General features: G+C 59.9%; 50 protein-coding genes (1 of these 50 only partly in view). 13 read left to right on the forward strand and 37 right to left on the reverse strand.

The genetic code is table 11. The features are described from left to right. The 3 genes from ACM6IK_RS09615 to ACM6IK_RS09625 form a co-directional block, all read right to left on the reverse strand. Window positions 1-452, reverse strand: partial view of a flavin reductase family protein gene (locus ACM6IK_RS09615; RefSeq protein ID WP_414874111.1) — the 5' portion only. 238 nt of this gene lie to the left of the window's left edge; only the first 452 of its 690 coding nucleotides appear in the window; it begins with the start codon at window positions 450-452; its stop codon lies off the left edge, out of view. Between the two features lie 701 nt (window positions 453-1,153). Then, a complete protein-coding gene (gene fabF / locus ACM6IK_RS09620) occupies window positions 1,154-2,416 on the reverse strand; it encodes a beta-ketoacyl-ACP synthase II (RefSeq protein WP_414874112.1) in 1,263 nt (420 codons plus the stop codon). Window positions 2,417-2,646: 230 nt separating this feature from the next. Further along, on the reverse strand, window positions 2,647-3,219 hold the full coding sequence (locus ACM6IK_RS09625) for an acyl-homoserine-lactone synthase (RefSeq protein WP_414874113.1): 573 nt from the start codon (window positions 3,217-3,219) through the stop codon (window positions 2,647-2,649). A gap of 224 nt (window positions 3,220-3,443) precedes the next feature. On the opposite strand from ACM6IK_RS09625, the gene ACM6IK_RS09630 reads away from it, so the two are divergent. Beyond that, window positions 3,444-4,241, forward strand: a complete 798-nt coding sequence (locus tag ACM6IK_RS09630) for an acyl-CoA thioesterase (RefSeq protein ID WP_414874114.1) — start codon at window positions 3,444-3,446, stop codon at window positions 4,239-4,241. 271 nt (window positions 4,242-4,512) lie between these two features. On the opposite strand, the gene ACM6IK_RS09635 is transcribed toward ACM6IK_RS09630, so the two are convergent. The 7 genes from ACM6IK_RS09635 to ACM6IK_RS09665 all read right to left on the reverse strand — a co-directional run bounded on the left by ACM6IK_RS09635 (window position 4,513) and on the right by ACM6IK_RS09665 (window position 15,844). After that, window positions 4,513-6,156: a fatty acid--CoA ligase gene (locus ACM6IK_RS09635; RefSeq protein ID WP_414874115.1), complete on the reverse strand. Its 1,644-nt coding sequence runs from the start codon at window positions 6,154-6,156 to the stop codon at window positions 4,513-4,515. A 24-nt stretch (window positions 6,157-6,180) separates the two neighbouring features. Next, window positions 6,181-7,959, reverse strand: a complete 1,779-nt coding sequence (locus ACM6IK_RS09640; protein ID WP_414874116.1) for an acyl-CoA dehydrogenase C-terminal domain-containing protein — start codon at window positions 7,957-7,959, stop codon at window positions 6,181-6,183. 6 nt (window positions 7,960-7,965) lie between these two features. Further along, a complete protein-coding gene (locus tag ACM6IK_RS09645; RefSeq protein ID WP_414874117.1) occupies window positions 7,966-10,485 on the reverse strand; it encodes an efflux RND transporter permease subunit in 2,520 nt (839 codons plus the stop codon). A 16-nt stretch (window positions 10,486-10,501) separates the two neighbouring features. Next, complete coding sequence (locus ACM6IK_RS09650; protein WP_414874118.1) at window positions 10,502-11,593, reverse strand: WD40/YVTN/BNR-like repeat-containing protein; 1,092 nt, start codon at window positions 11,591-11,593, stop codon at window positions 10,502-10,504. Window positions 11,594-11,750: 157 nt separating this feature from the next. Beyond that, window positions 11,751-13,109 carry a DUF1329 domain-containing protein gene (locus ACM6IK_RS09655; protein WP_414874119.1) on the reverse strand — a complete coding sequence of 453 codons (1,359 nt, stop codon included), beginning with the start codon at window positions 13,107-13,109 and terminating at the stop codon, window positions 11,751-11,753. 41 nt (window positions 13,110-13,150) lie between these two features. Next, a complete protein-coding gene (locus ACM6IK_RS09660; RefSeq protein ID WP_414874120.1) occupies window positions 13,151-15,154 on the reverse strand; it encodes a DUF1302 domain-containing protein in 2,004 nt (667 codons plus the stop codon). 123 nt (window positions 15,155-15,277) lie between these two features. Then, window positions 15,278-15,844 (reverse strand): RBBP9/YdeN family alpha/beta hydrolase, encoded by a 567-nt coding sequence (locus tag ACM6IK_RS09665; protein WP_414874121.1) that lies wholly within the window; start codon window positions 15,842-15,844, stop codon window positions 15,278-15,280. A gap of 357 nt (window positions 15,845-16,201) precedes the next feature. On the opposite strand from ACM6IK_RS09665, the gene ACM6IK_RS09670 reads away from it, so the two are divergent. Next, window positions 16,202-17,218: an AraC family transcriptional regulator gene (locus tag ACM6IK_RS09670; protein WP_108218309.1), complete on the forward strand. Its 1,017-nt coding sequence runs from the start codon at window positions 16,202-16,204 to the stop codon at window positions 17,216-17,218. A gap of 190 nt (window positions 17,219-17,408) precedes the next feature. Here the strand turns inward: ACM6IK_RS09670 and ACM6IK_RS09675 are convergent, their stop codons facing one another. The 7 genes from ACM6IK_RS09675 to ACM6IK_RS09705 all read right to left on the reverse strand — a co-directional run bounded on the left by ACM6IK_RS09675 (window position 17,409) and on the right by ACM6IK_RS09705 (window position 23,814). Next, entirely contained in the window at window positions 17,409-18,419 is a 1,011-nt protein-coding gene (locus ACM6IK_RS09675; RefSeq protein ID WP_349733625.1) for a YeiH family protein, read from the reverse strand. Then, complete coding sequence (locus tag ACM6IK_RS09680; protein WP_414874122.1) at window positions 18,416-18,742, reverse strand: Rieske (2Fe-2S) protein; 327 nt, start codon at window positions 18,740-18,742, stop codon at window positions 18,416-18,418. The genes ACM6IK_RS09675 and ACM6IK_RS09680 overlap by 4 nt, the downstream gene beginning before the upstream one ends. Then, window positions 18,739-19,401, reverse strand: a complete 663-nt coding sequence (locus ACM6IK_RS09685) for a DsbA family oxidoreductase (RefSeq protein WP_414874123.1) — start codon at window positions 19,399-19,401, stop codon at window positions 18,739-18,741. The genes ACM6IK_RS09680 and ACM6IK_RS09685 overlap by 4 nt, the downstream gene beginning before the upstream one ends. Further along, the gene (locus ACM6IK_RS09690) at window positions 19,398-20,729 is read right to left on the reverse strand and encodes an MFS transporter (protein ID WP_414874124.1); all 1,332 of its coding nucleotides are present in this window, start codon (window positions 20,727-20,729) and stop codon (window positions 19,398-19,400) included. Before ACM6IK_RS09690 ends, ACM6IK_RS09685 begins: the two co-directional genes overlap by 4 nt. Before the next feature lie 92 nt (window positions 20,730-20,821). Continuing rightward, entirely contained in the window at window positions 20,822-21,874 is a 1,053-nt protein-coding gene (locus tag ACM6IK_RS09695) for a 3-keto-5-aminohexanoate cleavage protein (protein ID WP_414874125.1), read from the reverse strand. Between the two features lie 97 nt (window positions 21,875-21,971). Next, window positions 21,972-22,820 carry a TauD/TfdA dioxygenase family protein gene (locus ACM6IK_RS09700; RefSeq protein WP_414874126.1) on the reverse strand — a complete coding sequence of 283 codons (849 nt, stop codon included), beginning with the start codon at window positions 22,818-22,820 and terminating at the stop codon, window positions 21,972-21,974. Window positions 22,821-22,833: 13 nt separating this feature from the next. Beyond that, window positions 22,834-23,814 (reverse strand): quinone oxidoreductase family protein, encoded by a 981-nt coding sequence (locus tag ACM6IK_RS09705; protein WP_223548886.1) that lies wholly within the window; start codon window positions 23,812-23,814, stop codon window positions 22,834-22,836. A 202-nt stretch (window positions 23,815-24,016) separates the two neighbouring features. On the opposite strand from ACM6IK_RS09705, the gene ACM6IK_RS09710 reads away from it, so the two are divergent. Continuing rightward, entirely contained in the window at window positions 24,017-25,939 is a 1,923-nt protein-coding gene (locus ACM6IK_RS09710; protein WP_414874127.1) for an alkaline phosphatase D family protein, read from the forward strand. Between the two features lie 119 nt (window positions 25,940-26,058). On the opposite strand, the gene ACM6IK_RS09715 is transcribed toward ACM6IK_RS09710, so the two are convergent. Continuing rightward, window positions 26,059-27,207, reverse strand: coding sequence for a hypothetical protein (locus tag ACM6IK_RS09715; RefSeq protein WP_414874313.1), 1,149 nt, complete (start codon window positions 27,205-27,207; stop codon window positions 26,059-26,061). A gap of 467 nt (window positions 27,208-27,674) precedes the next feature. On the opposite strand from ACM6IK_RS09715, the gene ACM6IK_RS09720 reads away from it, so the two are divergent. Together ACM6IK_RS09720 and ACM6IK_RS09725 are read left to right on the forward strand one after the other, a co-directional pair. Then, complete coding sequence (locus ACM6IK_RS09720) at window positions 27,675-28,601, forward strand: hypothetical protein (RefSeq protein ID WP_414874128.1); 927 nt, start codon at window positions 27,675-27,677, stop codon at window positions 28,599-28,601. A 252-nt stretch (window positions 28,602-28,853) separates the two neighbouring features. After that, window positions 28,854-29,354 (forward strand): adenylate kinase, encoded by a 501-nt coding sequence (locus ACM6IK_RS09725; RefSeq protein ID WP_414874129.1) that lies wholly within the window; start codon window positions 28,854-28,856, stop codon window positions 29,352-29,354. A gap of 128 nt (window positions 29,355-29,482) precedes the next feature. Here ACM6IK_RS09725 and ACM6IK_RS09730 read toward each other — a convergent pair whose 3' ends face one another. After that, window positions 29,483-30,658 carry an aspartate aminotransferase family protein gene (locus ACM6IK_RS09730; protein WP_414874130.1) on the reverse strand — a complete coding sequence of 392 codons (1,176 nt, stop codon included), beginning with the start codon at window positions 30,656-30,658 and terminating at the stop codon, window positions 29,483-29,485. A gap of 102 nt (window positions 30,659-30,760) precedes the next feature. Between ACM6IK_RS09730 and ACM6IK_RS09735 the strand changes: the two genes are divergently transcribed. After that, on the forward strand, window positions 30,761-31,678 hold the full coding sequence (locus ACM6IK_RS09735; protein WP_414874131.1) for a LysR family transcriptional regulator: 918 nt from the start codon (window positions 30,761-30,763) through the stop codon (window positions 31,676-31,678). A 23-nt stretch (window positions 31,679-31,701) separates the two neighbouring features. Here the strand turns inward: ACM6IK_RS09735 and msrA are convergent, their stop codons facing one another. The 3 genes from msrA to msrB are packed head-to-tail and all read right to left on the reverse strand — an operon-like array spanning window position 31,702 to window position 34,758. Then, window positions 31,702-32,409 carry a peptide-methionine (S)-S-oxide reductase MsrA gene (msrA, locus tag ACM6IK_RS09740; RefSeq protein ID WP_414874132.1) on the reverse strand — a complete coding sequence of 236 codons (708 nt, stop codon included), beginning with the start codon at window positions 32,407-32,409 and terminating at the stop codon, window positions 31,702-31,704. 30 nt (window positions 32,410-32,439) lie between these two features. Continuing rightward, entirely contained in the window at window positions 32,440-34,206 is a 1,767-nt protein-coding gene (locus tag ACM6IK_RS09745) for a cytochrome c biogenesis protein DipZ (RefSeq protein ID WP_414874133.1), read from the reverse strand. Window positions 34,207-34,239: 33 nt separating this feature from the next. Then, window positions 34,240-34,758, reverse strand: coding sequence for a peptide-methionine (R)-S-oxide reductase MsrB (msrB, locus tag ACM6IK_RS09750; RefSeq protein ID WP_414874134.1), 519 nt, complete (start codon window positions 34,756-34,758; stop codon window positions 34,240-34,242). A gap of 279 nt (window positions 34,759-35,037) precedes the next feature. On the opposite strand from msrB, the gene ACM6IK_RS09755 reads away from it, so the two are divergent. The 4 genes from ACM6IK_RS09755 (at window position 35,038) to ACM6IK_RS09770 (ending at window position 39,990) form a co-directional block, all read left to right on the forward strand. Next, window positions 35,038-35,757, forward strand: coding sequence for a response regulator transcription factor (locus ACM6IK_RS09755; protein ID WP_414874135.1), 720 nt, complete (start codon window positions 35,038-35,040; stop codon window positions 35,755-35,757). Next, window positions 35,754-37,274 carry an ATP-binding protein gene (locus ACM6IK_RS09760; protein WP_414874136.1) on the forward strand — a complete coding sequence of 507 codons (1,521 nt, stop codon included), beginning with the start codon at window positions 35,754-35,756 and terminating at the stop codon, window positions 37,272-37,274. Before ACM6IK_RS09755 ends, ACM6IK_RS09760 begins: the two co-directional genes overlap by 4 nt. A gap of 362 nt (window positions 37,275-37,636) precedes the next feature. Further along, window positions 37,637-38,341 carry a hypothetical protein gene (locus ACM6IK_RS09765; RefSeq protein WP_414874137.1) on the forward strand — a complete coding sequence of 235 codons (705 nt, stop codon included), beginning with the start codon at window positions 37,637-37,639 and terminating at the stop codon, window positions 38,339-38,341. Between the two features lie 218 nt (window positions 38,342-38,559). Then, window positions 38,560-39,990 carry a PLP-dependent aminotransferase family protein gene (locus tag ACM6IK_RS09770; protein ID WP_414874138.1) on the forward strand — a complete coding sequence of 477 codons (1,431 nt, stop codon included), beginning with the start codon at window positions 38,560-38,562 and terminating at the stop codon, window positions 39,988-39,990. A 377-nt stretch (window positions 39,991-40,367) separates the two neighbouring features. Here the strand turns inward: ACM6IK_RS09770 and ACM6IK_RS09775 are convergent, their stop codons facing one another. From ACM6IK_RS09775 to ACM6IK_RS09820, 10 genes are all read right to left on the reverse strand, one after another. Next, entirely contained in the window at window positions 40,368-41,168 is an 801-nt protein-coding gene (locus ACM6IK_RS09775) for an N-acyl homoserine lactonase family protein (protein ID WP_414874139.1), read from the reverse strand. Window positions 41,169-41,182: 14 nt separating this feature from the next. Next, window positions 41,183-42,142 (reverse strand): diiron oxygenase, encoded by a 960-nt coding sequence (locus ACM6IK_RS09780; RefSeq protein ID WP_414874140.1) that lies wholly within the window; start codon window positions 42,140-42,142, stop codon window positions 41,183-41,185. 67 nt (window positions 42,143-42,209) lie between these two features. Further along, a complete protein-coding gene (locus tag ACM6IK_RS09785) occupies window positions 42,210-42,968 on the reverse strand; it encodes a TauD/TfdA family dioxygenase (protein WP_414874141.1) in 759 nt (252 codons plus the stop codon). An 18-nt stretch (window positions 42,969-42,986) separates the two neighbouring features. Next, the gene (locus tag ACM6IK_RS09790; protein WP_414874142.1) at window positions 42,987-43,862 is read right to left on the reverse strand and encodes a branched-chain amino acid aminotransferase; all 876 of its coding nucleotides are present in this window, start codon (window positions 43,860-43,862) and stop codon (window positions 42,987-42,989) included. Window positions 43,863-43,893: 31 nt separating this feature from the next. After that, window positions 43,894-45,234 carry a KamA family radical SAM protein gene (locus ACM6IK_RS09795; protein WP_414874143.1) on the reverse strand — a complete coding sequence of 447 codons (1,341 nt, stop codon included), beginning with the start codon at window positions 45,232-45,234 and terminating at the stop codon, window positions 43,894-43,896. Window positions 45,235-45,255: 21 nt separating this feature from the next. After that, on the reverse strand, window positions 45,256-45,900 hold the full coding sequence (gene yfcF, locus ACM6IK_RS09800; protein ID WP_414874144.1) for a glutathione transferase: 645 nt from the start codon (window positions 45,898-45,900) through the stop codon (window positions 45,256-45,258). Between the two features lie 210 nt (window positions 45,901-46,110). Next, window positions 46,111-46,596, reverse strand: a complete 486-nt coding sequence (locus tag ACM6IK_RS09805; RefSeq protein WP_414874145.1) for a cupin domain-containing protein — start codon at window positions 46,594-46,596, stop codon at window positions 46,111-46,113. An 83-nt stretch (window positions 46,597-46,679) separates the two neighbouring features. Further along, on the reverse strand, window positions 46,680-47,174 hold the full coding sequence (locus ACM6IK_RS09810; protein WP_414874146.1) for a RidA family protein: 495 nt from the start codon (window positions 47,172-47,174) through the stop codon (window positions 46,680-46,682). A 61-nt stretch (window positions 47,175-47,235) separates the two neighbouring features. Next, the gene (locus ACM6IK_RS09815) at window positions 47,236-48,516 is read right to left on the reverse strand and encodes an ATP-grasp domain-containing protein (protein WP_414874147.1); all 1,281 of its coding nucleotides are present in this window, start codon (window positions 48,514-48,516) and stop codon (window positions 47,236-47,238) included. A 42-nt stretch (window positions 48,517-48,558) separates the two neighbouring features. Continuing rightward, window positions 48,559-49,659, reverse strand: coding sequence for a hypothetical protein (locus ACM6IK_RS09820; RefSeq protein WP_414874148.1), 1,101 nt, complete (start codon window positions 49,657-49,659; stop codon window positions 48,559-48,561). Between the two features lie 151 nt (window positions 49,660-49,810). Between ACM6IK_RS09820 and ACM6IK_RS09825 the strand changes: the two genes are divergently transcribed. Then, window positions 49,811-51,229 carry a PLP-dependent aminotransferase family protein gene (locus tag ACM6IK_RS09825; RefSeq protein WP_414874149.1) on the forward strand — a complete coding sequence of 473 codons (1,419 nt, stop codon included), beginning with the start codon at window positions 49,811-49,813 and terminating at the stop codon, window positions 51,227-51,229. Between the two features lie 500 nt (window positions 51,230-51,729). After that, complete coding sequence (locus ACM6IK_RS09830) at window positions 51,730-52,008, forward strand: DUF3077 domain-containing protein (protein WP_414874150.1); 279 nt, start codon at window positions 51,730-51,732, stop codon at window positions 52,006-52,008. Window positions 52,009-52,376: 368 nt separating this feature from the next. On the opposite strand, the gene cyoE is transcribed toward ACM6IK_RS09830, so the two are convergent. From cyoE to cyoA, 5 genes are read right to left on the reverse strand one after another with little or no spacing between them, the layout of a single operon-like run. Beyond that, on the reverse strand, window positions 52,377-53,264 hold the full coding sequence (gene cyoE, locus ACM6IK_RS09835; RefSeq protein WP_414874151.1) for a heme o synthase: 888 nt from the start codon (window positions 53,262-53,264) through the stop codon (window positions 52,377-52,379). Window positions 53,265-53,275: 11 nt separating this feature from the next. Beyond that, the gene (gene cyoD, locus ACM6IK_RS09840; protein ID WP_108218275.1) at window positions 53,276-53,629 is read right to left on the reverse strand and encodes a cytochrome o ubiquinol oxidase subunit IV; all 354 of its coding nucleotides are present in this window, start codon (window positions 53,627-53,629) and stop codon (window positions 53,276-53,278) included. Beyond that, on the reverse strand, window positions 53,630-54,256 hold the full coding sequence (locus ACM6IK_RS09845; RefSeq protein WP_108218274.1) for a cytochrome o ubiquinol oxidase subunit III: 627 nt from the start codon (window positions 54,254-54,256) through the stop codon (window positions 53,630-53,632). 3 nt (window positions 54,257-54,259) lie between these two features. Continuing rightward, the gene (cyoB, locus tag ACM6IK_RS09850; RefSeq protein ID WP_115948064.1) at window positions 54,260-56,290 is read right to left on the reverse strand and encodes a cytochrome o ubiquinol oxidase subunit I; all 2,031 of its coding nucleotides are present in this window, start codon (window positions 56,288-56,290) and stop codon (window positions 54,260-54,262) included. 3 nt (window positions 56,291-56,293) lie between these two features. Beyond that, window positions 56,294-57,238, reverse strand: a complete 945-nt coding sequence (gene cyoA / locus ACM6IK_RS09855; protein ID WP_115948065.1) for a ubiquinol oxidase subunit II — start codon at window positions 57,236-57,238, stop codon at window positions 56,294-56,296. Window positions 57,239-57,265: 27 nt separating this feature from the next. Here cyoA and ACM6IK_RS09860 point away from each other — a divergent pair, with 27 nt between their 5' ends. Next, a complete protein-coding gene (locus ACM6IK_RS09860) occupies window positions 57,266-57,526 on the forward strand; it encodes a hypothetical protein (RefSeq protein ID WP_223460101.1) in 261 nt (86 codons plus the stop codon). Window positions 57,527-57,554 lie beyond the last annotated feature (28 nt).

A 57,554-nucleotide genomic window follows, 5' to 3' on the forward strand; every position in this document is an offset into this window, starting at 1 on the left:
GTTCCCAGTTCACTTTTACCTTTGACTACCGTAGTTGAAACATAACGGCACTCAAGGTGGCACGGGCTGTCTTTCACCATCGGCACATCGGAAAGATCGGCCTTCACTTTCTCGAGGCCTGCCAGCTCGAACTCACTCTGATCGGAAGGGACAATCATTGCGGAGATATTTACCGCGTCCTTGAGCGCCTCGGTTGCCATATTCCAGACAAACCAGCCGGTCTTTTCTGCATTAACGGCCGAATCTTTTCGTTGACCTGTCGGATAATGGTTAGCCGCAAACATGACCATAGGCGGATCAAATGTAAGAATGCCGCACTGACTGAAAGGCGCCAGGTTTTCATTGCCACTCTCATCGACGCTGGATATCCAGGCGATGGGACGGGGCACGACACAACTTCTGAACGGCGAGTGTGGTAGAGGGCAATTATCTTCTTGCGGATCGTATTTCATTTCTTAACTTCACTCCTCATATATCCAACCAATGTTTACAGTTGAATTTTTCCGAGTCAAGCACACCCCGCACTGACTATCTCAACTAACAGGGACAACCGAAGCCCTCATAAAACAGAAGAACCCTGACCAGGCGCATACAATGACAGCGCGGTAAGTTCAATCTGACAAAAAACACTCAGACACACCTGACAGCAACCACCGACTGGCACAACTACTAGTCGATAAAACACCATCAACGTAAAAGCAACAACACCACACCCGTGCTTTAACTATTAAATCAAGGACAATAAATAAAAGGAGATGGCCTGCAGTCGTCACTGTCGCGCCCACTCATAACAAGCAGGTCGCTGTTGTCATACCTGACTCTACGAACGGGCCCGGTAAGGGTGCAGGTGCATGAGTTGATCGGGGATGCAATGACGCGGATGGGTGCTGATCCAGGCTGAACGATGTGTTCGCTGAATCTGCGGACCAAACCACTGGATGCCGAGGCTGGGAGCCTCTGCTTTCTTGGGGAGGGCCGAGTAGGCATGACGGAAATCGGCTTGAACCAGCCAGACGACAGATCGCAGCTCTGCGTTGTCTCAGAAGGTCACTGCCGAGCGAACCCGGCAGTGACGGTTAGAACAGTTCGATACCACCCTGCCTGTCACTCGTGCGACAGGACTGAAGATAAACATCGAACGATGTAGCAGGTGTCAGTCGCGCCACGCCTTAAGCAGCAAACTGGCATTGACCCCACCAAAGCCGAAGCCGTTGCACAGTGCGTAATCCATATCCATTGCGCGCGGTTCACCAAGCACCAGGTCGACATCCCGCGCGTCTTCATCAGGTCGGTGGCAGTTAAGGTTGAATGGCGCCACTTGGTTAACCAGCGACTTGACCGTAAAAATGCTTGCCAGGCCTCCCGCCGCGCCCAGTAGATGGCCGGTAGATGACTTGGTAGAAGACACCGCGACATTCTTCGGGCCAAATACTGCCTTGACTGCCGCCAGCTCGCCTTTGTCACCGACCATCGTCGAAGTGGAATGCGCGTTGATGTACTTCACTGCGCCCGGTTCAACGCCTGCTTTCTTCAGGGCGGCCCGCATGCAACGCTGAGCGCCTGCGCCGTCCTCAGGAGACGCCGTAACATGATAGGCGTCGGCGCTGGTGCCATAACCGACAATCTCGGCGATAGGTTTGGCACCGCGAGCCAAAGCATGTTCCAGGGTTTCGATGACCATCAACCCGGCCCCTTCCGCAATAATGAAGCCGTCGCGATCCGCATCGAAAGGACGGGAGGCCTCTTCCGGGCGGTCATTGAAGCTGGTCGCCATTGCCTTGGCCGCGACAAACCCACCGATGCTGACCTCATTGATGCACGCCTCGCTGCCACCACAAATGGCAATATCGGCTTCATCGTTCTGGATCATTCGCACGGCATCGCCAATGGCCTGCACGCCAGCGGCGCAAGCCGTCGCAGGCGCTCCCAGCGGCCCTCTGAAACCGTATTTGATCGAAACCTGACCGGACGCCATGTTCACCAGAAAACCGGGGACGGTAAAAGGCGAAACACGGCGCACGCCACTTTCGTTGATCGAATTCACCGCGTCACGAATGTAATTCAACCCCCCAATGCCCGAAGCGATGACAGTCGCTGTGCGTGCCTTTTCTTCATCCGTTGATGGAGTCCAGCCTGATTGCCGGATCGCCTCACTGGCGGCAGCCAGGGCAAAAATGATGAAGCGATCCATGCGCCTGGCTTCTTTGGGATTCACGAAGACGCTGGCATCGAAACCGGCTTCAGGGTCGGCACCAATGTCCGGGACAGTGCCCGCAATTTCAACCGGCAGATCGCCTATTCGCTCGATCTTGCGCACGCCAGACTTGCCCTCTAACAGACGCTTCCAGCTGTGTTCAACGCCAACACCCAACGGGGACACCGCCCCCATTCCAGTAATTACAATTCGTTTTGTCATCGCGTTGATTCCTCTGTTTCGATATTTGGCAAGCAGTGAATCTTCCGTCCATTGAGCCGATGGTCGTGGAGGCTGAAACCAAATAGAACATTTGATAGAGGCACCTGCGGCAGGTCAACCTGTGAGCAGATCGACTATCAGAACTGATAGTCGATCATGGTCCAGGCACGGACTTTCACCGTAGAACTATCAATTTTCTCACCGCTTCCGAGTGCCCACCGTCGCTTTTTTCACATGGCCAGGGATGCACGAGTGGTGTCGTTGAGTTCTATACGCAGCGCAATGGCATTCTCGACACCAATGCGCATGGCCGGGCCAAAACGGCTGATATCGAGCCCTTTTCGCCGGAGCAACTTTTCCACGCCAAGTGTGGTCACCGTTACAAACTGATCGACGCCCCGTTCAATGGCAAAATGAATCAGGGCCTTAATTGCCAGAATTGAATCAAGCGACAGACATTGCGGGGACTTTTCCCGCGGCAAGATAGCAAAACGGCTCAATTCCCATATACGCTCTGAATGAGGGGCTTGCGCACCGTACAACAACGCTGGAAAAGTGTCCTTGAGCATATAGGGGCCAGTGGTCGGCAAGATTCGCCAACATCCGAATAAACGTTCAGAGCCAGGTTCATCCTCCAGGATCAGATAATAGGGGTTCAGTGCATCATAACCATCGATTTCCATGCCGGCGATGATCGAAACATCCCAACGTTTACGGTCCTTGAAAACTTCAGCACGCAGCTTGTGCATTTGTTCAAGTCGCCCGTTATCAAGTTCGATACGGGAACCAATTGCGATAGCCATTATTACCTCCTCTTCAGAGCTAATATTATTTGGCCATTTAGCACTAATGATAACTATCAAATGTGTTAAATCGCCATCAGGCATTGCAACGAGAACTCGCTAATTCACAGGCATCCATAAACTTTTCTTGATCGCCTTACACACGCAACTATCCATTGTGTCAGTCGCGAACGAGTGCCAGGAAACTTACCATTGGATCCCCAAAGACTGACAGTGAGCGATTCATGAACTTCTCCGCGCTAATTGATGCAAGTCGTCTACCCCATCGCCCCCTGATGATTCCCGCAAGCTGGAGCCAGGGCCGAGCCGCTTTCGGTGGCGTCGTCGTGGCGCTTGCGCACGAAGCGATGCGTCAGTTCGTTCCGCGGGATCGTTTGCTACGGTCACTTTCGTTGACATTCGTCGGCCCCGTAGCGGTAGACCAACCACTGTTCTTTGAAACCGAAGTCCTTCGCGAAGGCAGTGCAGTGACTCAACTGCATTGCCGGGCCGTGCAGGCGGAACAGACCGTCACCTGCGTGCAGACTTGCTTTGGTTCCGCCAGGTCTTCTGCGTTGGCGTTATCGGCTGAGCCGATGCCAAGGCTGCCGGCCCTGGAGAAGTGCGCGCCTTTGCCCTTGTTGCCTGATGTGGCTCCTCGGTACTTACAGCATTTCGACATCCGCTGGGGCTATGGCGGAATGCCATTCACCGGCGCGTCATCACGGTCAACGAGCGGGTGGATTCGATTGAAGGACGCCCCCCTCGATGCAACATTGAGTGAAACACAGCTACTGGCGATGCTCGATGCCTGGCCGCCAGCGGTATTCTCCCAGCACCGTGCCCTGGCTCGGGGCAGCTCGCTGACCTGGAGCGTGGAGTTCCCACAACCGCTGATCAATCTGCCAGCCAATACCTGGTGTGTCATGCACGCCTCAACCGATTATGCGCTTGAAGGTTACAGTGCCTGTTCGACCACCCTGCATACACCCGATGGAAAACTGTTGGCACTCAGCCGGCAGACCGTGGTGGTGTTCGGCTAGCCTTGTATGACTGTCATTTATCTAACGTCTTTCTCCTGCCCCCAAATCAAGAAAGGTCTTGCTTGGCGAGACCCTTTTTCGGCAGCAGAAAAGTGAACCCGCACCGCCGCCCTCTCCATCCTGTCCGCATACTGCACAATGTCGAGTTGCGACCAATATGGATGAGGGCGTAAACGCCGTGCAACGTCCGTCTGCCACCGAGGGCAGTCGCAGGCTGACCCTCTCGCGGCAACTCGATCCCTCAACGATGCCGCGCCCTCGGATGTAGTACTCAGCTCATTTCATTTTCCCGGATCAACTTCTTGTTGATCTTGCCGACGCTGGTCTTGGGGATTTCGGCGACGAACTTGAACTGCTTGGGGATCGCCCATTTGTTGATGCGCCCGCCGTCGACGAAGGCTTGCAAATGCACCTCCAGAATCTTGCGGTCGAGGTATTGCCCTGGCTCGCAGACGACCATGGCCATGGGCCGTTCGCCCCATTGCTCATCGGCAATGCCCACCACGGCCACGGACATAACGCCCGGGTGTTCGCTGATCAGGCTTTCCAGTTCCAGGGAGCTGATCCACTCGCCACCGGTCTTGATCACGTCCTTGATGCGGTCCTTGATTTCCACGCCGCCCAGCTTGTCGATCGAGGCCATGTCGCCGGTGTGCAGCCAGCCGTTGTGCCACAGTTCAGCGCCTTTGTCCGGGGCTTTCAGATAGCCCTGGGTCAGCCACGGCGCGCGCACTACGATCTCGCCCAGGGACTCGCCGTCATGGGCCACGTCGTTGCCGTCGGCGTCGATGATTTTCAGGTCGACCATCGGCACCGGTGTGCCGGTCTTGATGCGGATCGGCAGTTGCGCTTCGGTGGATAGCTGCAGGTCTTCGTCGCGCAGGTACGTCAGGCACAGCAACGGGCAGGTCTCGGACATACCGTAGCCGGCGTGTACCACCATGCCTTTGGCATTGGCTTCGCTGGCAACGCCCAGGGTCAGGGCGCTGCCGCCCAGGAGCATTTTCCAGCCGTCGAAACGGGTCGCCTTGCCTTCCTCGCAATTGAGGATCATCTGCAAAATGGTCGGCACGCAGTGGGAGAACGTCACCTTCTCTTCGCGGTACAGCCGGACCAGGCTGTTGGGCTCGTAGCGGCCGGGATAGACCTGCTTGATGCCCATCAGGGTCGCGACATAGGGCACGCCCCAGGCATGTACGTGGAACATCGGCGTGATCGGCATGTACACATCGTCGGAGCGCAACAGCGGTGCACCTTGATAGACGCCCAGGGTGCCGACGGCATTCAGGGTATGCAGCACCAGTTGCCGGTGACTGAAGTACACGCCTTTCGGGTCGCCGGTGGTGCCGGTGGTGTAGAACAGCGTGGCGACCGAGTTCTCGTCGAAATCGGGGAAGTCGTACTGGTCCGGGGCCAGGGCCAGCAGGTGCTCGTATTCGCCCAGCACCGGCAGCGAGGTCGTGGTCGCCTCGTCATCGGTGAGTTGCAGGTAGCCTGTGACGGTTTCCAGCCGTCCGTGGATCTGCTCGACCAGGGGCAGGAAATCGTCATGCACCAGCACCAGGTCATCCTCGGCGTGGTTCATGGTGAACAGCACCTGCTCCGGCGACAGGCGAATGTTCACCGTGTGCAGCACCGCGCCGATCATCGGCACGGCGAAGAAGCATTCCAGGTAGCGGTGGCTGTCCCAGTCGAGCAGCGCCACGGTGTCACCGGCCTTGACCCCGGCCGCCGTCAGCGCATTGGCCAGGCGGCGGATGCGCTGGTTGAGGGTCTGGTAGCTGTAACGCAGCTTGTCGGCGTAGACGATTTCCCGGCCCGGCTGGTAGCGCACGCCGGACAGCAGCAATTGCTTGATCAGCAAGGGATAGGCATAAGCGCCGTCGGCGGGCGGGATTATTTTTGTCGCCATCATGATTAAGGTTCCTTGTCCTTTCGATCAGAACTGATCGGCTTGCAGCTCGTAGAGGCAGTCGCTGCCGGCCTTGGCCGATGCGCTCAACGAGTGGATACGCGGCAGCAACCGGGCGAAGTAGAAACGCGCGGTGGCCAGTTTGCTGGTGTAGAAATCGTCCTCGGCATCGCCGCTCATGACGACCTTGGCCATGCGCGCCCACATGTAGGCGTACGCGGTGTAGCCGAACACATGCAGGTACTCGACCGAGGCCGCGCCGATTTCGTTCGGGTTGTTTTGTGCCCGGTCGAGCAACCACGCGGTCAGCTCGTCGAGGGTGTCGACGGCGGCGTTCAACGGCTGGGTGAACTCGCCGAGGTCCGCGCAGGCAGTGGCCGTGAAACTGCGGATTTCCGAGGCGAACAAGCGGTAGAGCGCCCCGCCGCTGCCGACGATCTTGCGCCCGGCCAGGTCAAGCGACTGAATGCCGTTGGTGCCTTCGTAGATCTGGGTGATGCGCACGTCGCGCACCAGTTGCTCCTGGCCCCATTCGCGGATGTAGCCGTGGCCGCCGAAGACCTGCTGGCCGTGGAGGGTGGTTTCCAGGCCCATGTCGGTGAGGAACGCCTTGGCCACCGGGGTCAGCAGTGATACCAGGTCCTGCGCGCGCTGGCGTGTCGGTGCGTCGTCGCTGTACTTGGCGATGTCCAGTTGCAGGGCCACGTAGCTGGAGAACGCACGGCCGCCTTCGTTCAAGGCTTTCATGGTCAGCAGCATGCGGCGCACGTCCGGGTGCACGATGATCGGGTCGGCCGCTTTGTCCTTGTGCTGCGCGCCGGTCGGTGCGCGGCTTTGCAGGCGGTCACGGGCGTAGGCGACGGCGTTCTGGTACGAACGCTCGCCCTGCGCCAGGCCCTGGATGCCCACACCCAGACGCTCGTAGTTCATCATGGTGAACATCGCTGCCAGGCCTTTGTTCGGTGCGTCGACAATCCAGCCGGTGGCGCCATCGAAGTTCATCACGCAGGTGGCGGAGGCCTTGATGCCCATCTTGTGTTCGATGGAGCCGCAGGACAGCGCGTTGTTTTCACCCAGGGAGCCGTCGGCATTGACCAGCACCTTGGGCACCAGGAACAGCGAGATACCTTTCGGGCCGGCCGGCGCATCGGGCAGTCGCGCCAGTACCAGATGGATGATGTTCTCGGTGAGGTCGTGCTCGCCACCGGTGATGAAAATCTTGCTGCCAGTGACCTTGTAGCTGCCGTCAGCCTGTGGCTCGGCGCGGGTGCGGATCAGACCCAGGTCAGTACCGGCGTGGGCTTCGGTCAGGCACATCGAACCGGTCCAGGTGCCGGCGTACATGTTCGGCAAATAGGTGGCTTTCAGTTCTTCGCTGGCGTGAGCCTTGATCGACAGGCACGCACCGGCGGTCAGCATCGGGTACAGGCCGAACGACAGGCTGGCCGAGTTGACCATCTCTTCGACCTGCGCCGAAATCGCCTTGGGCATGCCCATGCCGCCGTACTGCGGATCACCGCCGACACCCACCCAACCGCCCTCTGCGAAGGCTTGATAGGCCTGGGCAAAACCGTCCGGGGCGGTGACCGCGCCATTGCTCCAGGTGCAGCCCTGTTCGTCGCTGGCGCGGTTCAGCGGCGCAATCACTTCGCCGCTGATCTTGCCGGCCTCTTCGAGGATGGCGGCGGCGGTCTCTTCATCGATCACGTCGGCCAGGCCGGGCAATTGTGCCCAGAGACGGGACACCTGGAACACCTCGTTGAGTACGAAGCGCATGTCGCGCAGGGGAGCTTTGTAATCAGACATCTTGGCTTACTCGGAAGTGGTCACGGCATGGGGCATGCCGGGACGTTCAGTGGATTCAGTGGTTTCGGTTGCCGCGACAGAACCGGGCTGAGGGGCCCGTTCGCGCAGCAGGAACCAGGACAGGGCCGGGATCAGGATCAGCGCACCGAGCATGTTCCACAGGAACATGAAGGTCAGCAGGATGCCCATGTCGGCCTGGAACTTGATCGGCGACCAGACCCAGCACACCACGCCGGCCGCGAGGGTGATGCCCACCAGGCCGACCACGCGGCCTGTGAACGACACGGCGTTGCGGTAGGCCTCGGACAACGGCAGGCCCTGGCGCTGGAAGTGCAGTTGCACGCTGAGCAGGTACAAGGCGTAATCCACGCCGATACCCACGCCGAGGGCGATCACCGGCAGGGTCGCGACTTTCACGCCGATGCCCATGGCCACCATCAAGGCTTCGCAGAGGATCGAAGTCAGCACCAACGGCAACAGCGCCACCAGCGTGGCGCGCCAGCTGCGGAAGGTGATCAGGCAGAACAGCGTCACTGCCGCATACACGTAGAGCAGCATGGTGCGGTTGGCTTCGCGCACCACGATGTTGGTCGCGGCCTCGATCCCGGCAGTGCCGGCGGCGAGCAGGAACTGACGATCAGGGGTGCTGTTTTCCTTGGCGAACTGGTCGGCAATCGCCACCACGGCATCCAGGGTTTCAGCCTTGTGATCCTTGAGGAAGGTGATCACCGGCATCAGCGAACAATCGGTGTTGAACAGCTCCGGCGAGTTGACCGAGGCTTGCTGAGCGGCGTAGTTGAGCACGTCCTGGTTGCGCTGGATGCTGTTGAGCTTGGGGTTGCCTTCGTAGGTGCCAGCGGTGATCTGCCGTACGGCGTTGACCAGCGAAGCCGTGGCCTGCACCCCCGGGTACTGTTGCAGCTCCCAGGCCAGGCGGTCGGCGAGGACCAGGGTCTTGTAGTTCAGGCAGCCTTCCGGGGCGGTCTTGATCATCACCGCGAACAGGTCGCTGGACAGCGCGTAATGCTGGGTGATGTAGGCGTTGTCGCGGTTGTAGCGCGAGTCGGCGCGCAGCTCCGGCGCCCCGCTTTCCAGGTCGCCGATCTTCAGGTTCAGGCTGACCACGTAGCCGCCAATGCCCATCAAGATGGCGACCAGCACGGCACCGGTGGCCCACTTGGCAGTGGTGAAACGATCGAGCGCGTCCCAGAGTTTGCCGAAGCCTTTGTGCTTCTCGGCGCGGTTGTCGATTTTCAGCGCACGCTCGGCGGCTTTCGCGCCCACACCGACATAGGACAGCGCCACCGGCATCAGCAGCAGCGAGGTGAAGATCAGCACCGCGACACCGATGCTGGCGGTGATCGCCAGGTCCTGGATCACCGGGATGTCGATCAGCATCAACACGGCGAAGCCCACGGCATCGGCCAGCAGCGCGGTGACCCCGGCAATGAACAGGCGGCGAAAGGTGTAGCGCGCGGCGATCAGCTTGTGGGTGCCACGGGCGATGTCCTGCATGATGCCGTTCATCTTCTGCGCGGCATGGGACACGCCGATGGCGAAGATCAGGAATGGCACCAGCACCGAGTACGGATCGATGGCATAACCGAGCCAGGCAACGATGCCCAGTTGCCAGACCACCGCGATCAGCGAGCAGCCGACCACCAGCAGGGTGCTGCGCACGCAACGGGTGTAGCCGTAGATGATGATCAGCGACGTGACCACGGCCAGACCGAAGAACATCATCACCTGGATCAGGCCGTCGATCAGGTCGCCCATGAGTTTGGCGAAGCCGATCACCCGGACCTTGTAATGGCCGATGCCTTCGACCCCGGATTTACGCGCAGCGCTGTCGCCGGCGTATTCGATTTTGTCGCGCAACTGCTCTTCGAGCATCTGCGAGAAGGCGTGGTAGTTGATGCGTTGGCCACCGGCCGCGGCTTTGTCCAGCAGCGGCACGATCAGCATGGTCGACTTGAAATCGCTGGCCACCAGGCTGCCCACCAGACCGGCGCGGGAGATGTTCTGGCGCAGTTGTTCGATCTGTTCCGGCTGACCCGAATAGGTGTCGGGCATCACCGGGCCACCCTGGAAACCGTCCTCGGTGACTTCGGTCCAGCGCACCGCCGGGCTCCACAGCGACTTCATCCAAGCGCGGTCGACGCCTTCGGTGAGGAACAACTGGTCGTTGACCTGCTTGAGCACGTCGAGGTATTCGGGGTCGAAAATATCGCCCTGGGTGTTCTCGACCACCACCCGCACCGAGTTGCCCAAACCACGCAGCGACTGGCGGTTTTCCAGGAAATTCTGGATGTACGGCTGGCTCTGCGGAATCATTTTTTCGAAGCTGGGACGCAGCTCCAGACGCGTCACGGCCATGTAGCCCAGCACCACGGTGGCGAGCGCCATCATCAGCATGAACAGCGGGCGGTAGTTGAATACCAGCCGTTCGAGGAGGTTGCCGGAGCGCTGGTCGAAATCCCGCAGTTCGCGGATCACCGGCATGGCGTCTTGTTTGATATTGCCCATGTCTGGGTTCTCGCTCTTAGGGTTCGAGGGCTGGATCGGCGGACAGCGTCCGGGCACCACGGCTGCCGGCCAGCACCAAGGCGCCATCGGCGGACTGGGTGGCACCGGCGACCGGGGTTGGTGCCGGTTGCCGCACCAGATGCAACTGCGCGCCCGTCCCTTGGCTGACCAGCATCTGCCCGCCCTGGGTGAACAAGCGATAGTTGCCACGGGCATCGATCAGGCCCGCGGTGATGCTGACGTGCAGGCCGCTGTCCAGCGCAGTCCAGCTCTGGCCGCCGTCGGTGCTGCGCAACACGTTGCCGCGCAGACCGTAGATCAGCACTTCGCCGGGCTTGCCGAGTACGCCGAAGAAGCTGCCTTGATAAGGCGTCGGTACGGCATTGAAGCGTTGGGCGCTGTCGTCCCACTTGAGCAACAGGCCTTGTTCGCCGGCGATGTACAGCGCATCGCCGGTGGAGGCGATGGCGTTGAGGTGGAAACCCTGAGGGTTGTCAGTGCGGTCTTGGAATGGCGTCCAGGTCAGGCCACCGTCGTCGGTGCGCAGGATCAGGTTGAACACGCCGACCACATAGCCGGTTTTGTCGTTGGCGAACCAGACGTCGAGCAGTGGTTTGTCCGCGCCCTGTTCGACCAGGCGCTGGCCTTCGGCAACCAGCAGCGGCCATTGCTCATTGCCCGGTTCGGCGCTGGCCAGCGCCGTGTAGTGCTTGACCAGCAAGGTGCCGATCTGGCGACCGTCGAGTTGCTTTTGCCAGGTCGCACCGGCGTCGCTGCTGTGCAGCACCACGCCGTCATTGCCCACCGCCCAGCCTTGGGTGGTGGTCGGAAAATTCACCGCCGTGAGGTCGGCACTGGCCGGCACGGCGGCCTGTTGCCAATGCTTGCCGGCATCATCGGAAAACAGGATATGGCCACGCTGGCCGACGGTAACCACACGCCCGCCGGCGCGGGCCATGCCGGACAACGGGCTGTTGATCGCCAAGGCGCTGACCCTGGCGGGCAGGTCCAGCACATCGACGTACTCGGCCGCCTGAGTGACGCCCTGCGACAGGCCGAGCACGACACCAAACGCCAGCCGCAAAATATTATTTTTATACGAACACATACTGCGTCCTCATCGGAAAACCTGGCGCCGTGCAGATCCTGTGGGAGCGAGCCTGCTCGCGATGGACTCAAAAACACCGCGGGGAACCAGATTCCCCGCTTCATCGTTCACGACCATCGCGAGCAGGCTCGCTCCTACAGGGGATCGTGCGGTTGGCTTAGCGAATGCCGGCGCCGGCCAGGGATTCCGACGACCACTGGGCCTTGGAGAGCGGCTCGATGTACTTGATGCCGCCGTAAGGGCCGACTACACCGTTGATGTTGTAGGAACCGCCGACCAGGTCGTAGATCATGAACGGCGTGGAGTCCGGAACCTGCTTGTCGTAGCTCTGGCTCAGGAAGGCGAAGGAACCACGATACAGCTGACCACGGGCGTCATATTGATCCGAGGCCAAAGCGGTCCAGCTGTCTTCGTCGAGGTAGAAGCGGCGCTTGGCGTAGATGTGACGGGCACCGGCCTTGAGGTTGCCTTCAACGACCCATACGCGGTGTTTTTCCCAGCGTACAAAGTCGGGTGCCAGGTGGTTGGCGGTGGTCAGCGACTTCGGATCCTGGACGTAGGTCAGCTTGTAGGTGTTGTAGGGCACGATCATTTCCTGCTTGCCGACCAGTTTCCAGTCGTAGCGATCCAGTGCACCGTTGAACACGAACACGTCATCGTAGGTGCCCGCACCCGCGGTACCCGGGTTAGGCGTGTCGTAGGCCAGGCTCGGCGCCAGTTTCACCCGACGCTGCCCCGGCAGGTATTGCCAGGCGCGACGCGGCTGCTGCAACGGGTTGGCGGCGTCCTTGAGCATGATCGCCTCACCGGCCCGGCGCGCAGGGCCGGTGTACGCCAGCTTCATCTGGTAGTACACGTCGGCGCTGCTGATCGGCTGCGAGAGGTTTTCATAGATCGGGTAGGAGATGTTCGCTTGCCCGGTGGTCGCCAGGCTGGGAACGCCAGCCGAGTCGACGTTCCAGGAGTCGTACTTGGAGCTGATGCTGACGCCTTGGTAGCGCAACAGGAAGTTCCACATCGCTTCGTTGCCCGACTGCGGAATCGGGAACGGAATGCCCGGCAGCACGTTGTCGATGGCCAGGCCACCTTCCAGGGACTTGGCGCCGCTGGCGTTCTTCACGCCGTTGTCCAGAATCGCCTGGGGCAACGACACAGTGCGGTGCGTCGGGAACACGTCGACACGGAACGTCGGGAAACGCTTGGCCAGTTCTACCGTGGTCGCTGTGAGCAGGCCCTTGTACTGATCGACGTTCTTGCCGTCGATCACCAGTACCGGCTTTTCACTGGCAAACGGGTCCGGGCGCATGCTGTCACCGGCTTTGAAACTGGCCGGCGGCGTGGTCAGGCCACCGTTGTAGGCAGGAATGGAACCATCAGCGTTCCCGGCTTTTTCAGCGCCTGCCTGTGTCAGGCTGGTGCCCAGCTTGGCAGCTTCCTGGGTTGAAACAGCGGCCTGTGCCTGGGCAGCAAGGACCATGGCCAAGGACGCGGCCAACACGGTTTGTGCGAATTTCATCTTGTTATTCTCCTGCTTGCATTGAGCAAATCAGTGGTGAATCAAAAGGTTGTTTTCATCGTCAGGTACACGGCGCCACGGTCCTCAGTCGTGGCACCCCCTCCGGAAAAGGACGAGTAGCCACCGGCGAAACAGGCGTAGTTTTCGTTGCCGCTAAAGGCGTTCGGGGTGGAGCCGTCACCGCCGGTCGGGCCGGTACTCACACCGCTGGTGTTGCACTTGTCGGTCTGGCCAAAGGAGTCCACGTACTTCAGGTCGACAAAGTATTTGTTGTACACAACGGCACCGACGCCCACGGCATAGTTGCCGGTGTCCTTGGCACCGCCACCGGAGACCGGTGACACGCCGGCAAGACCGACGTTGACCGACATCGGCGCGTTGAGGTCGACACCGGGGAACACCTGGTACCAGGTCGGCGTGAAGTTGACCGCCAGGCCCCAGTTGTCACGGGTCGGTGCGTCGATGCCGCGATAGCTGCCCTTGCCCTTGTAGAGCGCTTCGTTCTTGCTATCGAGTTTGAGCAGGTTGCTGTAGTACAGCTCGGCAAGCACGGTTGCCTGATCGAACACCGGCGTTTTCGGCAGGGTCATCAAACCGTTGAGGGTCCAGTGCAAGGTGTCACCGGTGGCGCTCATGCTGTCGCCGCGGCTTGGGGTGTCGTAGACCACACCGGTGGCGTCGGTACGTGCAGGCAGCAGACCAAGCCCTTGCCCCAGGCCCAGCGGGCTGCGGGTACTGACGATCGCCGGGATACTGGCCAGCGGCATGTTGTGACGGATGTTCAGATCCGAACCGACGCTGATCCCGCCCACGTCCTTGGACAGGCTCAGGCCAAAGATCTTGATGTTGTCGGCATAGGCCATCTGATAGGTGGCGGTGTCCAGCGAATTGAGGGTGTTGACCACCGCAGGCACTTGCCCTGCCGGCCGGGTGCCGTTCGGGTTGGCCGAGGTAATGCCCCGGGCGTCCAGCCAGGCTTGCGGCAGGATTTCCGAAGTCTCGCGGTAGTAGACGCCGAGGGTGCCATCCAGCCAGGCCGGCGACCACTTGGCCATGACGCCCCAGTCGCCGCTGCTGCCCGGCGTCAGGTCATGGCCGCGACGCACGTTGGTCAGCGCGTTGCACGGCGCCAGGCCACAACCCAGCGGACTGCCAGGCACCACGCCGTTGGTATTGCCGAGCAGGAACGATTGCCCACCAAAGCCGACCAGGTCGGAACCACCGTAATAAGTGCCCGCTTCCGGCAGGCGCGCGGCGTCCCAATCGAGGAAGTACTGGGCACCCACGGTCAATTCCGGATTGACGGTGAACGACATCGACAACTGGTTGCGCGGGACGAACAGCTCCTTGGCTTCAGTACCCGGCGACGCGGCCAGCTTGGCCAGGTCGAGGCCGGACTGGCCGTAGCTGACCGAGTGCACCGGGTTGAGAATGGTCTCGCCCCAGAACACGTTGTGCTGGCCGGCCTTGACGCTGAGCATCGACTCCTCGCCGACTTCGGTGCTGTAGAACACGAAGGCATCGAGGATTTCGCCCGAAGGACCGCTGTAGTAGCGCTGGGCATAGTTGCTCAGGTGCGGGCTGCCATTGCCGACGTTGTCATGGGTGACCGCTGCGAGACGCGGGTCGTTGGCGATCAGGCCCGAACGCGCATCGTTGCCGTTGACGAACGGGTTGGAATTGGAACCGGTGTTGTCATAGGCCTTGTCGTACCAGCTGGCGGCGCTGACGCGAAAACCCATGGCGTTCTTGTAGACCACGTCCATTTCGGTCAACAGGTCGATACGGTTGGTGATGTTGGTGCCGGCCTTGCGGAAGTTGTAGTCGCCGTCGTTGTTGTTCGGCGTTCCCAACATGCGTTTGTCGGCGCTTTCGGTACGTACGCCGTAGTTGTACTTCACGGTGTTATCCAGACGCGCGGTCCAGTCCGGATTGCCCAGATCGATCTCGACCCCATGGGCCGCCGGCGCGATGACAGCCAGAATGGCCGAGGCCAGCAAGGTATAGCGCGCTACGGTGAAGCCGTGACTCTTATTGTTGTGCATTGCGTTGTCTCCGCCTTTTTGTATTTGTTTTAAGCGCAGCCGCCCTCGCGCAAGCCTCTTCGGGTTTGCGTTTAAGGAATGAGGGCAAATGCCGGTGGCGTACTGCCAGTCCAGCTCCTTGTACTAGCGATCCAGCTCCTGGATGAGTGCTTCGGCTTGCTGCCAGTGGCCAAATCCTGCGGCCGGATTGAGATGGCCGACATCGCCCAGATCGAGCAATTCGGCGCCCCAGCCTTCTGCCATGCGGGTGACCGCAGCAAGACTGGCAAGGTGATCGTTGGTGCTGCCGGCCACGATGCTGCGAAATGGCAGCGGGCCTTGTGGCAGAGGATTCCAGCCCTGGCTACGCAGGGTTTCGGAAGAAGGATAGTTGGCCGGCCAGACCGCATCGAGGTCCGGTGGCGCGGCCAGCAAAGCGCCCTTGATCGGACGGCTGTAGTGCGCAGCCCAGTGCGCGACCATCAGCACGCCGGCGCTGTGGGCCACCAGAATCACGGGGCCGTCGATCTGCTCCAGTTCGTGCTGGATCGCCCGCACACGGGCCATGCAATCGAGTTTGTCGGTCTCAAGCGGCGCAACACTGCGCACGTTGCTCAGCCTGGCGGCAAGCAACGTTTGCCAATGTTCGGCCACGTGCTCGCGCAGACCCGGAACGATCAGAATGGTGGCGGCAGTTTGCAGTTTGTCCACGGTCAACACCTTCGCTTTCTCGATAACTCGACTGGCTGTTTTCGCCAGGGGCTTTTTGTAGGGTCGACATTAAAGAGCGCCCACCCTAAGCGCTTTACATTGGACGTCAGGCACTTTTCTTTTGATGACAAATTGTCGGACACTCGGTCGCCGCGACCGCTGGTCGAGAAATCCCCCAGGTTGGCGCAAGGTCACTGTAATCAACGGATGAACGCTGATCGCTCCCTGCAGCGTAGAGGATGGGTGACCGGACAGCATGAAAACCATCAACGACATGACAACTGTTCAACTGTTGATACGCTGGATATAGTCGCCACGCTCACGCCAACCGCCATCGGCCCCAGGGAAGACTTTCGCATGACCAAGCTTGTTCGCGCCGCTGTCTTGACCAACTACCTGGAGGTCACCCAGTACCTGGGGTTCAACCCGCGCGACGTGCTGGCCGCTGTCGGCCTGAGCAGGGCCCAACTGCAAGCCCCTGAGCACCGTATCCAGATCGATGCCGCCGTGCGGTTGCTGGAAGACTCGGCCGCCGCCAGCGGCTGCCAGACCTTCGGCCTGAGCATGGCCGAGTCGCGCCAGCTCTCGGACTTCGGCGTGGTCAGCCTGCTGCTCAGCCACCAGCGCACCCTGCGCGATGCCTTGCAGGTCGTGGTGGATTACCGACACCTGATGAACGACTCGCTGGCCATCTTCATCGAAGAGGCCGGCAAGATGGTGATCATTCGCGAAGAGGTGGTCACCGAAACGCCCATGCCCAGCCGTCAGGCCACGGAGCTGGCCATCGGCGTGATGTTCCGGTTGTGCTCGGCCCTGCTCGGCTCGCACTGGCACCCCTACAGCGTCAACTTCATGCACCAGCCACCGGACAACCTGCACCTGCATCGCCGCTTGTTCGGCTGCAACCTGGAGTTCGGCAGCGAGTTCAACGGCATCGTCTGCCCGGACGTCAGCCTCGACATGACCAACCCCAACGCCGACCCGGCCATGGCCCGCTACGCCCAGAGCTACCTCGACTCGCTGCAGAACCACGAAGGCGCCTCGATGCTGTTCGAGGTGCGCAAGGCCATCTACCTGCTGCTGCCCATGGGCCGCGCCACCATCGAACAGGTCGCCCAGAGCCAGGGCATGAATGTGCGCACCCTGCAACGCCGTCTCAAGGACGACGGCTGCGCCTTCAACGACGTGATCAACGACGTGCGCCGCGACCTGGTGCTGCGCTACCTGGACAACCCCAACTACTCCCTCAGCCGCATTGCTGACATGCTCGGCTATTCGATGGCGAGTTCGTTTACGCGGTGGTTTATCAGCCAGTTTGGAATGCCGCCGGCGACGTGGCGGGCGCAGAAGCAGGCAGGGACGAAGCCGTCCTGACAGCCCGGCAAAAAAAACGGCGACTGCTGGTACAGTCGCCGCGAAAGCGCGAGGTTGGAACACGATCCCTGTAGGAGCGAGCCTGCTCGCGATGGTCGTGAACGATTACGCGTAAAACCAGATGCCCCGCGGTGCTCTTGGGTTTTTCGCGAGCAGGCTCGCTCCTACAGGTTTTAATCCTGGCCGATGTTCAGAGCCCCCAGCGCAGCAACAACAGCACCAGCACAACCAGGAACACCGTCTCCCCGACCATCAGCAGAATCGGCTTGATCCCGACCGCCGCCAGCTCCCTGAGCCGGGTCTTCATGCCCAGGGCACTGATGGAAATCACCAGGCACCAGCGCGACAGTTCGTTGACCGATCCCTGCACCGCAGGCGCTATCCATCCGGTGCTGTTGATGCAGGCCAGAATCAGGAAGCCGACGGCGAACCACGGCAACAGCGGCGGGCGCTTGCCGGTCGGGTCGGCGCCTTGCATACGGGTGATCATCGCGGCGGTGACAATCACCGGCAGCAACATGGCAACACGCATCAGCTTGACCACCGTGGCGGTGTCACCGGTCTCGGTCGACATGCTGTAGCCGGCGCCGACCACTTGGGCCACGTCGTGGATCGTGGCGCCGAGGAATACGCCTGCGACCTGCGGTGACAACTGCAGCCAGTTGGCGATCATCGGGTAGACGATCATTGCCAGCGTGGACAGCGCCGAAACGCCGATGACGGTGAACAGTGTGGCGCGTTCTTTCTGCGGATGGTTCGGCAGCGCCGCTGCCAGCGCAAGGGCCGCCGAGGCGCCGCAGATGGCCGTCGCGCCGCCGGTCAGCATGCCGAACAGGCGCTGGAAGCCCAGGGCCTTGGCGGCGATCACAGACACGCTGATGGTCACCACCACCAGGATCACCACCAGGGCTATCGGCTTCCAGCCCAGCGCCGCCATTTGCTCCAGGGTGATGCGCATGCCCAGCAGCGCCACGCCGATGCGCAGCACGGTGCGGGCAGTGAACTCGATGCCGGCCTTGCACGGGCCGTCATCGGCGAGAAAATTCAGGGCCATGCCCAGCAGCAAGGCGAACAGCATGACCGGCGCACCGTAATGCTCGGACAGGAACGACGCGGCGGCCGCCACGATCAGACTGACGATAAACCCCGGTGCCAGTTCGCGCGTGCGACTGTGGATACGGGTGAGAGCAATGGCGCTCATGGCGCGTTCTCCTCGGATGCGATGACGATAAACGCCTGGCCGTCGATGTTCTCGACCGGGTAGTGGATGACTTTGACCTGGGTGGAATTGAGCAGGTAGCCGCTACGCAAATCGAAGCGCAAACCATGGGCGAGGCATTGAATCACCCGGCCTTCAAGTCGCCCTGCGCATAGCGAAGAGCCCTGATGCGGGCAGCTGTCGTCGATGGCAAACAGCTGCCCGTCGACGTTGAACAACGCCAGGCTTTTGTCTTCAAATTCGAACAGCGCGCGACCACCGGCCTGCGGGTGTTTGCCGGCAGGTACGGGAATGCGCCGGATCATTCTGGCTGCCGCTCGCGATCACTTTCCTTGAGGGCTTCGGTCATGGCCCCGAGCAGCGCCTGAGCAGGTTGTGCACCGATCACCGTCAGGCGACCGTCGAACTGAAAGCTCGGCACGCCACTGGTCGCGTCGGGCGATCCTGCAAATGGCGTGGCGTCGCCCTTCAGGCAATCGAGCACTTCATTCGTATCGACGCTGCAGGAGCGGGCAATGGCCAGCAAGGTCTCACGGCAACCCAGGTTTTCGCGCCTGAGGAAATAAGCGGCGAACAATCGTTCGAGCAACATTTCACGCTGACTGGCATTACCCAGTGCGCTGGCACGCTCGAACAAGCGATGGGCGTCCGCGGTGTTGGGCATCGTCTCGATACGGCTGAGGTCGATGGCCAGGCCAACCGCCCCGGCAGCCTGCTGCACCTGGTTCTGACGCACGGCCACCGCGTCGGCATTGCCCAGGCGCTTGTGGTAGAAATCGGCGAAGGGTTCACCTTGTACCGGTATCTGCGGCAGCAACTGCACGCCATGCCACTCCGTAGTGATCTGCACATCCGGGTGACGGCTGCGAAACTGCACCTGCGCATGCTCCAGTTGGCGTTTGCCGATCAGGCACCAAGGGCAGATAAAATCGAAAAACACATCAATACGTAAACGACGACTCACAACTTCACCTCTATCCCGGCTGCACTGACGGGCTCAGGCACGCTATGACCCTCAAGCCGGGCAATATCTTTGTGGTAATGACACTTGGCATAAAAGAACACCGCCGCCGCCGCGAGGCTGACCAGTGGCACCAGTTGAAACGCGGCATGCAGACCGATGAGGTCGGACACCCGGCCAGTCAGGAACGGCCCGGGTGCCAGCCCCAGCAGGTTATTGGCCAGGGTCAGTGTGGCGAACGCCGTACCGTGGACGGAGTAATGGGTCAGGTTGGCAACCATCGCACCGGCGGGGCCAGTGGTGCCGGTGGCAATCGCCATGCCCAGACAGATCAGCGCCAGTTGCACAGGCCCTGCCGACAATGCGAACGCTGCCGACAGCAGCAGGCAGCTGCCCAGGCAAAAACCAATGGCCAGGCTGACCTTGCGCTCCGGCGAGTTGCGACACAGACGATCACTCAACATGCCGCACAGAATCATCCCCGCACCGCTGCACAACACGATGATCGCCGCCATGCCGCCGGCCTTGTCGGTGGGCATGTCGTAGTAGCGATTGAGGTAGCTGGGAATCCACACCATCACCGTGCCGCCGACGAACAACTGCAAGCCGCTGGCGACGTAGGTCGCTACCACCGAACGGCTGGACCACAGTGTGCGCAACGGGCGCTTGACCGCGGCGGCCGTCTTGTTCGCAATCTGCGCGGCACGTTGTGGCGCAATGCGCGCTTCCTTCACGATGAGCGGATAGAGCACCGCCAGAAACAGGCCAAACAGCGACATGCCGGCGAACGACCAGCGCCAGCCCAGCTTGGCGGCAATCGCACCACCCAAAGCCATGCCCAACACCGATCCGAACATCCCGCCGGCCATGAAGGCACTGGCCAGGGTGGCGCGCATGTGTTTGGGGAACACCGAAATCACTACCGCGATGCCCACGCTGCCGTAGGCGGCTTCGCCGACGCCGACCATGAACCGCGCGATGAACATCTGCTGGTAGTCCTGCGCCAACGCGCAACCCAGGGTCGCCACGCTCCACAGGAAAGCCATCAGCGCCAGGCTCTTGACCCGGCCGAAGCGGTCGGCCATCAACGACAGGGGAAACGTCAGCAGGCCGACCATCAGGGCAACGATGCCGCTGAGCAGACCGAGCTGTCCGTCGCTCAACGCCCACTCAGTCTTGAGCAGCGGGAATACCGCGTTCAGTACCTGACGCGACATGTAATCGGAAATCAACAGGCCGAACGTCAAGGCAAAGACGATCCAGGCATATTGGCGCGCAACGCCGACTCCGCTGGAGTCGTCATCGTCAGCGGCTATTGGGTGAAAGGCCATGCAGCCTCCTCAAGAGCTTTGTTTTATTTTTGTTATCAAGCGTGTAACGGTCGGGCGGACGAGAGGTCTCGGCCTCTCGTCCCGCCCCTCGGTCAGCCGCGTTGTGGCGTACCTTTCTGCCCAGCCTTGCGGTTGGGGGCCATGCCGTTGGCCAACAGGGTTTCTTCGATGGTTTCGTACTGCACGCCGATGCGGTAGATCTCGCGGGCTTCTTTGCCGGTGGCGATTTCACGGCCCAGCTCATGGGCAATGCGCACGGTTTGCTGGATCTGCGCAACCGAGCCGAAACGATCGCCCTTGTGGTCAATGATAGTGTCTTCATTGCCCACACGTGGGTGCATGCCCATGGCCATCGACATGGTGTTGAACGGCATGACGTTCTTGAGCAGCGATTCGGAGGTCAGGGTGCAGCCGTCCGGCGCGCGGTGGATGAAGTTGAAGAAATTGAACGGGTTCGGGCCGTCGAAACCGCCGCCGATGCCGATCCAGGTCAGGTTCAGCGGGCCTTTGTAAACACCACGGCGCACCAGGCGCTCGAGGGTTTCCATGGCATGCATGCCGGTCAGCTGGAAGTGCGGCTGGATGCCGTTGTCCATCAGGCGTTTGAGGTGCTCGGCAACCCAGGCCGGGCCAGCCGGTACGGTCATCTCGCTGTAGGCCGCCTGGGTCATCGGGTTGTCCAGGGAGGTGCCTTTCAGGTACTCCGGATACAACAGCTCCATGATGTTCATTTGCGTGGTGTTGATCGCCACCGTGACCTGATCCGGTTTTGGCGTCAGCTCGGCCAGCATGTGCCGAGTGTCGTCGGACAGCCACTTGGCCGCTTCGCCATCGCTTTCCGGAGCGAAGGAAATCGAACCGCCGACCTGGATGATCATGTCCGGCACGGCTTCACGCACGCCGGCGATCAGCTCGTTGAACTTCGACAGGCGCTTGGAGCCCTTGCCGTCCAGTTCACGCACATGCAGGTGCAGCACGGTGGCGCCGGCTTCGTAGCATTCGACCGCTTTCTGGACTTGCTCATCCATGGTCAACGGGATGTCTTCCGGGAAGTCTTCGGGCATCCACTCGGGGCCGTACGGGGCCACGGTAATGACTACCTTTTCCATGTTTTCCGGGTGCAGGGAATCGTCGAAGAATTGCATGATCTACTCCAGTTCTTATGATTGTCCCGCCCACCCGGGGTCGTGCCGGGCAGGCGTGTTTACGAGTGCGAATGCTGCGAGTGCAGGTGGCGTTCGATCAGAACGTCTTGTCGCCGATGATCCCGGCACGCTCCATCTTGCGATGGCACGGCGGGTAGTCCATGACGGCGTAGTGCTGGGTACTGCGGTTGTCCCAGATGGCGATGCTGTTGGGCTTCCAGCGCCAGCGCACCTGATACTCAGGGATGTACGCCTGGCTGATCAGGTAACGCAGCAACTCGCCGGCGCCGGGGTTGGCGTCCTGGCCGAAGCGCACCCGCTCAGGGGTGTGGTAGTTGCTCAAGTGGGTGGTAAAGGCGTTGACGAACAGCACCTTCTCGCCGGTTTCCGGATGGGTGCGCACCACCGGGTGTTCGGCGTCCGGATACATCGCCTTGAGCGCCAGGCGTTTTTCAATCGGCATGGCTGCACCGAAGCTCGCTTCGATGCTGTGGCGGGCTCGCAGGTCGGCGATCTTCACCTTCACGTCTTCCGGCAAGTTCGCATAGGCCTGGACCATATTGGCCCACATGGTGTCACCGCCGACCGGCGGGCATTCCACGCAACGCAGCACGCAACCCATCGGCGGTGCTTCACGCCAGGTGGCGTCGCTGTGCCAGGCGTTTTCGTAGCGGTCTGCCGGCTGGTCCGGTCTCTTGTAGATCTGCACCAGCCCCGGATGATCCGGATCACTGCCGGCCACCGGATGATCTTCCAGCTCGCCGAAGCGCCGGGCGAAGGCCACGTGCTCGGCGCGGGTGATGTCCTGATCGCGCAGGAACACCACGCGGTGCTTGAGTAACTGGGCACGAATCTCGGCAAACAGACCGTCGTCATGCACCGCGTCGGCCAGGTTGACGCCGATCAGTTCCGCGCCAATGCTGCAGGTCAATTGTTCGACTTTCATGGCTGGCCGCTCCTTAAACGACGAAAATCGAAGAGCCGGTAGTCTTGCGCGATTCAAGGTCGCGATGGGCCTGCACGGCGTCCTGCAAGGCGTAGTGCTGGTTGATCTCGATCTTGATCCGGCCGCTGCCGACGTGGTCGAACAACTCGCCCGCCAGGGCGGCTTTTTCCGCAGGGTCGCTGATGTAGTCGGCCAGGGCCGGACGGGTCAGGAACAGCGAGCCTTTCATCGCCAGCATCACAGGGTCGAAGGCTGGAATCGGGCCGGACGCAGTGCCGACGCAAACCATCAGGCCGCGGCGCTTGAGCGAATTCAGGGAGCCTTCGAAGGTGTTCTTGCCAACGCTGTCGAACACCACGTTGACGCCCACACCATCGGTCAGTTCGCGAACGCGAGCGGCGACGTCTTCATGGCTGTAATTGATCGTATGGTCGCAACCGTGAGCCCGGGCGATTTCCGCCTTTTGCTCGGTCGACACCGTGCCGATCACGTTCAAGCCCAACAGTTTGGCCCACTGCGAAACGATCAGGCCGACACCGCCAGCGGCGGCATGCAGCAGGATGCTGTCGCCCGGTTTGAAGTCGTAGATGCGGCGCATCAGGTACGAGGACGTCAAACCGCGCATGGTCATCGCGGCAGCAGTCTCGAAGCTGATGGTTTCCGGCAGCTTGATCAGCGGCGCGGCCGGGATCAGGCGCTCGGTGCTGTAGGCGCCGAGGGTGTTGAGAAAACCGGTGTAGGTGACGCGATCGCCGACCTCCACGTTGGTGACCCCTTCACCAACGGCCTGGACTACCCCAGAGGCCTCGACACCCATGCCGTTAGGCAGCGGGATCGCATAGGTACCGTTACGGAAATAGGTGTCGGCATAGTTCAGGCCAACTGCCACATGACGAAGCCGAACCTGGCCGGGACCGGGTTCGCCGACTTCGACGTCCTCATATCGCAGGACTTCGGGACCACCGGTTTCGTAGAAGCGTACGGCTTTTGCCATTTTTCTTATTCTCCAATCTGCCATATGGGCGTGTTGCATCGAATTGCGTTGATTGGACTGTAGGACGAGGCCTGTCGGGACGCTTCTCATCAGACGACAATGGCTTTTCATTTGGTGACAGGCACAAACAGGATCGCTCCAGCCAGTCCCGCCGCCACCTGCGCTATCATCGCCCGCCACGCCCCAAGAGTCTTGAAGACGGATGCTCGACACTTTGCCACTGCCCGACGATCACCAAGCCCTGCCGCCGGTCCTCGCCGGCCCGTTGTTGCGGCGCCTTGAGCCCACACGGCTGGCGCTGTGGCTGGTGGGTTCCCGGGCGCTGGCGCTGACCTTGCGCTTGCAGGGCGTCGGCGATATCCGTCTCGATGCCGGGCAATGCACGGTGATTGCAGTGGGGGCTCATGCCTATGTGCACCTGATCGATGTGCACCTCGATGGCGCCCTGCCCCGGGACGAGTCGATCGACTATGACCTGCTGATCGATGGCACAGAACAAGGCATCGCCGACTGGGCGCCACACCTGCTGTATGGCGATGCCCGTTGCCCGAACTTCGTCCTGCGCGCACGGGTCGATCAGTTACTGCACGGCTCTTGCCGCAAGCCTCATCACCCGGCGGCAGACGGATTGCTGTGCGTCGACCGGTTGCTGGCGCAAGAACACAGCGCCAAGGAGCGCCCGGCACTGCTGATGATGACGGGCGATCAGGTCTACGCCGACGATGTCGCGGGGCCGATGCTGCGGGCGATTCACGCCTTGATCGAGCGCCTGGGGCTATTCGGGGAACACCTCGAAGGCGCCGTGGTCAGCGACAGCGCCAGGCTCTACGAGCATCCGGCCAGTTACTACCACCGCGCGGATCTGCTGCCGGCACTGCAAAGCAATGAAACCCTGCGCGAACGTTTTTTCGGCGGTGCGCGCAAGCCGATTTTCACCAGCAGCAGCGCCGACAACCATCTGGTGACCTTCGCCGAAGTCATGGCCATGTACTTGTTGGTCTGGTCGCCCGTGCCCTGGACCCTGATCGCGCCCCAGGCACCGACGCTGACGCCGGAACGGCTCAAGCGCTACGCCCTTGAACAGACGCGCATCGATGCCTTCAAGGCAGGCCTTGGCAACGTCGCGCGGGCACTGGCGCATCTGCCGACGCTGATGATTTTTGATGACCACGACATCACCGATGACTGGAACCTTAGTGCGCAGTGGGAGGAAACGGCCTACGGCCATCCGTTCTCCCGGCGCATCATCGGCAACGCGCTGCTGGCGTACATGCTGTGCCAGGGCTGGGGCAACCATCCGGATGCGTTCGGTGCCTTGCTGAAAAAGGCTGGTGCGTTGAGCGCCAGCACACACCAGCGTCATCTCGACAGCACTGTTCAAGATGATTTGATCGGTGATCTGCTGAAGTTTCAGCACTGGCACTACGTGCTGCCAACCACCCCGGCCGTGGTGGTGATCGACACCCGCACCCGGCGCTGGCGCAGCGAGATGAACCTCAAGCAGCCTTCCGGCTTGCTCGACTGGGAAGCCCTGAGCGAACTGCAACAGGAACTGCTGGACCACCCGAGTGCGATCATCGTTTCGCCAGCGCCGATCTTCGGCGTCAAGCTGATTGAAACGGTGCAGCGGATCTTCAGCTGGTGCGGCTACCCACTGCTGGTGGACGCGGAAAACTGGATGGCCCATCGCGGTGCGGCACAGGTGATCCTGAACATTTTCCGCCACTCGCGCACGCCAGGTAACTACGTGGTGCTGTCGGGCGATGTGCACTACTCCTTCGTCTACGAAGTGCTGATCCGCCACCGCAAGGCCGGACCGCGCATCTGGCAGATCACCAGCAGCGGCATCAAGAACGAATTCCCCGCCACCCTGCTCGAGTGGTTCGACCGCCTCAACCGCTGGCTGTACTCGCCACGCTCACCGTTGAACTGGCTGACCAAACGGCGACGCATGCGCATCGTGCCGCATGTTCCCGAGCACGCCGAAGCCGGTGAGCGGCTTTGGAACTCGGCGGGGATCGGGCAGGTGTTTTTCAATGACCTGGGACAGCCGCAGACGATCTATCAGCACAACTCGAACGGCTCGCCGAAGACCCGAATGATTGCGCCAGCAGGCGATGATTGAGGTAGAGAAGACACCACAAAAAACGGTGGAAGCGACGGTGCGGCGAGCAGGCTCGTACACACTGGATTTCTGGCGTGTACTATTTCCAGATCCTGTGGGCCTGCTCGCGAAGTGGCCAGTTAAATATTGGGGGAATCCATTCTGTAACCCGCCCCCGGCGCACCTTCATGGAGTGCCACCTGGATTTTCGAATACAAGGCATTCGCCTCAGCAGTGGTGATTGATCGCGAACAATCACGCAGTACAACACGTAGCAGCACATTCTCCTGCCCCGGCAGCAATCCGAGGCGATCGATGGCCTGCAGAGGCAGTTCTGTGAATGCCCAGCGCCCTTTGATCTGCATTTCCTCGATCCAATCTGAACAGTCGCCAGCTGCCTGCAACATCCTTTCAGTCAACACTTCCTCGCTCAGCCCCGGCGTTACCGCTAACGAAATATCGCGAGTAATCGAAGGCAACCGAGAGACGGCGCTCCACGGATTCAGATCGTGCATCTGTGCCTGTACTCGTTCGTTCTGATCACGCAGCAAACGAATATCCGGGATGCCTTTGCGCAGCATGGTCAAGCGATCCAATCCCATTCCCAGCGCCAGTCCTCCATGACGCAAAGGATCGATCTTCAGTCGCTCCAATAATGATTTGGCAATTCGACCGCACTCCAGAACCTCTACAGGGACGCCGTCATTCAACAGGTTTACTTCGATCCCGCCCTCAGTGTAGTGATGCGGACTATCACTGTAGATCCAAGGCATATCAGGCACGGCAGAATTGAGGATATCGCCGACCAAGCAAAGTAAATGCTCATGCGTCGACAAATCAGGATCACCGAGCACCCAGATATCCATCTGATGCGGTTGTGCACAATGCCAACGATCCCGGCTGTCGCGACGAAAAGTGATACCAGGCGCGGCCAATAATATTGACTGCCCCGGTTGTCGTAGCTTGGCCGCTCGCTGAAGCGCAGAGGGAATTTGGCTAGTGGTTTGCGTCCGTAACAGAGACCACTCGTCAACCCATCGAGTGTGTGCACTTCCAAGCGTAATCTCAGATGGGTCATAACCAAGCAATCCGTAGTTTTCTTCAGCGGAAACAATTCTCGGCCCCGTCTGCACTTGCGCTTGTGGCCAGCCTTTATCCGTTAACCCTTGAAGGACCTCCTTGAGTAATAGTCGAATGGCGTGATCGGGTGCAGCAGGTTCTGTTAGATCAGCCAGTAACAAGGCTTGGTGTACGGACGTATCCGTCAGATATTTCTTTGATTCCGGCACTAAACAACCCCTTATTAACAATTGAATGTAGGCTCCCCGCAAAAAGAACCCCATAGACCAACCTAACGATTTCAGATCGTCCATCACAACCAAATTCGGTGAAAAACTAAATTTTCAGAAGAGGACTACAGGTACTTCTTACACAAATAACCAAGAGCTTCTTACAAGACACCTCACGAGCATCATTAATTCTAAAAAAACCTCAAAAAACCTATTTAATACATCAAAAAAATCTGTATTAATTATTTCGCCCCCTCAAGACCACCAGGGAGCACAAAACCAAAAAAAATGAAAAAGGATGATCAAATGAAAAAGAAAAACGTCGTTAAAGAAAAGCTCACCCGCATAACTTCCGGCCCGGAAAATTTTGGCTGGGCGCCGTTAGCTTGGGCTCGTACTGAAGAGTAAATAATAAAAATGGGCGTCAAGATCACTCTTGCCGCCCACCGACAAAAAAGGAGGTACCAATGTTATTCAGGACGATGATAACAACGCTCTTTGGTCAAGAAGAGCTTTCTATAATTGCGGACTTTGAGGAGTTCCTCCAAGAGTGCGCCAAATTAGGATTCAAGACACTCAACATCTCTGACATCGACAGTCTCCCCAAAAACAGCATCATTTTTTCATTCACTAATAACGCAGCGAAAAAGACATTTGAAATTGCTAAAAACACCAAACACAAAAAAAGCATCTTTTGTGCAACACAAGTATTCGAGCCTACTTTAAAAGCAGCACTTTATAGTTTGAACCTGTTATTGACAAGCGACTTTCAACGAGCGCTAAGCACACAAAGACGTGTACTGAATATGCTCAATTCACACAACTCATTTTTCTTGACCGGAAATGATGCTGACGCGCAAATAACGATAGCCCCTCACGCTCAGCCTTATGCTTTGATTACCGAGGATATAGAAAACGATTTCATTCAGTCCGTGGCGGAGTTTTTTGAAGTTCATTATGCTCACATGAACCCACAAGAGCCAAGTCCGTTTTCCTTTCACGGAACCTTAAAAATATCCGGAATACTTACAGTTCTTAGAAAAGCCAACCCAGCTTTACCAGAAGGTTTAAATACTTCTTTAAGATGGTTGAGCGATCGCATATCTGAAGAAGGTGCACTATTGACCATTGAAGACAACACAATCACCTCACTGAAAATAAATGACAATGAACACATAAAACTATTGGATCTTGCAGCAGGGCCTAGAGGCCTCAAGCTGACTGAGTTTGCTATTGGAGTAAACGACACAATCGCAAACAGCATTGACTACAAAATCAACTCTCAATTAAACGAAGGGATTAATGGCGTTCATATAGCAATTGGGGACGGTTCCTCTGGCTATCACATAGACTTCCTGAGCCCAGCAGTAAAGGTAAGCCCAACTCACAACTGAGCCAACCTGATCGCCCTCACTACAACCATCCACATCACAGCGATGTCTAAAAACTGACACTATAAAAGGGCTTACAGTAATGATGAGCAGTGACGCACGGCAAGTTACCGATGGACCTCAAGGCGCACAGGCCGGCGGATTCTGGTGTACCTGTAGGCTTGTCTGCGATAAGACCAGCACATCCAGCATCAATGCTGACTGAAGCACCGCTTTCGCGAGCAGGTTCACACCCACAATTGATCGGAGTCGCTCATGGACCTCACCCGAACCCTGATCATCGGTAATTCCGGTTCCGGCAAGAGCTGGCTGGCGCAGCGGATGGCCGAGCAACTGCGTGTGCCCTGGACCGATCTCGACCGGATTCACTGGCTGTCCGATGAACACAGCATCGCCCGCTCCCGAAATGAAACGCTGGGTATGGCCCGTGGGGCGGCAAGTGAAGAGCGCTGGGTGATCGAAGGGGTTTACGGCTGGATCGTCAGCGAAATCCTCCACCGCGCCACGGCGTTGATCTGGTTGTGTATTGATGACGTTGATTGCGTCGCCAACATTCGCCGGCGGGAAGCAAAGGATGACGAACGACTGGTTGCAATGCTGGAGTGGGCCGGCAGCTATCGCACCCGTGACGACTCAAGTGGATTTGCTGCGCATCAGCGGTTGTTCGAAGGCCTTGGTGCCTCGAAGGTCCGCCTGACTGATCGGGATGAAATCACCGACTTCGCTTCAGAAGCAGGAATTTTACCCATCAGTTAAGGCACAAAACCTGTGGGAGCGAGCTTGCTCGCGATAGCGGAATGTCTGTCAACGACGATGTTGACTGTGTAATCGCTATCGCGAGCAAGCTCGCTCCCACAGGTATTGCGATGCTCAACGAGCGTATTTCAAGCCTCTTTCACCACGCAGCTCACCCCTCTGACAATCATCTCCACCTCCCGCTCATCAATGGTCAGCGGCGGTAGCAGGCGAATGGTTTTGCCCCGCGTGACGTTGATCAGCAAGCCGTGATCCCGGGCGGCGATCAGGCTCAGGTCGCGGATCGGTTGCTTGAGTTCGATGCCGATCATCAGGCCCTGGCCGCGGATTTGCGAGACGTTCGGGTTGCCCGCCAATTCTGTGCGCAATCTTTCGATCAGACGTTCCCCCTGAAGCCGGGCGTTTTCCAGCAGGCCTTGTTCTTCAACGATATCCAGCACGGTGCAACTGACACGGCAAGCCAATGGATTACCGCCGAAGGTGCTGCCGTGGCTGCCCGGCGTGAAGAGTTCGGCTGCCTTGCCACGAGCCAGGCACGCGCCGATGGGCACTCCGTTGCCCAAGCCTTTGGCCAGGGTCATGACGTCCGGGACGATGCCTTCGTGCTGGAACGCGAACCACTGGCCGGTGCGGCCGATACCGGTCTGGATTTCATCGAGCATCATCAGCCATGAGCGCCGGTTGCACAGTTCGCGCACGGCCTTGAGATAGCCCGCTGGCGCCAGTTGCACGCCGCTTTCGCCCTGGATCGGCTCCATCAGGATCGCTACGATCCGCGGGCCGTGGGCTTGCTGCACCTTGTCCAGCGCGTCGAGGTCGCCGAACGGCACTTTGACGAAATCCCCCGGCAACTTGTTGAAACCCAGGCGTACCGCCGGGCCATCGCTGGCCGACAAGGTGCCGAGGGTGCGGCCATGGAACGCGTTCTCCATGACCACCACCAGCGGCTGCTCGATGCCCTTGTGCCAGCCATGCAGCCGGGCGATTTTCAGTGCGGTTTCGTTGGCTTCGGCCCCGGAGTTGTTGAAAAACGCCCGGTCCATGCCCGCCAGCCGCGTCAGTTTCTGCGCCAGCCGCTGTTGCCAGTCGATGCTGTAGAGGTTCGACGTGTGCAGCAGCAGCCCAGCCTGTTCAACGATGGCGGCGACGATTTTCGGGTGGGAGTGGCCGACATTGGTCACCGCCACACCAGCGACCGCATCCAGGTATTCGCGACCGGCCTGATCCCACAGGCGAGTGCCCAGGCCCTTGATGAAACTCAAGGCCAAGGGTTGGTACGTGCTCATCAGGCAGGCGGCGGTCATGACATCAAGCTCCAGCAAGGGTCGGTGTTTTTGCAGTATGGTTAGCCACCCGAACTGGATAAACACCGTAAAACTTAAATCATTTAAAAGCCGAGCTTGATAATGGATCTGTTCCAGGCAATGACCGTCTACGTCAAAGTGGTGGAGACCGGCAGCATGACCGCCGCCGCCTTGAAGTGCGAAATGTCCACGACCATGGTCGGCAATCACCTCAAGGCCCTGGAGCAACGGCTGGGTGTGCGCCTGCTCAACCGCACGACGCGGCGCCAGCGGCTGACCGAGTTCGGCGCCGCGTATTACCAGCGCTGTCTGGACGTGTTGGGGTTGGTGGCCGACTCCGAGCGGCTGGCCGAGCAGGCGCTGGACGAACCGAGCGGCATCTTGCGCATCACCGCGCCCTTGACCTTCGGGACCGAGCGCCTGGCGCCGGCACTGAGTGAGTTCAGCCGGCAAAACCCACGGGTGAAACTCGACGTGGTACTGACCAACCGACGCCCGGATCTGCTGGAAAACGGCCTCGATGTAGCGTTTCGCCTGGGCGCGCTGGAACCCTCCAGCCTGATCGCCCGCCCGCTGATCGACTACACCCTGACCATGTGCGCGTCACCGGAGTACCTGGCCCGGCGTGGCACTCCGCAAACGCCTGAAGACCTGCGTCACCACGACTGCCTGTCCTTTGCCTATCCGGCCGGCGATGACTGGCAATCGGTGCAAAAGGAATGGCGCCTGGCCGGTCCCGATGGCGAAGTCAGCGTGGGGGTCAGCGGGCCGATGCTGATCAACAGTTCGGCGGGGCTGCATCAAGCGGCACGCACCGGCATGGGCATCGTGATGATGCCCGACGCCTTGGTCGAACAGGACCTCAAGGACGGAAAGCTGTTGGCCTTGATGCCCGACTACTGCCCGCCCAGTCGGCCGATGCACCTGGTCTATGCCCAGGATCGCCACCGATTGCCGAAACTGCGGCGTTTCGTCGAATTCGCCGTACAGAGGTGGGGCAAGCACTCGTCGGCCGAATAGACCATGCAGTCGCTGATCGCCATTCACATCCCCGCCTTCACCAGCACCGGTTGTTCCTGATAACGATTGGGGTACAGCTGCTTCAACTGCGCGACCTTCGGCAAATCGTTGATCACGATGTACGGATAGGTCGGATGCTCGGTCAGGAAATCCTGATGTTCCTCTTCCGCCGGGTAGAAACCGTTGAAGGTTTCGAGTTTGGTCACAATCGGCTTGTCGAAGGCATGGGCGGCGTCGAGCTGAGTGATGTAGGCCTGTGCGACCCGCTGCTGCTCAGTGCTTTTGGTAAAGATCGCCGAGCGATACTGGGTGCCACTGTCTGGCCCCTGACGGTTGAGTTCGGTCGGGTTATGCGCCACCGAAAAGTAGATCTGCAGCAAGGTGCCGTAGCTGACCTGAGCTGGATCGAAAGTGACTTCGACCGATTCAGCATGGCCGGTATTGCCGTTGCTGACGCGCTCATATTGCGCGGTATTGGCTGACCCGCCCGCGTAGCCGGAGACGGCGTTTTTCACGCCTTTGACATGCTGGAACACCCCCTGGACGCCCCAGAAGCAGCCACCGGCGAACACGGCGGTTTCGCTGCGGGCCTGGGTGGTTTCGTCGAGGGCCGGCGGTGGAATGACCACCGCCTCTTCAGCGCCACCGAAGGAGAAGGCCGAGCACTGGCTGATGATGCCGGCAGCCGCCAGCCCGAGCAGGGTACGGCGCCAGGTAAAGAGTGTTTTCATGGGGCGAACTCCTCAAGCGTTGCAAAGTAATCAGCCGAAAGTGAAGGCGTAAGCCGACGCACCCGGATCAAGAAACTCGATACTGAAAGTCCGGTCGGTCACGCCGCCGTTCTGGCGCACCAGTTGATACAAGCGCTGGTCGGTCACGGTGCCGCTGCCGTCGGGGGCCACGTCCATGCCATGGGCATCGCCGGGGGCCTTGCCGTCGATCAGCACCTTGAAGCGTACCGGCTTGCCATCGGCGCCAGGGCCGAGCACCAAATGCAAATCACGGGCGTGGAAGCGATAGACGATGCGACTGGCCGGTGCGCTGGCGGTGGCCCGCTCCGGGCCGACATGCCATTGGCCGCCCAGGCTCCAGTCGTTGAGGGCCAATTGCGCCGGCGGGTTGTAGGCCGCGACCTTGTCCGGCACCAGCGCGGTTTCCGGCACGAAGTGCTCCGCGCGCTGGTAACCGACGTAGGTTTCCGGCGACTGCACTTCGTTGTTGTCCGGGGCCATTTGCACGCCGTCGGCCTGGGCACTGATCAGCCCGTCCGACACCTTGTTTGCACCGGACTCACGCAGCAATTGCTGGATGACGCGCTCCGACTCGGCGTACTTGCCTTCGCCGAAGTGGTGATAACGAATGCGTCCCTGGGCGTCGGCAAAGTAATGCGCCGGCCAGTACTCGTTGTTGAAGGCGCGCCAGATCCTGTATTCGTTATCGATGGCCACCGGGTAGGTGATGCCCAGATCCTTCATGGCTTTGGTGACGTTGCTGACGTCGCGCTCGAAGGCAAACTCCGGCGCATGCACGCCGATCACCACCAAGCCCTGATCGCGATACTTCTCGGCCCAGGCTTTGACATAGGGCAACGAGCGCAGGCAGTTGATGCAGGAGTAGGTCCAGAAATCCACCAGCACGACCTTGCCTTTCAAGGCCTGGGCATCGAGGGGTGGCGAGTTGAGCCATTGCACGGCGCCCTCCAGTGGCGGCAGGTTGCCTTCGACCGGCAAGGTGCCCGGGGTTTTCTCGGCCACTTGCACCGTGCCCTCGGAGGTCGTGTTCGGCGCAGCGCTGTTACGCGGTAACTTGCCGCTCAGTTTTTCCACTAGCGCTTGCTCGATTGTGCCGGTCGACGCTGTGGAAAACCGCGCCAGAACCCCCGTGTCCAGGCCCAGGGCAATTGCTGTCACACCGGCCAGCATCGCCGCGCCCAGACCGCGACGCAGCCATTCGCCCGCGCCGATGGAGCGTTTCATCGCGCTGAAGACTCTGCCGCCCAGCAACAAGGCCAGCGCGAGGGAAGTGGCAGCACCCGCGGCATAAGCCAGCAATAAAAAGGTGGTTTGGATACTTGCCCCTTGCAGCGCCGCACCAGTCAACAACAGGCCCAGGATCGGCCCGGCGCAGGGTGCCCACAACAGGCCGGTGGCCACGCCGATCAGCAACGAAGCACCGGGACGTGGCCGCGCATCGGCGCCTGCCGCCTCCGACAAACGACCGCCCGCCGCCACCAATGGCCGGGTCAGGCGTTCAGCCAATTGCGGTATCAACAATGTCAGACCGAACAACGCGACGAACACCAGCGCCAGCCAGCGCCCGTACTGGTTGAGCTGCACCACCCAGCCACCGCCCACCGCCGCCAACGTGGCGACCAGCGCGAAGGTCAGCGCCATCCCCACCAGCAGCGGCAATCCGCTTTTGACGAAGGGTTGCCCGGTGCGGGCGAAGACAAACGGCAACACCGGCAGAATGCACGGGCTGACAATCGTCAGCACACCACCGAGATAAGCGAGGACCAGCAGCCACATGGCGATTACCTGCAAAAAGTGAGAGGAAGGGAATCACACCGTCTTCGGCACGAACTTCATCGCCAGGCCGTTCATGCAGTAACGCAGGCCGGTGGGTTTCGGGCCGTCGTCGAAGACATGGCCCAGATGCCCGCCACAGCGCCGGCAGTGAACCTCTTCGCGGACCATGCCGAACGCCCGGTCCTGGCGGGTCGCCACGGCTTTGTCCAGGGGTGCCCAGAAGCTCGGCCAACCGGTGCGGCTGTCGAATTTGGTGGCCGAGGAAAACAGCGGCAGCTCGCAACCGGCACAGACGAAGGTGCCATCGCGGTGCTCGTTGTTCAGCGGACTGCTGTAGGCCCGTTCGGTGCCTTCTTCGCGAAGGATCTCGTACTGCTCGTCAGTCAGGATCGCGTGCCATTCGCTGTCGCTGTGGGTCACTTCGAATACCTGCGCTGCGCTGGCCTCACTGATCAAGGCCGCGCCTGTGGAAAACTTCGGCAACAGGCCGATCGCCAGGGCCGTCATCCCCAGCCCGCCGCTCGCTACAAGAAATTGCCGTCGTGAAAACATGCTCGCCTCCCAAAAATCCAGGGGTGTTTCATGGAACACAGCCTAGGCTTTGGGTGATCGCCAAATCCTCACGGGAAGTTAAACAATTCGTGATAACTCAGACCCCGAAAAACCCGCACAATGCCTATGCAAATGTAGGAGCGAGCCTGCTCGCGATGGAGGCCAACGATGACGCGGGATACCTGACGCCCCGCGGCGTCCTCAGGTTTTTCGCGAGCAAGCTCGCTCCTACAGTGGCATTACGCACAATGCGCCCATTGCGCCGAAGGATTGACCTGGATGGAACAGACCAAACGCGTCCTCGTGGTCGAGGATGACCAGCACATCGCCGACCTGATCTGCCTGCATCTGCGTGATGAGCAGTTCGAGGTGGTGCACAGCGCCGATGGCGATGAAGGCATGCGCCTGCTGCAGCAAGGCAACTGGGACGCACTGGTCCTGGACCTGATGCTGCCCGGTGTCGACGGTCTGGAAATCTGCCGCCGCGCCCGCGCCATGGCGCGTTACACGCCGATCATCATCACCAGTGCGCGCTCCAGCGAAGTGCACCGGATTCTTGGCCTGGAACTGGGTGCCGACGACTACCTGGCCAAGCCCTTTTCCATGCTGGAGCTGGTGGCCCGGGTCAAGGCGCTGCTGCGCCGGGTCGATGCCATGGCGCGCAACCTGAAGATGGATGCCGGCAGCCTGCTCACCGACGGCCTGGCCATCGACCCGATCACCCGCGAAGTGTCCCTCGACGGCCGTCGCCTGGACCTCACGCCCCGAGAATTCGACTTGCTGTACTTCTTCGCCCGCCAGCCCGGCAAGGTGTTTTCGCGCATGGACCTGCTCAATGCCGTATGGGGCTACAGCCACGAAGGCTACGAGCACACGGTCAACACTCACATCAACCGCCTGCGCGCCAAGATCGAGACCGACCCGGCGCAACCGGTGCGCATCCTCACGGTCTGGGGCCGCGGCTACAAATTCGCCACCGGTGAGGAGTCGCCGCCATGAGGCTGACCCTGACGCAACGCCTGTCCCTGGTGTTCGCCGCGCTGCTGCTGGTGTGCTGCGGCACCTCGGCGTGGTTGCAGGTGCGCTCCAACCAGATGCATGAGCAGGAAGTGGTGCAAGGGCTGTCCCGGGACCTGGCGCAGCACATCGCCAGTGACACGGTGCTGATGGACACCCAGGGCCTGATGCCCAATGCCGTGCGTGACCTGTTCAGCAAACTGATGCAGGTCAACCCCAGCGTCGAGGTGTACCTGCTCGATTCCGCAGGCAAGATTGTCGGCAGCGCCGCGCCCGAAGGCCGGATTCGTCGTGAGCGGATCGACCTGGCGCCGATCCAGCGCCTGTTGCGGGGCGATGCCCTGCCGATTCTCGGCGACGACCCGCGCAGCGTCGATGCGCGTAAGGTGTTCAGCGCTGCACCGCTGAAGGTCGATGGTAAGCCGGCCGGTTATCTCTACGTGGTGCTGCTCGGTGAAGATCACGACCGCCTGGCCGAACGCGGTGCGACCAGCGCGGCGCTCAACACAGCGCTGTTGTCCATCGGACTGGTGGCGCTGCTGTGCCTGATCGCCGGTCTCACCGCGTTTGCCCTGATCACCCGGCCGTTGCGCCGTCTGACCGAAACCGTCAGCCAGTTCGACATCGATGGCGTGCCGGTCACACCGGCCCTGCCCGTCGTGGTGGAAAAAGCCGCCAGTCACGATGAAATCGCCGTGCTCGATGCCGCGTTCCGGCAGATGCAGGCACGCCTGGGCGAACAATGGCGTTCGTTGACCCGCCAGGATCAGGAGCGCCGCGAACTGGTGGCGAACATCTCCCACGACTTGCGCACGCCGCTGGCCTCGTTGCACGGTTATCTGGAAACCCTGTCGCTCAAGGACGCCACGCTGTCCCCTGCCGACCGCCGTCGCTATCTCGGCATCGCGCTGGACCAGAGCCGCAAGGTCGGTGGTCTGGCGCAGTCGCTGCTGGAACTGGTGCGCCTGGAACATGGCTTCGTGCAGCCGGTGCTGGAGCGCTTTTCCCTGACTGACCTGGCCCAGGACATCTTCCAGAAATTCGAACTCACCGCCGAAGCGCGCAAAGTCGAACTCAAGGCCACGTTCGCGCCGAATGCCTCGGCGGCCTGTGCCGATCTCGGCTTGATCGAGCGGGTGCTGACCAACCTGTTCGACAATGCCCTGCGCCATACCCCGCCAGGGGGCGAGGTCGAACTGGGCCTGCGCCCGCAAGGCTCGTTCATAGAAGTCATGGTCAGCGATACCGGCCCCGGCATCGCCCCGCAACTGCGCGAAGGGTTGTTCCTGCGGCCGTTCAATATTGGCGGCGCACGGCGTGATGGCGGGCTGGGGCTGCGGATCGTGCATCGCATCCTGCAATTGCACGGGTGCGAGATTCAGTTGATCGATGTGCCGGGGCGCGGGGCGACGTTCCGGTTTTCGTTGCCGATCGATGAGGAAACGGCGACTGCGTTGGCGGCTCGGTCGATGAACCTCAATACACCGCGGCAGGCCTGACAGTCCGAGGTGTCTGCATCGCGAGCAGGCTCGCTCTCACAGGGTAAGTGGGTGTATGCAAGATCTGTGAACAACCAAAAACACTGTGGGAGCGAGCCTGCTCGCGATGGTCTCAAGGGCACCGCGCTCATCCAGAATGAACACGTCATCGTTAACGTCCATCGCGAGCAGGCTCGCTCCCACAGTGTTCCGGTGTATCCAGAACGAACGCGTGATCGTTCGCGCCCATCGAGGGAGCAAAAAAATGACCAGCCGCCTGTTGATCCGTGACAACGCCGCCCCGGTCCAATAGATTAGGCGACCTGAAAAAGCCCCCGAGCTTTCTCGCCCCTATTCAAGTTCAAAGAAGTAGTGAAATTTCAATGTCCGATTCCAACACCGCTGAATCCGTAGTCACCCTGTCGTCCAAAGCGGAATACGAAAACTCCATCAATCTTTCACAGCACGTGCCACAGGCCAAGACCATCAGCGAGATGGTGCTGGACGCTTTCCAGTCCACCCGCGAAAGCGACCAGATCCGCGAACTGCGGGCCGCGATCCGCCAGGCCCACGACAGCTTCGACGATGACAAAGCCTACGAACTGATGGGTCAGCTCAAGCAGCTCAAGGATGCCGAAGCCGCCGACATCGCCGCCCTCGAAGACCTGAGCAGCAAATTCCCGATCAGCCGCATCCTGTCCAGCTTCAAGGACGACCCGGCGTTCCAGGAAATCGTCTATGGCCTGGCCCTGAAAGTGCTGAACCAGACCCACCAGGCCATCAGCAACCCGAGCGGCGGCAAGAGCAAAGCCGCCAAGGCCAAGAAAGAAGTCGAAGTGTTCACCATCAGCAAGGACGGCATCAGCGTCACCTTGCCGTTACGCACCCCGCGCTCGCGTCTGAACGTCGACCGTGAAGCCCTGGAGTTCCTCGGTTTTACCTTTGTTGGCGAAGGCGAGGAAGCGGAGCTGGAAAGCGAGACGTTCCTGGACAACAGCGGCACCGAGCAAGCGATCAACCGCAAGAACATCATCACCGCCCTGCAGCAGCAGACCGCGTTCGATGGGTACAGCATCGCCGCCCAGTAAGGCCCCTTTCAGCACAAGGCCCTCTGCGCCCCACTCAAGAGCCCCGCCATCAGTGCGGGGCTTTTTATTGCCCGTGATTCGGGCAAATCCGCGATTACTCTTCCAGTATCGACGCAGTACACCACTTCCCTTTACCCATGAGCACCACGGGTCCGCCTGCGGGGAGCGTCAACTCACTTTCCAGCCCTGACCTCGGTGGTGCAACTGCTGAGGTCATCGTGAACACAACCCCCTTATATCGCCAGTTGGCCAACCATTACCTGGACGCTATCCGCAGCGGCACCCTGAAAACCGGTGAACGCCTGCCCTCGATCCGGTTGATGATGGAAAAACACGCCGTCAGCCTGTCGACCGCCGTGCAGGTGTGCCGGGAACTGGAAGACTACGGAGTGCTGGAAGCCCGGCCGCGCTCCGGCAACTACATTCGTCAGCCCGACACCGTGCCCAGGCCCGCCCCGACTGCCCTGGCGCCAGCGCTGGATACCCGCGCGTTTGTTGGCATTCATGAACAGGTCTGCGCGGTACTCAAGGCCAGTCAGCACGCGACGATCAAGGTCAACTTCGCCAGCGCCTACTGCGCACCCGAGCTGTATCCTTTGAAGACCTTGCAAGACCACATGATCAAGTCGCTACGCTACAACGCCAACCTGATCGGTACCGCGGGCTCAACCTGCGGCAACAGTGCATTGCGCAACATCCTGGCCCGACGGGCACTGGCCAGCAAGACCCACCTGCTCCCCGAGCGGATCGTGATCACCAACGGCGCCACCGAAGCGATCAATCTGGCCTTGCGCGCGGTCACCCGCCCCGGCGACACCGTGGCCGTGGAGTCGCCGACGTTCTACGGTCTGCTGCAAATTCTCGAAAGCCTGAACCTGCGCGTGCTGGAAGTCCCGGCCTCGACCCACACCGGGCTCAATCTGGCGGCCCTGCAAAGGCTGCTGCAAGGCCCCGAGCGGATCAAGGCGTTGATCGTCATTCCCAACCTGCAAAACCCGTTGGGCAGCATCATGCCCGACGCCAACAAGGCACGGCTGGTGAAACTGTGCGCCGAGCACGACATCGTGCTGATCGAGGACGACACCTACGGCGATCTGGTGGACAGCGAGCAGCCGCTGTCCACGCTCAAACATTGGGACCGCACCGACAATGTGATCTATTGCGCCTCGCTGAACAAAACCCTCGCCCCGGGCATGCGCCTGGGCTGGATCAGCGCCGGCAAATGGCACGACCGCGTGGAGATGCTTAAACACGCTCAGACCCGAGGGTGCGAAACCTTGTCGCAACTGGCGGTCGGTGCCTTCATGAAGACGCCCTCCTACGAACGTTACCTGCGCCGTTTGAGGAAAACCCTGACGCTGCAACGTCAACAGATGAGCGAGGCGATTACTCGATATTTCCCGCACGGCACCCGCGTGACCACCCCCCAGGGCGGCACGTTGTTATGGGTGGAACTGCCTCGTCGGCATTCATCCATGGCGTTTTTTCATGATGCGTTGAACGTCGGTATCCAGATTTCGCCTGGGGATATCTTTTCCAATACCCCGCACTTTGATCACTTTGTGCGGATGGGTTGCGGGGCGCCGTATTCACCGCGGATTGATGAAGCAGTGCAGACCTTGGGGCGTTTACTCCAACATCAGGGTTGACCGCGATTCTGTAGGAGTGAGCCTGCTCGCGATAGCGGTGGATCAGGCACATCAATGTTGAATATGCCGCCGTCTTCGCGAGCAGGCTCGCTCCTACAAGGGATTTTCGGTGAACACAACATCGGTGAACGACAGCAATCAACTGTGGGAGCGAGCCTGCTCGCGATAGCGGTGGATCAGGCACATCAATGTTGAATATGCCGCCGTCTTCGCGAGCAGGCTCACTCCTACAAGGGATTTTCGGTGAACACAACATCGGTGAACGACAGCAATCAACTGTGGGAGCGAGCCTGCTCGCGATGGCGGTGTATCTGTCACATCAATGTTGGATGTGCCGCCGTCTTCGCGAGCAGGCTCGCTCCCACAGGGGGTTGTGGTCAGTTCGGGGGTTGGTGCAGGCAAATGATATGCGGGTCGTCATTCCAGTGCGGGAAACGCTCGGCGATCAGCGGGTCGTGGCCGGGGATGACGTGGTCTTCGCTGTCGGCCAGGCGATCGATTTCGGTGAAGGCTTCGAGGGTTTGCGCCAGGTCATCGAGAATCGGAAACGGGCTGCGCTCGCGAATGTTGACCCACAAATGCGCGGCATCCGAGGCCAGCACAATCCAGCCGCGTCCGGTATTCACCCGCACCACCTGACTGCCCGGTGTATGTCCGCCTACCGGGTGCAGCGTCACACCGGGCAGTACCTCGACAACACCATTGTGCAAACGCATCCGCCCTTCAAACAGCGGTGGCAGCGCCGACATCACATCCTCGACCTCGTAGGTTTTGTTCACCGTGCGATGGACCATTTTCGGCCCGGTGCAGAAACGCAGTTCCGCGTCCTGCAAATGCACGGTCGCCTTCGGGAACAGTCCAAGATTGCCGGCATGATCCCAGTGCAAATGGGTAAGGATCAGGTGCTCGACCCGGGCCGGATCGATGTCCAGTTGCCGCAGGGATTCTTCCGGCAGGCAATACATTTGGCGATTGCGCCGATCCGCCGTGGCCGGTTGGAAACAGGTGTCGACCACGATCACCTGGTGCTCGTTGCGGATGACCCAAAAGTAGTAATCCAGTGGCATCGGCGCATTCGGATCACCGCAGCAGGCGTCATAGAGAAAGTTCTCTTTGGCAGTGCGTTGGGCGTTTGCGCCGACACGGATAGCGAACACTTCGTACTCGGGAACTGACATACACACCTCCGGATTCAGGCCGCTGCGCTAGTTTTGAGGGTCGGACGGAAGTCGAAATCGATCTGCTCGCTGATACCCAGGTCTTGAGCCAACTTATGCAGGCCACTGTAGTCACGCATGATGGTCGCGTTCCTGTTGCTCTCGCGGGTGTCGGCAATGATCAGCGCTGCATCTTCGACCCCAAGCTGCGTCAGAATTGCCTCCCACATGGAGTAGTCCTGAGCGATAAAAGCACTCAGCGCCACCGACAGGTTACGTGCGAAAAATTCCCGCTGGATGGGCTGCATGTTCGCGTACATGACCTTCGCCACTTCGGCCAGCACCTTGCTGTGGGCGTATTCGTCACGATTGTGCAGTTCGGCCACGCGGCGGTTTTGCGGCTGGATGCTCTGGTCGTCCGCCAGCAAGTCCAGATAGGCGTTGACGCTGATCTCAGCCACCACCGCAAAAGTGATCGCCGCCAGATCCCGCTGCCATTGCTCGGGCAGAGCTTCACGCTGGGCTATAAGGCGCAGGTAAGTGACGGAGGGCGGCAAGTCCAGATCCTGATCCAGCGCCCGGTCGAGTTTGGTCCTTTCGATGGCGCGCAGGTGCATCAGCGTGTGGTAGTGCTCGTCGATCAGGGTCTGTTGCATGGCCTCGCGAAAATGCCAGTCATCCTTGCCCAGGTACTGATGGGCGATGACGCTGAGCGCCGGGTTGACCACATGCTCCTCGGCGGTGACGGTGCGCAGGTTGTAGCCGATCCAGCCCCAGGTCACCACGCGGCTCTTGAGTTCGTCGCTCAAGGCCTGGAACTTCGGATGATGGAAGAACGGCACCATGCACTCCGGGTAATCCGGGCGCGCCGGGTCGAACACTTCTTCGACCTGGCCCCTGTCCGGCGAACACACCGTGGCGCGCTTGGTCCAGGCCTGGTTGAGCCGCACGACCAGTTGATGGTCGACCTGGGCGATCTCGATTGCTGTTTGCATGACGCGATACCTGTAAAACGCGTACCCGCCAAGGGGTACGCCAAAAGAAGGAAGGGCGACGGAAAAGTCAGGCCAGCCAATAGCGGGTCAGGTGGCGCGCCGGGTCAGTGTAACGACTGCGCGCATGGATCATTCGCCAGTTGTCCCAAATCAGCAGGCATCCGTCGGGAATCAGCACCGGAACGTTGTGCTCGACGAAGTACGCTTCGCCGAGCACGGCAAACCTGGCCAGTGGCGAGGTGCTGTTGGCGACCTGGGATTGCTGCAGGGCTGCCTTGGACGGGTTCACGTCGCCGTAGTGAAACTGGTTGTAGCTGAAGCGGAAAATATCCCCGTCCTCTGTAGGCGTGAGGATGTATTCCTTGACCCGCCGTTGTTCCGATTCGCCCGGTTTGGCGGTGGCGACAAACTCTACCGGCGTGTCCTTCAGCCACTCACGCAGTTGCGGTTCGCTGTGTTCGAGGAACTCGAGAAATTCGTAACCGTCCACTAAACCGGTGTGCCCGCCACCGCACGTGGCCTGTTTATGGCAATGCAACGCCAGGTAGCGCGGCGGCGGTCCGTACACCGGCGCTTCAGTGTGCGGGCCGATGCCGTTCATGCTCTGGGAATACGGCAAGTCTTCGTAACCCGGCTTGCGGGTGATGGGAAAGGCCATCTGGCCGTTGAACTGCGGAAGAATCGGACCGAACTCCAGCAAGGTGCCTACGACATCATCGGCAAATTCCTCGGGGGTCAGCACAGTCCAGCCCAGTGTCGACAGCTCTTCGTGACGATGGCCGAGTGAAATGCAAGGTTGAGACGCAACAATCCCTTGGTCTGACATGGTGAGATTCCTGGCGGGTTATCCGGCGTTGACGGTTGAGGTGTACGCAGCGATGAAGTCGCGGCAGGCGTCACCCGGTCGATAGTGCTGCGCGTCGATGCTCTGCACCGGGGTGATTTCGGCGGCGGTGCCGGTGAGAAAACACTCGTCGAAGTCGCCAAGCTCCGTAGGCAAAATCGTGCGTTCGACCACTTGGTAGTCCAGCGCTTTGGCCAACTCAATGACGGTCTGCCGGGTAATGCCGTTGAGAAAGCAGTCCGGGGTCGGCGTATGCAAAGTCCGGCCTTTGACGAAAAACACATTGGCGCTGGTGGCTTCGGCAATGTGGCCGCGCCAGTCGAGCATCAGCGCATCGTGGTAACCCGTGTTCTCGGCGTCATGCTTGCTCAGCGTGGCGATCTGGTAATGCCCGGAAGCCTTGGCTTCGAACGGGCTGCTGCTCGGTGGCGGGCGACGCCAGCTCGCGGTTTTCAAGCGGATGCCGGCCATGCGCGCCGCCGGGTCGAAATAGCTCGGCCACTGCCAGCACGCGATGGCCACGTGCACACGGTTGAAACGCGCCGAAGTGGAAATCATCTCGCTGCCGCGCCAGGCCACCGGGCGCAGATAGCCGTCGACGACCTGGTTGCGTTGCAGCAGTTCATGGCTGGCCGCTTCCAGTTCAGCCAGCGCATGGGGGATGGCAAAGTCCATCAGTTGCGCCGAGCGATACAACCGCTCGCTGTGCTCACGCAGCTTGAAGATCCTGCCGTTGTAGGCCCGCTCGCCTTCATACACTGTGCTCGCGTAATGCAGGCCATGGGTCAGCACATGCAACTGCGCCCGGGACCACTCGACGAACTCGCCGTCGAGCCAGATAACGCCCTCGCGCTGATCAAACGGGATACTGCTCATGTCCATATTTCCCCATTATTCATGAAATTTCCTATGCCGTTTCCAGCAACACCGGTATCAATTCCGGCACGGCGGTGAGCTCGGTCTGAAAGAAGAACGCACGCTCGCCGAAGGCCGGTTGCAGGTCGTCGAACCAGGTCACTTGCGGATCGAAGCGCGCGTAGAACGTGCGCAGCGCCCATTGCGGATTGCGTGCCTGGAGGAACTGCAAGACGAAGACTTTTTCCCCGGCGACGGTCTCGATGCCGTTGATCAACACCTTGCCGTAGAAGGTGCTCATGGACGGCCCGCGCACCGTGCGCGCAAGCCCCGACACCGTGCGGTACGCCGCCTGGAAGATCTCGAAGGCTCGGGCCAGCGGCATCGCGAAGTAGTGACTGGGGCCGGTGTCACGCTCGACGAACATGTAATAAGGTACCGCCCCGAGCCGCACCCCTTCGGTCCACAGCGCGGCCCAATCGGCGGGGTTTTCGTTGATGTGGCGGATCACTGGCGCCTGCATGCGCACCGTCGCGCCCGTCGAGCGAATGTGTTCGATGGCCTGGCGGGCGATGGTCTGGCGGATCTCCACCGGGTGATTGTAGTGGCCCATGATCGACAGGCTTTTCCCCGCCGCGACGATGCGTCGGAACAGCTCCAGCAGATCGGGCGCATCCTTGTCGCTGACAAAACGCTGCGGCCAGTACGCCACGGATTTGGTGCCGATGCGGATGTTCTTCAGGTGTGGCAACGCCAGCAGCGGTTCGATGTAACCGGCCAGCGAGCGGGTGTTCATGATCATCGGGTCGCCGCCGGTAATCAGCACATCGGTCACTTCGGTGTGCACCTTCAGGTAACTGACCAGCTCCCGGGATTCACGGGCGTTGAACTTGAGTTCTTCTTCGCCAATGAACTGCGCCCAGCGGAAACAGAAGGTGCAGTACGCATGACAAGTCTGCCCGGCACCGGGGAAAAACAGCACGGTCTCGCGGTACTTGTGCTGGATGCCCGGCAGGACTTTGCCATTGAGGGTGACACCGTTGTGGGTCAACTGCCCGGCCGGATGCGGGTTCATGCGCCGCCAGATTGCCTCGATCCGATGCTTGATCGCCGCGCTGTCATCCTGCTCGATCAGGTGTTTGAGCGAGGCATACTCCTCCACCAGCAGCATGTCCTTGTGGGGGAAGGTCATGCGGAAAACCGGATCGTCCGGGATATTGTTCCAGTCGATCAGCGTGCCCAGCACATATTCGTTGGTGCGAAACGGCATGACCCGGGCTACCACGGTCATGGCCTCTTGCAACGCCGGCGTCAGCTTGTGCCAGTAAGGTGAGTCGCGGATGGTGCGCGAGTTATAGGGTTTGTAGCGTTCGTGCTCCGACAGTCCTTGCATGGCCGCGCTCCTTATGGTCGTTTACGCGATGGCCGGCGCTTTGCGCTCTATGTCCATCCACGCCCGGACGCTGTCGCGATCCCACTGGCGACGCACATACGCCGCGAGACGTGTCGGCACCGGATCACCGTTGGCAACCAGGCGGTTGAGCATGATTGCAAGGTCGGTGTCGGCAATGCTCCAGTCACCGAACAGATGCTCGGCGCCCTCGTCCAGCAAACGGTCGGCCACATGGAACAGACGGTCGGTAGCAGCCCGGGCTTCGTCAGACAGCGGCGTGTCCTTCTTGCCGAAATACACCAGATCAAACGGACGCTCTTTGCGCACCACCAGCAGATCGCTGCGCAGCCAGGCCTGCAGTTGACGGGCACGGGCACGCTGCTTGATGTCTTGCGGGTAAATTCTTTTTGAAGCAGGAGCGAGTTCTTCCAGATACTCGGCAATGGCTGAAGACTCCGACAGCGCAAAACCTTCGTGAACCAACACAGGAATTTTGCACGTCAGCGAAAGATCGCGGTAACTTTCCAGATAGTTTTCACGCAACTTCAAATCCAGTGTTACCAGATCAAAGGAAAGTTGCTTTTCCTTTAAAGCCACAAAAGCCGACATGGCAAAGGCACTGACATAGTCCGTCCCCAGATACAGCTCTAACTTCGCACTTCCCATAGAACACTCCCTTTGCACTAAACACATTAATCCGTTGCATGTGGAGCGATCGTAGTAAGTTGATTAAGCGCTGAACAGATACAGAAATTATCTATTTCTATCGATACAGAAATCAGAGCGTTAAATCGCCAGAGGGCATTTTTCAGGTGTGCAAAAACCAAAAAAGGGAGTCAGCGTATGCGGACTCCCTGGTGTGCAGCAGAAAAGAATTTACAGCGGGCGGGGGATCAGCCCAACGTTGTCGGCGTGGTTGGATAGCAATGCCATCTGCGGCATGTTGCTGAGGTTGAGCATTGCCAACGGCTCGGTGGCGCTGGTGTTGACGAAGCCGTGACGGGTCCAGGCCGGTACCAGCAATACATCCCCGGGGCCGACGTTTACCTCGTCTGCATCGCCCAGTGACAAGGTGCCGCTGCCGGACTGGATGACGAACAGATGCCACCAGGCATGGGCATGACCATCGAGTGTTGAACCCGGCACCAGCCATTGCATGGACACCGCCATGCCGGGCGTCAGTTGGCAACCTTCGAGCGTATTATCGTGGGCCAGCGCAATAATATCGACGTTGCTGGCCTCAAGAGTCTGGCGCATATCGCTTAGTTCGGCACCTTTCCACACGCGAGGTTTGATCGGCGGTTGATCCAGACTCTGGCGAAAATCCTTATATGAAAAAAACGCACCCTGAACGCTATTCATCTTCTGCTTCCAACTTATTCTGTCGAATGGAGTCAACCGACCTTAGGCGAACCCTTCAACCGTGTAAAGCCGGACAACTTCATTTATAACACCGACGGTCGCAACGCCACGATCATATCAACTTCAATCGCCGCATTTTTCGGCAACTGATAAACACCGACTGTCGTGCGTGTATGTTTCCCGGCATCGCCCAGTACGTGACTGAAAACATCCGATGCGCCATTGGCGACTTCACTGAGGTCGACAAAATCTTCCGTGGATCTCACATACACCGTGACCCGAATCAACGACTTGATCTTGTCCAGCGAACCAATGGCATCAACGATCAGCGCCAATCCGCGCATCGCACTGATGCTGGCGGCCGCTTGGGCATCCGCCATGTCGAGGTCCAGTCCGACCCGCCCCGGATAGTGGATTTTGCCGTTCATGCGCGGCACCAGACCGCTGATATACAGTTCATCGTGATGACGAATCAGCGGCGCGTAATGTCCGCCAGCGGTGTTCTCGCCGTAGATGTCATAGTTGAGTTCCCGTGCCAGAGCGATGAAGCGCTCATCACAGGTCATGTGTGCATTCATTGACGTAACCCTCTTGATCAATACTGCAAAAAACATCGATCGCTGCTGCTTGATCCACGACTCAGCCCACAGCCCTCGCCGGCGCTGCCAGGCTGGTGATCCCGACCCTTGATTCAATGGCCTCGGCCAGACGCGTCAGGTCCAGGCTGAGGCGTTCGTACTGCTCGTTGAACAACACGATGTGGCCGATGAACGAGAAGTTGTCTTTCACCAGTGCGCTGACCGAATCACCAATGCGCTTGGTCAGCACCGCTTCCACCAATTCGATGTTCAGCGACCGGGCCAGGGCCTGGATGTCCGGTACGTCCCGCAGGATGCCGCCGGTGTTCGCTCGCAACAGGCGTATGCCGCAGTAACCGCGTGGTACTGGATCATGGTTGGCGATGTAGCCTTCCACGGCCCAGCGGACCCAGCGCTCCCACGGGTCGAAGTCGATGAACGCCTTACGGGCCAGGTCCCAGATGTGCATGCCACCGGGGCGCATGTTGGTTTCCACGGCCGAAGTGCGGTGATTGGCCCTGTGGAAAACTTCGTTGTGCCAGGCTCCGTTGTCCTGCGATACCAGCCCCGCCATGTGTCGGCCGGCGGCCATCAGCCGCGCTTGTGCGTCCGCCGCCAGGGGCGCTGGCACCACTTGCTGGATCTCGGCGCGGTAGGCGCCATCGGTGGTGGTTTTTTCGGTGATCCAGGTACTTCCCGCCACATAGTCCCAGCTGTATTCGCGGGCGTTCTGGATCAGTTCTTCAAGCAAGATGCCGCCCTCGCGATAGGGTTTGAGGGCCTGCCATGCCTCGTCGCATTCGGACGGGTGCCGAATGACCCGGCAGCCGCGGCTGGCACCTTCGCAGGCAGGCTTGATGAACGCCTTGCCGCCCAGTTCGATCACGCGCTGACGCAGTTCCGGCAGGCTCTCGATCCGGGTGGAAACGATCGGCCGGTAATCCTCGGGTGCCGCAGCGGCCGTCGCTTCGAGTTGGCGGAAAATCTGTTTGTCCAACCCCGCTCGCGCCTCGGCCGGGGTAATGCCGGGCAGGCCGAAATGGTTGGCCAGCGCCGCACCGAGCAGCACGCCGCGATCCGAAAACGGCAGCACGCCGATCAGTTTCCAGCAATCGGCATTCAGGCAACCGATCACCAGCTCGAGTGAGGCCGGAACGTCTTTCTCGGCCAGCGATGTACTGCAAACGTGATCAGCGACCTGATCGTCCTGGGGCTGAATCTGCTCGACCAGCAGGATCAGCCTGGCGTTGTACAGCGACTTGCACAGATCGCGCAGCTTCTGGATATCGTGAACCCGACTGCCGTTGTACCCCACCACTACTACGCACGAAGTCGTATTCATAAAACCCCCGACTTGCAAAGTGAAAACCGAAACGGCGATGACTCAGTCATGCAGCGACGCGATTGATTTACGGTTGAGCCAGTACCAGACCAGAATCCCGCCAGCACCAATGGCTGCCAGCACCAGCGCGTTGTAGGGAGGCGGCATGACCCGCATGATCAACACGGTCAATCCGGCGCCGACGCCCAAAGACACTTCCTTGACGAACATGTTGTTCTGCTTGACCGAGAAGTAATCGAGGTGACTGAACGCGCACTCGGCAATGGACAGCAGTGCCACCCAGAGCAGTGCGCCGACCAGGGTTTCGACGTGGAACGCAGCCGGTGAAGACAGCACCGCAAAACCGCCGACGATGATCCCGATGACCGTCAACACCTTGAAGCGCCCGGTGCTCTCGATCAGTTTCATCACCGGCACTTGCGCGAATACCACCACGGCGCTGTTGAGAATCAGCATCAGGCCGTACCAGGCCGGCAGCTCGCCGGTCTGGAGCAGGATCGCTTGCGGCAGGATCGAGAACACCCCAAACAGCTTGATGCCCATGATGACGCCGGCGATCACCCACGGCAGTTTGTTGCGCCAGCCGCTGCCTTCCTGGCTGGCAGGGCGTGCCACCGCGGCTTCGGTGGTGAAGGTCGCCCCCATGGCGATGGGCAGGCACAGCAGGACAAAACTGGCGGCGCCGAGAAAAAACAGGGTAGGGGTCAATAGCGGCGACAGCAGGATCAGGCCAGCCAACAGGCTGCCCATGTTCATGGCCACGCGGTTATAGGCCGCGCCTTCCTTGGTCTGCGCCGCTTCGCTCTTGATCAGGTAACCGGCAATCGCAATGCCGTAGGCAAACAGCGCCGCGGCAAACATGACGACGCCCTGGTTGCGGGTGACCGCCAGCAGCACCAGGCCCATGGCGGCGCACAGCAGCGTGACACTCAAGGAGCGGCGACCGAGTACCAGCAACGTCAGCGGCAGCAGTAACAACAAGGCCCGATACCCCAAGGCCAGAATGCTGTTGGTGGCGGTATCGAGCCAGACGTTGGCCTTGCCCAACACCGCGAACAGCGCCACAGCCGTGATGATTCGAATGGTGAACAACCGCAGGTTGATTACCGGTTTCGCCACGACGGCGGTTGTTTCTAAACTCATGCAGCACCTCATGAACCTTGGCGACTGAACGACCGGCAAAAGGTCGACAATGCGAAAACACTCCAGAGCGATAGTAGAAAGAGATGCTTGTCTTGGTCAGAGCAAGTTCGTATAGAATCAAACGAACTTTACTGCCGGAGAGACCAGTAAAATGCAGGCTCAGCGAGCAGTGATCGCCGCTATCGAGTTCCAGCCGGGTGTGCCGCTGGTCCAGCAGATCGTCGATCAATTAACGGTGGCGATCAGTCAGGGCGGCCTGCCCCACGGCTCCAGGCTGCCGCCGATTCGCGAACTCTCCGACTTGATGCACGTGGGCAAGTCCACGGTGGTCGACGCCCTCGACCGCTTGCGGGCCAAGGGCCTGGTGGTTTCACGCCAGGGTTCCGGGCACTACGTGCACCGTTCCAGCAGCACCCTGCCGGCCAACGCCGGGCCGGACCTGCTCCCGCAAGACACCCTCAGCGTGGTCCGCCGCGCGGTGCTGCTGGACAATGGCGCGCTGCGACCGGGGGCTGGTTTTTTGCCGTCCTCGTGGCTGCCTGCCGAAGAATTGCTCAAAGCCGTGCGCGGCACACTTCGCGCGACGACCTTGCGCATGGGTGAATACGGCAACGCCAGCGGTTACCTGCCATTGCGCCAGGCTTTGCGGGTCAAGATGTCGACCTTGGGCATCGAGGCGCCGGTGGAACAGATCATCACCACCGCCAACACCGTACAGGCTATCGACATGCTGATGCGCCTGCTGGTCAAACCCGGCGATACGGTGCTGCTCGACGATCCGTGTTACTTCACGATGCACACCAATCTGGCCTGGCATGGCGCCAAGGTCATCACCATCCGCCGCGACTGCGACGGCATGGACCTGGACGCGTTCGAGCAACTACTGATCGCCCATCGTCCCGTGCTCTACATGACCAACAATGCCCTGCACAACCCGACCGGGCACTCATTCACCTCGGCGCAGGTTTACCGATTGGTGGAGCTGAGCCATCGCTACAACTTCCACATTCTCGAAGACGATTTGTACTGCGACATGCAGCAACGCCGAACGCCGCGCCTGGCCGCGAGCGGGCTGGACAATGTCTCCTACGTCTCCGGGTTCTCCAAGACCCTGACCGCCAACAGCCGCGTCAGCTTCGCGGTGCTGTCACCGCTACTGGCGGCGCGGATGGTGACGCTGAAAATGGCCTGCGGCGGCATGACCTCGGAAATGGCTGAGCAGATTATCTGCACCATGCTCAGCGACGGCAGCTACGCCAAACACATGCGCCGCACGGTGGACCGGCTCTACGAGTCGAACAGCCGGGTGGCCACGTGGCTGAGCGAGGCCGGGTGTTCGGTGTCGTCGTTGCCGGGGGAAGGGCTGTACATCTGGACGCGATTGCCGCAGGGGTTCAAAGCCGAGTGCCTGGCCAGAAAGGGTCTGGAAATCGACCTGGTACTGGCACCGGGAACCTTGCTCAGCAAAGCGGCGGATGCCAATCAGTTTCTACGATTCAATGTGGCGCACAGTGATCATGTGCAGGTGCGGGAGCGGTTTTTGCGGTTGCTGGACAAACCGCACAAATAACTAATCACCGCCAACCCCTGTGGGAGCGAGCTTGCTCGCGATGGGGTCGTCACATCCAGCATCAATGTCGCCTGATACACCGCCATCGCGAGCAAGCTCGCTCCCACAGGGGATTGCGGTGTCCAAACACATCCCGGCCAGCACAAGGCCACGATTGTGCATTCCGATAGCCACACGCTAACTTCGACCCGTCGCTGCCAATTCAGCGACCGGGCCTGATAACCCGGGTAAGATACGGGCGCACAAGCGCCACCAATCACGATTGCCGGCGTTTTTTTATGCCCACACATTCGTGCAATGGCGGCTGTGCGTGGGAGACCTTCGGGTCTGCCGGAATCCCGTATCTCCGGTTTATCAGCCTGCGCACAGCTGCCACCCATTCGCCTGATAACGAACGTGGTAGCTCTCAACTTGATTCGGGAGCTTTACTCATGAATGCTATTGGTCTGTCTGCTTCAAACGTCATTCACCACCTACCAACCAACAGGAGGTGAAGCCCAATGACCATTCCCCAAGACCTGAAAACCATCGGCCTCACCCCTTTCTCCTACCTCGCTAACGAACCACTGTTTCGCATCAACGCCGGTGTCCCGGTCATCAACGCCCTCTCCCACGCCTCCGACCTGCTCCACCTCGCCAAACTGCTCGCCTCAGACGCCGCCATGGTGCGCGAGTCCGACCGACACGCCTGGGCCTCGCATTTTTTGCAGGACATGAGCAAGGCCATCATCGATGACGTGGTAAAAGTGCTCGACGCACCCTGTAACAACCGCGCGTAAATGAAAAAGCCCCGCGATTCCTTTGAATGCGGGGCTTTCAGTTCACAGACAGGCGCACTAATCCCAATATTGGGTCTGACCGCGCACTTTTTCTTAAGCGGACCAAGAAAATCTTAATATTTCGGGATTTTCTCAATTTTTTCTTAAGCGGACAGATATCGAATCCGCCTGTTAGTCCGCGTCGCCGCCATCGCAAGCAGGCTCGCTCCCACAGGTGATCGGGGTTGCATTCAACATTGGCGGCGACGCAGATCCAATGTGGGAGCGAGCTTGCTCGCGATGGCGGCAACACGGTCCAGCAGAATACGCCCAAACAAAAGCCCCGCTCTTCTCTCGAAGGCGGGGCTTTTCTTTACAGCATCCGACGCTTAAGGCGCGTACGTCAGCAACAGCTCGGTCGGCACTTTGAAGTCCAGGGACATCATCACGCTCAACGCGGTAATGGTGAAGATCGAGAACACGAACAGCTTGCGTGCCCAGACCGTGTCATCCACTGCCTTGTAGCCGGTCCAGGCCATGTACAGCCAGTACATGCCCATGGCCGCGGCGACGGCGAGGTAGCTCATGCCGGCGTAGCCGCTGAAGGTCAGCATCAAGGTCGCCACGAGGAAGGCCAGGATGTAGATCAGGATGTGCTTCTTGGCCACCTGGATGCCACGCTTCACTGGCAGCACCGGAATCGATGCGGCCAGGTAATCGTTGAAGCGGAAGATCGCGATGGCGTAGGAATGCGGCATCTGCCACAGGCTGAACATCACCAGCAGGGTCAGTGCGGCCACGTCGAAGGTGTTGCTGACTGCGACGTAGCCAATCACCGGCGGCATGGCGCCCGACAGACTGCCCACCAGCGTGCCGTGAACCGACTTGCGCTTGAGGTACAGGCTGTAGAAACCGACGTAGATGACGAAGCCGATGACTGCGAACAACGCGGCCAACGGGTTGGCCACCTTGTACAACAGGGCAACGCCGGCGACACCCAGGACAGTCGCATAGATCAGGGCCAGTTTCAGGGAGATCAAGCCCTGGACCAGCACCCGGTTCTTGGTGCGTTCCATCTTCAGGTCGATGTCGCGGTCGATGCAGTTGTTGAACACGCAACCGGAGGCAACCACCAGGGACGTGCCGATCATGGCGGCCAGGAAGATGGCCAGATCGACATGCCCTTTGGAGGCCAGGAAAAATCCGCCTGCCACAGAAAGCACGTTACCGAAAATGATCCCCGGTTTGGTGATTTGGATAAAGTGCTTGAGGGACATGCGGACTTACCTCACTTCGCCATCATGAACGTGTGGATGCTGAACATGATCCACAGCGACAGGCCAACCAGCAGGACGATCACGATCGCGGCGAAGACAAACGCAATCACGTTGTTACGCTGCGCGGCCGAACGGTCCAGATGGAGGAAGTACACCAGGTGCACCAGCACCTGGATGACGGCGAACGCGACGACGATCATCAGGGTGATCGACTTCGGCAGTGTCGGGTACATCACCAGACCGAACGGAATCAGGGTCAGGATCACCGACAGGATGAAGCCGATGCCGTAGGACTTGACGCTGCCGTGACCGGCGTCGTGACTGTCATGGCCATGGCCATTTTGGGAATGAGCTGCGTTAGCCATTTACATAGTCCCCATCAGGTAAACAACGGTGAATACGCAGATCCACACGACGTCCAGGAAGTGCCAGAACAGGCTCAGGCAGCTCAGACGGGTCTTGTTGGTCGCCGTCAGGCCGTTTTTCTGCACCTGATACATCATGATCGCCATCCAGATCAGACCGCTGGTCACGTGCAGACCGTGGGTGCCGACCAGGGTGAAGAACCCGGACAGGAAGCCGGAACGGCTAGGGCCGTAGCCCTCGGAGATCAGCATGTGGAACTCGTTGATCTCCATGCCGATGAAGCCGGCACCGAACATGAAGGTCAGGGCCAGCCAGCCCAGGACCTGCTTCTTGTTGCCACGGAAGAACGCCAGCATGGCGAAGCCGTAGGTGATCGAACTGAACAGCAGCAGAGCGGTTTCGCCCAGTACGTATGGCAGTTCGAAGATGTCGTGGCCCGACGGGCCACCCGCTACGTTGTTAACCAGTACCGCGTACGCCGCGAAGATCGACGCAAACAGAATGCAGTCGGTCATCAGGTAGAGCCAGAAACCGTATACGGTCATCTCGCCCGAGTCGTGGTGATGGTCATCATGCCCATGTCCATCGACATGGGTGTGTCCAGCATTGGTCACTAAGTTCGACATGATTTAAGCCTGTTCCAACGAGGTTTCAACACGGGTGGCGGTGGCCGGGATTTTCCCTGCCGCTACCAGACGCTTGTGCTGCTCGGCTTCGATGCGCTCGATCACGTCGACCGGCACCATATAGCCTTGATCATCACGGGCCGCGTGGATCACGAAGTAGATCACGGTGCCGGCCAGGCCAGCGATCGCCAGCCACCAGATGTGCCAGATCATCGCGAAACCGAACACGGTCAACAGTGCGCCCATGACCACACCGGTGGCGGTGTTGTTTGGCATGTGGATCGGCTCGTACTTGGCCGGGGCCTTGTACGCGGTGCCGTTTTCCTTGGCTTCGGTGAACGGGTCGACAACATCGGCTTTCGGCAGCACGGCGAAGTTGTAGAACGGAGGTGGCGACGAGGTCGACCATTCCAGGGTGTGTGCATTCCACGGGTCGCCGTGTTCGCACATGTTTTCCGGCTTGTTGCGGTCACGCACGCTGACGTACAGCTGGATCAGCTGGCAAGCGATACCCACGGCGATCATCACCGCACCGAACATGGCGACGTACAGGTACGGCACCCACTCAGGGTTGGTAGTGGCGTTCAGACGACGGGTCATGCCCATGAAGCCCAGTACGTAGAGCGGCATGAATGCGACGAAGAAGCCGGTGATCCAGAACCAGAACGCAGCCTTGCCCCAACCTTCGTGCAGCTTGAAGCCGAACGCTTTAGGGAAGTAGAAGCCGAAACCGGCGATGTAGCCGAATACCGCACCGCCGATGATCACGTTATGGAAGTGTGCGATCACGAACAGGCTGTTGTGCAGAACGAAGTCAGCACCCGGGATGGCCAGCAGTACGCCGGTCATGCCGCCGATGGCGAAGGTCACCATGAAGCCCAGGGTCCACATCACCTGGCTGGTGAAGCGCAGACGGCCCTGGTAGATGGTGAACAGCCAGTTGAACAGCTTCACACCCGTCGGAACGGAAATCAGCATCGTCGCCAGACCGAAGAAGGCGTTGACGCTGGCACCCGAACCCATGGTGAAGAAGTGGTGCAGCCAAACCATGAAGCCCAGGATCGAGATCGCGCCCGATGCGTAGACCATCGAGTGGTGGCCGAACAGTTTCTTGCCGGTGAAGGTCGAGATGACTTCGGAGAAGATACCGAACGCTGGCAGGATCAGGATGTACACCTCAGGGTGACCCCACGCCCAGAACAGGTTCACGTACATCATCGGATTGCCACCAAGTTCATTGGTGAAAATGTGGAAATCCATGTAACGGTCAAGCGTCAGCAGTGCCAGGGTAGCGGTCAGGATCGGGAACGAAGCCACGATCAGGACGTTGGCCCAGGTGCAGGTCCAGGTGAAGATCGGCATGTCCATCATCTTCATGCCAGGGGTACGCATTTTCAGCACGGTGGCCAGGAAGTTGACCCCCGTCAGCGTTGTCCCCAGACCCGATAGCTGTAGCGCCCAGATGTAGTAATCCATCCCCACGCCAGGACTGTATTGCAGGCCCGACAGCGGCGGATAGGCAACCCAGCCGGTCTTGGCGAATTCGCCGACGCCCAGGGACAGGTTGATCAGCACTACGCCGGAAACCAGCAGCCAGAAGCTCAGGGAGTTCAGGAACGGGTAGGCAACGTCACGCGCGCCGATCTGCAGCGGCACTGCAAGGTTCATCAGGCCGGTGAAGAATGGCATCGCCATGAAGATGATCATGATCACACCGTGAGCGGTGAAGATCTGGTCATAGTGTTCAGGTGGCAGGTAGCCAGGCGAACCCTCGGTGGCCATGGCCAACTGGGTACGCATCATGATGGCGTCGGCAAAGCCGCGCAGCAGCATGACCATGGCGACGACGATGTACATCACGCCGATTTTCTTGTGGTCGACCGACGTCAGCCACTCGGTCCACAGGTAGGTCCACTTCTTGAAGTAGGTGATTGCAGCGAACAAGGCCAGACCGCCGAGCGCGATCATGGAGATGGTCACCATGACGATCGGCTCGTGGAACGGGATCGCTTCCCAACTTAATTTACCAAACATCGTTTACTCCTCTGCCCCGGCAGCTGAATGCGAACTCATGTCCATCCCTTCCATTTGGGCCACTTCTTTCTCTGCTTTCTCGTGCTTGACCTTAGGACCCGGTTTCATGCCTTCGTACTTGTCGACGATGGCCTGGAACATGCCTGGGGTAACCGAGGAGTAGAGCTCGACTGGGTTGTTCTGGCTTGGCTTGGAAAGGGCTGCGTATTCAGCTTGTTCAAGCTGTTTAGGTGCCTTTTTGACTTCACTTACCCAGGCGTCGAAATCTTCCTGGGAAGTGGCGATCGCTTTGAATTTCATACCGGTGAAACCAGCGCCGCTGTAGTTGGCGGAGATACCGTCCATTTCAGCGTTCTCGTTGGCGATCAGGTGCAGCTTGGTCTGCATGCCCGCCATCGCGTAGATCTGGCCACCCAGAGCAGGGATGAAGAACGAGTTCATCACGGCGTCGGAAGTGATCTTGAAGTTGACCGGGGTGTGCGCCGGGAACACGATCTTGTTGACCGTGGCGATGCCTTGTTCCGGGTAGATGAACAGCCACTTCCAGTCCAGCGCGACCACTTCGATGGTCACAGGCTTCACGTCGGATTCCAGCGGCTTGTACGGGTCCAGGGCGTGGGTCGACTTGTAGGTGACGTAACCCAGGGCAATGATGATCAGCACTGGAACAGCCCACACCGCGATCTCGATCTTGGTGGAGTGGTTCCATTTCGGGGTGTAGGTGGCGTTCGTGTTGGACGCGCGGTATTTCCAGGCGAACAGGAAGGTCATGACGATGACCGGCACCACGACCAACAGCATCAGCAGCGTTGCGGTGATGATCAGGTTTCGCTCGTCCAGACCAACCTGGCCCTTGGGATTGAGCAAGGTCATGTTGCAGCCTGACAGCAACAACGTGCCGATCAGCGGCAATAAGCCTAGTAGTCTGGGGTACCTGTTTTTACTCATCTCACGACCTCTAAAGCAGCTTGCGCAATGCAGTTGGGTTTTGATCGCCAACACTTCACCCTGCCAAGGGTTGGCATTTTTCTTGGATTGAATAAGGGCATGCCCGTCGCGCGTCAGACGCTTTACGACAAATCCCGGGCCTGCGGTGAGTTCTTATTCGAATTCGTGGTCAAAGGCCTTGTTACAGACCAATTCCATTTGGTGCGGGTAGTTGGAGACTCCGACACCTGGGCATCGCATGAAGCCACCAGACCTCTCGACACCCTGTTTCTGCTCACGTCTGGTTAAGATTTGAGCAGTGCCGGGGATTCAGTGC

The organism is Pseudomonas sp. IT-196MI5 (assembly GCF_949767415.1).
Classification (GTDB): domain Bacteria; phylum Pseudomonadota; class Gammaproteobacteria; order Pseudomonadales; family Pseudomonadaceae; genus Aquipseudomonas.

What these genes read in the sequence shown, in the direction of transcription:
- ACM6IK_RS09700 (WP_414874126.1), bottom strand. Translation starts at nt 22,820, where the DNA reads ATGAAAGTCGAACAATTGACCTGCAGCATTGGCGCGGAACTGATCGGC.
- ACM6IK_RS09705 (WP_223548886.1), bottom strand. Translation starts at nt 23,814, where the DNA reads ATGGCAAAAGCCGTACGCTTCTACGAAACCGGTGGTCCCGAAGTCCTG.
- ACM6IK_RS09760 (WP_414874136.1), top strand. Translation starts at nt 35,754, where the DNA reads ATGAGGCTGACCCTGACGCAACGCCTGTCCCTGGTGTTCGCCGCGCTG.
- ACM6IK_RS09730 (WP_414874130.1), bottom strand. Translation starts at nt 30,658, where the DNA reads ATGACCGCCGCCTGCCTGATGAGCACGTACCAACCCTTGGCCTTGAGT.
- yfcF (WP_414874144.1), bottom strand. Translation starts at nt 45,900, where the DNA reads ATGGGAAGTGCGAAGTTAGAGCTGTATCTGGGGACGGACTATGTCAGT.
- ACM6IK_RS09790 (WP_414874142.1), bottom strand. Translation starts at nt 43,862, where the DNA reads ATGAGCAGTATCCCGTTTGATCAGCGCGAGGGCGTTATCTGGCTCGAC.
- ACM6IK_RS09755 (WP_414874135.1), top strand. Translation starts at nt 35,038, where the DNA reads ATGGAACAGACCAAACGCGTCCTCGTGGTCGAGGATGACCAGCACATC.
- cyoE (WP_414874151.1), bottom strand. Translation starts at nt 53,264, where the DNA reads ATGTCCCTCAAGCACTTTATCCAAATCACCAAACCGGGGATCATTTTC.
- ACM6IK_RS09690 (WP_414874124.1), bottom strand. Translation starts at nt 20,729, where the DNA reads ATGGCCTTTCACCCAATAGCCGCTGACGATGACGACTCCAGCGGAGTC.
- ACM6IK_RS09785 (WP_414874141.1), bottom strand. Translation starts at nt 42,968, where the DNA reads ATGTCAGACCAAGGGATTGTTGCGTCTCAACCTTGCATTTCACTCGGC.
- ACM6IK_RS09725 (WP_414874129.1), top strand. Translation starts at nt 28,854, where the DNA reads ATGGACCTCACCCGAACCCTGATCATCGGTAATTCCGGTTCCGGCAAG.
- ACM6IK_RS09815 (WP_414874147.1), bottom strand. Translation starts at nt 48,516, where the DNA reads ATGAATACGACTTCGTGCGTAGTAGTGGTGGGGTACAACGGCAGTCGG.
- ACM6IK_RS09745 (WP_414874133.1), bottom strand. Translation starts at nt 34,206, where the DNA reads ATGTGGCTGCTGGTCCTCGCTTATCTCGGTGGTGTGCTGACGATTGTC.
- ACM6IK_RS09625 (WP_414874113.1), bottom strand. Translation starts at nt 3,219, where the DNA reads ATGGCTATCGCAATTGGTTCCCGTATCGAACTTGATAACGGGCGACTT.
- ACM6IK_RS09820 (WP_414874148.1), bottom strand. Translation starts at nt 49,659, where the DNA reads ATGAGTTTAGAAACAACCGCCGTCGTGGCGAAACCGGTAATCAACCTG.
- ACM6IK_RS09650 (WP_414874118.1), bottom strand. Translation starts at nt 11,593, where the DNA reads ATGTGTTCGTATAAAAATAATATTTTGCGGCTGGCGTTTGGTGTCGTG.
- msrB (WP_414874134.1), bottom strand. Translation starts at nt 34,758, where the DNA reads ATGTTTTCACGACGGCAATTTCTTGTAGCGAGCGGCGGGCTGGGGATG.
- cyoD (WP_108218275.1), bottom strand. Translation starts at nt 53,629, where the DNA reads ATGGCTAACGCAGCTCATTCCCAAAATGGCCATGGCCATGACAGTCAC.
- ACM6IK_RS09780 (WP_414874140.1), bottom strand. Translation starts at nt 42,142, where the DNA reads ATGCAAACAGCAATCGAGATCGCCCAGGTCGACCATCAACTGGTCGTG.
- ACM6IK_RS09695 (WP_414874125.1), bottom strand. Translation starts at nt 21,874, where the DNA reads ATGCAATTCTTCGACGATTCCCTGCACCCGGAAAACATGGAAAAGGTA.
- ACM6IK_RS09765 (WP_414874137.1), top strand. Translation starts at nt 37,637, where the DNA reads ATGTCCGATTCCAACACCGCTGAATCCGTAGTCACCCTGTCGTCCAAA.
- ACM6IK_RS09830 (WP_414874150.1), top strand. Translation starts at nt 51,730, where the DNA reads ATGACCATTCCCCAAGACCTGAAAACCATCGGCCTCACCCCTTTCTCC.
- ACM6IK_RS09635 (WP_414874115.1), bottom strand. Translation starts at nt 6,156, where the DNA reads ATGATGGCGACAAAAATAATCCCGCCCGCCGACGGCGCTTATGCCTAT.
- ACM6IK_RS09680 (WP_414874122.1), bottom strand. Translation starts at nt 18,742, where the DNA reads ATGATCCGGCGCATTCCCGTACCTGCCGGCAAACACCCGCAGGCCGGT.
- ACM6IK_RS09825 (WP_414874149.1), top strand. Translation starts at nt 49,811, where the DNA reads ATGCAGGCTCAGCGAGCAGTGATCGCCGCTATCGAGTTCCAGCCGGGT.
- ACM6IK_RS09670 (WP_108218309.1), top strand. Translation starts at nt 16,202, where the DNA reads ATGACCAAGCTTGTTCGCGCCGCTGTCTTGACCAACTACCTGGAGGTC.
- ACM6IK_RS09795 (WP_414874143.1), bottom strand. Translation starts at nt 45,234, where the DNA reads ATGCAAGGACTGTCGGAGCACGAACGCTACAAACCCTATAACTCGCGC.
- ACM6IK_RS09660 (WP_414874120.1), bottom strand. Translation starts at nt 15,154, where the DNA reads ATGCACAACAATAAGAGTCACGGCTTCACCGTAGCGCGCTATACCTTG.
- ACM6IK_RS09775 (WP_414874139.1), bottom strand. Translation starts at nt 41,168, where the DNA reads ATGTCAGTTCCCGAGTACGAAGTGTTCGCTATCCGTGTCGGCGCAAAC.
- ACM6IK_RS09655 (WP_414874119.1), bottom strand. Translation starts at nt 13,109, where the DNA reads ATGAAATTCGCACAAACCGTGTTGGCCGCGTCCTTGGCCATGGTCCTT.
- ACM6IK_RS09810 (WP_414874146.1), bottom strand. Translation starts at nt 47,174, where the DNA reads ATGAATGCACACATGACCTGTGATGAGCGCTTCATCGCTCTGGCACGG.
- ACM6IK_RS09805 (WP_414874145.1), bottom strand. Translation starts at nt 46,596, where the DNA reads ATGAATAGCGTTCAGGGTGCGTTTTTTTCATATAAGGATTTTCGCCAG.
- ACM6IK_RS09845 (WP_108218274.1), bottom strand. Translation starts at nt 54,256, where the DNA reads ATGTCGAACTTAGTGACCAATGCTGGACACACCCATGTCGATGGACAT.
- ACM6IK_RS09720 (WP_414874128.1), top strand. Translation starts at nt 27,675, where the DNA reads ATGTTATTCAGGACGATGATAACAACGCTCTTTGGTCAAGAAGAGCTT.
- fabF (WP_414874112.1), bottom strand. Translation starts at nt 2,416, where the DNA reads ATGACAAAACGAATTGTAATTACTGGAATGGGGGCGGTGTCCCCGTTG.
- ACM6IK_RS09630 (WP_414874114.1), top strand. Translation starts at nt 3,444, where the DNA reads ATGAACTTCTCCGCGCTAATTGATGCAAGTCGTCTACCCCATCGCCCC.
- ACM6IK_RS09640 (WP_414874116.1), bottom strand. Translation starts at nt 7,959, where the DNA reads ATGTCTGATTACAAAGCTCCCCTGCGCGACATGCGCTTCGTACTCAAC.
- cyoB (WP_115948064.1), bottom strand. Translation starts at nt 56,290, where the DNA reads ATGTTTGGTAAATTAAGTTGGGAAGCGATCCCGTTCCACGAGCCGATC.
- msrA (WP_414874132.1), bottom strand. Translation starts at nt 32,409, where the DNA reads ATGAAAACACTCTTTACCTGGCGCCGTACCCTGCTCGGGCTGGCGGCT.
- ACM6IK_RS09675 (WP_349733625.1), bottom strand. Translation starts at nt 18,419, where the DNA reads ATGAGCGCCATTGCTCTCACCCGTATCCACAGTCGCACGCGCGAACTG.
- ACM6IK_RS09860 (WP_223460101.1), top strand. Translation starts at nt 57,266, where the DNA reads ATGCAGTTGGGTTTTGATCGCCAACACTTCACCCTGCCAAGGGTTGGC.
- cyoA (WP_115948065.1), bottom strand. Translation starts at nt 57,238, where the DNA reads ATGAGTAAAAACAGGTACCCCAGACTACTAGGCTTATTGCCGCTGATC.
- ACM6IK_RS09710 (WP_414874127.1), top strand. Translation starts at nt 24,017, where the DNA reads ATGCTCGACACTTTGCCACTGCCCGACGATCACCAAGCCCTGCCGCCG.
- ACM6IK_RS09645 (WP_414874117.1), bottom strand. Translation starts at nt 10,485, where the DNA reads ATGGGCAATATCAAACAAGACGCCATGCCGGTGATCCGCGAACTGCGG.
- ACM6IK_RS09735 (WP_414874131.1), top strand. Translation starts at nt 30,761, where the DNA reads ATGGATCTGTTCCAGGCAATGACCGTCTACGTCAAAGTGGTGGAGACC.